We start from the raw sequence: 54,557 nt of genomic DNA on the forward strand, positions 1-54,557 counted from the left end.
CATCTTCAGCCCGCAATCGGCCGCCACCCGCGACGTCAACAACAACGTGCTGGACCCCGAGCGCGGCACCAGTTACGAGCTGGGCGTTAAATCCAGCTTCTTCGACGAGCGCCTGAACGCTGGCCTGGCGCTATTCAAAACCCGGCAAAGCAACCTGGCGAACTACGATGCCGCCACCTCGTCGTACGTGGCGCTGCAAGGCATCACGACCAAGGGCGCCGAACTGGAGCTGACGGGCGAACTCAGCCGCGGCTGGAATGTGGCGGCGGGCTACACGTACTCACTCAGCGAAGACGCCAACGGCCAACGCGCCATCGCCCAGATTCCCCGCCACAGCGTCAAACTCTTCACGACCTACCGCTTGCCGGACGCGCTGAATCGGCTGACGGTCGGCGGCGGCGTCAATTGGCAAAGCACGTCGGGCTATGTGGGCGAAGCGCAGCAATCCAGCTACGCCGTTGTCAACGCGATGGCCCGCTACGAATTCAGCAAGCAATTCAGCGCCACCCTGAACATCAACAACCTGTTCGACAAGGCCTACTACAGCGGCCTGAGCGCCTATGGCGGCGTCTACGGCGCACCCCGCAACGTCATGCTGAGCGCGAAGTACGCGTTTTAAGGGGGCGAGGTGCCCCCATTTCCCTGAGGGGTTCTGTGTTTAAGAAATTCCGTGCTAGAATGCTCGACTTTCTGGCATTGCCTATGGGCAGCGCCAGAAATCTGGTGAAAGCCGACGTGGTGAAATTGGTAGACACGCTATCTTGAGGGGGTAGTGGCGAAAGCTGTGCGAGTTCGAGTCTCGCCGTCGGCACCAAGAATTCCTCGTAAAAAGCCCGCTGAAACGCAAGTTTCAGCGGGCTTTTTGCTTGTCGGTTGAATAGGCAAAAGTGCATAGGCAAAGTGCGTAGCCAAAAAACGCATAGCAAACCAACGCTACAAACACCCTCAGCCCTCAGCCCTCAGTGCAGATTGCCCCCAAACGCAATCGCCGACACCACGAAGGTCACCGCGCTGATCGCCGCCAACGTATACGCGCGCTTTGCCGCATGGGCATTCCCACGGCTCATCCCCACGATTACCGCAATCACCGCCCACAACCCTGTGAACGCCAGCAGCGCCAGCGTGTAGACCCAATCAGACAGATCGTAGCCACCGCCTCCGATCGACGGCGTGCCGCTGTTTTTCGGCCATAGCAGCGCAATCAGCCATCCGGCAACGACGGCAAACACGGCAAGCCAGATCTGGAATCCGCGGTCTTTCAGCATGTTTGGTCCTGGAGTGTCTTTGCGTTAGCAGATGTCAGCCGCCCCTCGGAAGGGCGAAGGCCGGCTGGTATAAAGGGGACTGATGTTTCAACGTAGGGCGAGCATATGTCGATTCAAATGTTGATCCGTTGCGGTGCGGCGCTGTCTCTTATCGCGATGGGTTCGGGATGTTCCATGGTCGGACTTGGAGATTCACGCAGTAGCGAGTGCCAGTGGTATCGCAGCAGCTGCATGCACGAAGGTTCATACGAACCTGGTGAAGAGGACTACGCGGAAGAGGAAGCCAAGCGCCTGAACAAGCAGTCCTCGGACAGGTTGCGGCGTAGCAATTGATTCCGTGTTTGGCGGGCAGGCTGCGGGTTCAATCCTCCAGGTAATGTTCCCGCAAGACCTCCGCGTCTACCTTCAACACGTCGCGCAGATACCGGTCCATTCCGCCGAATTCCTGCTCAATTGCCCGCACCGATGCATCCAGGTAGGCGGGCGCCACTTCCAGCAGCGGCATCATCACATCGTCTTTGACGCCGCGCGCGGCGGACTTGACGAGGATCTCCTGGAAGAACCCGGCATTCCAATGGTTCGATTCCAGGTAGTTCGCGACGATGTCGTCGTGCGCCACACCCAGCGCCGACAGCAGCAACAGCGAGGCGAAGCCGGTGCGATCCTTGCCCGCCGTGCAATGGAATAGCAACGTCTTGCCGGTCATTGCGGTTTGCAGAAATCCGCCGAAGGGTTGTTGATAGCGCGACGGGAATTCGCGATAAATGTCCACCATCATCGACGTGCTGAAGTCTTGCGTGGCTTCGCGCAGGCGCGGCAGCAGCACGGCCATGGCCATGTTGCCGTCCAGCACGGGCGATGCAATCCAGTGAAAGCGTTGACCGAACAGCGGTTCATCATGCGCCTTCTCGGGTTCGGCGCGGAAATCAATGACGGCTTCCAACCCCAATGCGCTCAACTGTTCCAGATCTGCGGTGCTGGCCCGGCCGGGGTTCCCGCTGCGGAAAAGTTTGCCCGTGCGCACGCGGCGGCCGTCGGCGCCCGATAGCCCGCCAAGGTCACGCGCGTTGTGCACGTTTTCAAGGACCAGGCGGCGTTGAATGGCTTCGGGTGTAGTCTGGAAAGAGTCCGTGTGGCGGGTGGTGGCGGGCATGCGTTCCTGGGTTTCAAGTAAGCGGTCGAATGATCGTATCACCGCCGCCGCGCACGAACTCGCCCACGCGTTCGCACGCGCTTAACTGCCCAGTTTCCCCAGCAGGTTGATCAACCGCTCCTTATCCGCCGCGCTTAGCTGGTGGCTCATGCGGGCGTCGTGCGCCTGCACCGCCTGTGTAATTTTCGCCAACGCCACGCTGCCCGCTGCTGTCATTGCCAGCGAATAGGCGCGCTTGTCGTGTTCGGCATCAAGCCGTTCAACGTAGCCCAAGTCTTGCAACTGATTCACGATCTGTACCGCGCCCGACCGCGCGATCCCCAGGATGCGGGCCAGGTCGGTGAGCTTCAAGCAGGCGTTGGCCGAGATCAGCGTCAGGGCTGAGAAGCGCTGGGGGGTGATGTCCCACGGGGCAAGCGCGGCCAGGAAGTCTTCGTAGATCACGATCTGTGCGCGCCGGATGGCATAGCCGATCAGGCCGTCGAGTGCACCGTATTGGATACCGGGAACGTGCGGGTCGAAATGTTCGCCACGCGCGGCGGGGCGCCGGGGGCGTTGGGATGCAGCTCGGGACATGGAGGGGCAATCGCGATTCGGGGCCTCAACACTAATGCAGTCAATGCCGCCGCGCTACCGCATTACGGGAAATCCCCGGGGTGCGAAACCTACCCGGATTTTGTTATGTTGCATAACAAATAAAACCAGGAGTAGACATGCAAATCGTCATCGCCGGCGCAGGCATCGGCGGGCTGACGCTCGCCTTGATGCTGCATCGCCACGGCATCGATTGCCGCGTATATGAAAGCGCGCAGGAACTGCGGCCCTTGGGCGTTGGCATCAACCTGCTGCCCCACGCCGTGGCCGAGCTTGAACAGCTGGGCCTGATGCCCGCCTTGGCCGAACGCGCCATCGAGACTTCGCAGCTGCACTACTACAACAAGCTGGGTCAGCCGATCTGGCGTGAGCCGCGTGGCCTGGAAGCCGGGTATCCGTTGCCGCAGTTCTCGGTGCATCGGGGTGAATTCCAGATGCTGCTCGCGCAAGCGGTGCGTGAACGATTGGGCGAAGGTGCGATCGTCACCGGCATGGTGCTGGAATCCGCGGAACAGGACGCCTCGGGCGCCACGGCGCTGTTCCGCCGGCGCGCGGATGGCAGCACGCATCGCGTGCGGGGCAGCATTCTGGTGGGCGCGGACGGCATTCATTCCGCGTTGCGCCGCCAGCTGCATCCCGTGGGTGATGAACCGCGCTTCTCCGGCCGCATGTTGTGGCGCGCCGTGACCGAAGCCGCGCCCTATCTGGACGGCCGCAGCATGTTCATGGCCGGGCACCAGGACCAGAAGTTCGTCTGCTATCCCATTTCAGAGCCGTTGCGCCAGCAGGGCCGATCGCTCATCAACTGGATCGCGGAACTGTCGGTGCTCGGCGCGGAGTTGCCCGCCACCGATTGGAACCGCCAGGTCGACAAGTCGGTCTTTGCGCATCGGTTTGCCGACTGGCGCTGGGACTGGATCGATATTCCCGCCATCATCGACGGCGCGCAGGCCATCTATGAATTCCCATTGGTTGACCGCGACCCCTTGCCGCGCTGGACGCGGGGGCGCGTGACGCTGCTGGGCGACGCCGCGCATCCCATGTATCCCATTGGTTCGAACGGATCGGCCCAAGCGATTCTGGATGCGCGCTGTTTGTCCGACTGGCTGGCGCAAGCGGCCAAGGGTGGCGTACGCACGCTTGAAACCGCCTTGTTGGAATATGAAGCGGATCGTCTGCCGCGCACGGCGGGCATCGTGCTGCGCAACCGCTTGAACGGCCCCGAGCAAGTCATGCAGATGGCCGAAGAGCGCGCGCCGCAAGGCTTTGCGGACATCAACGACGTGATCGCGCAGCAAGAGCTGGCGGCGGTATCGTTGCGCTACAAACAACTCGCGGGCTTCGACCCCGCGGCTTTGCAGAAGAACAGGGGAACCACGCCATGAGCACACACGACGCATTGATGGACCCGTTGGCGCCGCAGCTGGAACATGTGGCGACCGTTGTCGTCGAGGTCGGCGTGCCGCAAGAAGTGGGCGACACGCCGCAAGGCTGCCGCCGCGTGATTCCCATTACCGGCGGCACGGTGGAAGGCCCGCGCCTGCGCGGCAAAGTGTTGCCGGGCGGGGCGGATTTCCAGGTGATTCGCTCGGCCACGTACACCGACATCCACGCGCGCTACGTCATCGAAACGCCGGATGGCGAACGCATCTATGTCGAGAACACCGGCATCCGTACCGGCCACGCGGACGACATCGCGCGGCTCGTACGCGGCGAACCGGTTGACCCGGCCCGCATTTATTTCCGCAGCTATCCGCGTTTTGAAACGGCGTCGCCCGCCTTGGGCTGGATGAATGAAAGCCTTTTCATCGGCACGGGCGCGCGTTACCCGGATCGCGTCGAATTGCGCTTCTACCGCATTTGCTGAACCCGCGGCACCCGCCGCGGCATGAATATAAAAACGACTCGGAGACAACCATGACATCAATGCTGCGCCGCCTGTTTGGCGGCTTCCTGCTGTGCCTGCCGATTGCGGCGATGGCGCAGTTTCCCAATGGCCCCGTGCGCCTGAACGTGGGCTTCCCGCCGGGTACCGGGCCGGACATTGTGGCTCGCACCTTGTCGCAACACATGGGGCCGCTGCTGGGCGAAAGCGTGGTGGTGGAAAACAAGGTGGGCGCGGGCGGGCAGATCGCCGCGCAGACGGTGGCGCGCAGTCCGGCCGACGGCCAGACGCTGCTGCTGGGCGAGGTCGGCTCCATCAGCATTTCGCCTGCCACCTATCGCAACTTGAACTACAACCCGTCGCGCGACTTTGCGCCGATCTCTGAAGTGGTGCGCGCCGATTTCGTGCTGGTCGTGCCGGCCGATTCACCGTATCAGGACTTGGCCGCGTTCGTTGATGGCGCCAAGAAAGCGTCAGACCGCATCAATTTCGCGACCTTCGGCGCCGGTACACCGGGCCATTTTGGCGCGGAGCTGTTCGCACGCGAAGCGGGTATGAAGATCGAGGCCATCCACTACCGGTCCACGGGGGATGCGGTGTCGGGCCTGGTATCCGGCGCGGTGCAGGCCGCGTTCGTGACGACGGCGCTGGCCGTGCCGCAGGTGCAAGGCGGCAAGCTGCGCGCGCTGGCCATCACCGGCGCGCAACGCTCGCCCGCGCTGGCGGCCGTGCCGACGTTTGCGGAGCGCGGGTTGCCGGCAATCAACTTCGGCGCTTGGTTTGCGCTGTTTGCGCCCGCCGGTACGCCGGAGGCAGTGCTGAACCGCTTGCAGAAAGACAGCGCCGCCGCATTGCGCCAGCCCGCCGCCGTGCGCAGCTTGGGTGAGGCAGGCTTCGTCGTGGTGGGGTCCGACCGCCAAGCGCTGCAAGCCTTGCTGACGACGGAATCCAAACGCTGGTCCGACGTGGTGAAAGCCACGGGCTTCCGGGCGGACTGATCGGCGTCACGTGCCGGGGGCGCATGTGCGGCACCCGGCACGATCAGGGCAATACAGGTTCCTCGGCCAGATACGCCGCATGCAGCAACGCCATGAAGGGCGGCGCCTCGGGCATGGCCGTGTCACCGATCCGGTTCACGGCAACGCCCGGCGTCCAGGAATTCATGACTGCCGCGCCCGCCAGAGTTGGCAGCGTGTCCCGCGTGATGGTCTGCACCCGTTGCGGCACGCCCATCTTTTCCAGTTGCCGTTGCACGATGCCCATCGTGGTGCCCGTCAGCATGGCGGCATCGGGCCATACGACGGCACGCCCATCCCAGAACGCCAGGTTCCAGATCGACGCCTCGCTCATACGCCCATGGCGGTCCATGAATGCCGCATCGTCAAACCCTTGCGCGGCGGCTTGGCGCAGTAGATAGGTCTTCGCGACTTCGCCAACGTGCTTCACCGACGGCAGCATGCGCTCATGCTCGACCACCGCCAGGGACAAGGGGCCGGCCGGTCCGGACGAGGGCGGACCGGTGCGCACCAACACATCCAGCGGCGTGTGCCTGTCCGCAACGGTGAACTCGCCCGCGGGGGAATACACGGTCGCCACCAGCGACACGTCCGCGGGGCCCGCCTGGATCGCGGTGCGCAGCGCGTTCAAGATGACCGCATCCGGTAGCGCCTGGCCGAACATCTCAAGCGAGGCGGCGCGCAATCGCGCGCGATGCAGATCCAGCCCGCGTACCTGGCCGCTGCGCACCTGCATCGCGGTGAAGTGCGCGTAGCCGGCGAGAGCCAGCGGGGCCAGGTCTGCGGCGGTGGCGGCCTGGCCATTGCGTTGCGTGACAAAGGAAAGGGCGGGGGCGGGCATCCGAAAAGCTCCAAGGTGATCATCAAGTTCCACCACTATCCCGAATTGCCATCACCGGGGGAAACGAGTAATTTTCATCCGATCATTAAATCTGGCTTGAAGATCATGAACCGAATGCTGCCCGGCACCCGCGCGTTACGCACCTTCGAAGCCGCCGCACGCCATCTGAATTTCACCCGGGCCGCCGACGAGGTCGGGCTGACACCCGCCGCCGTCAGCTACCAGATCAAAGAGATCGAAGCGCAACTGGACATCGTGCTGTTCACGCGCACCAGCCGCAGCATCCAGTTGACGCCGGCGGGGGTGGTGCTGTTTGACGCGACGACAGACGCGCTCGATACCCTGCATCGCGCGGCCGCCAAAGCGCGGCGCATGAGCCGCGGGGCCGGGCATCTGCGCGTGTCCGTCGGCGCTCGCTTCGCCACAAACTGGCTGCTGCCGCGCCTGCCGGCGTTTCGCGACGCGCACCCGGGGCTTGAGCTGACGTTCGATATCAGCGACGCCGTGCGCGACTTCGATGCGGAGGATGTGGACATCGCCATCCGCTTCGGCGCGGGCCACACCCCCGGCGCGATCTCGCATCGCTTGTTCCATACCATCGTCGTGCCGGTGTGCAGCCCGGCGTTGCTCGAACAGAGCCCCGCGCTGGTCTCGCCGCGCGACCTGTTCAACCACACCTTGTGCTTTGTGGACTGCAAACCCGGCGGCATCGTCTGGCCGAATTGGCCGATGTGGATGGCGGCGGCCGGTATCGACGATTTCGACGACAGCCGCAGCGTTGCGTTCACGGAATCCAGTCACGTCGTGCAAGCCGTGATCGATGGCGGGGCCGTTGGGCTGGTGGAATGGGAACTGGTCGAACGCGATGTGCAGGCCGGCCGCCTGGTACGTCTGTTCGAGGTGGGCGTGCGGGTGGCGCCGCAGTACGCCTATCACCTCGTGTACCCCGAAGGCAGCGATGCCGATCCCCGCGTGTCCGCGCTCCGGGACTGGATATTGAATCTTGTCGGGCAAACGTCTACGCATATTGCACCGTAGATGTAGAGGTTCACAGCACATTGGTGCCATGAATAGAACAGTTTGTTCCGTCCAAAATCGGCCATTTTTGGGCGGGGACTAGTGCGTCCGTCATGGGCCTGCCGGTAGAATCCCTCCGCATATCACCCCCTATCTACCAGTCGAAAGGTCCATATTCTTATGAGCAACGCATATCTCGACGCACTCAAGAAGCGCCGCACGCAGTATTCGCTGGGCCGCAACCTGTCGGCCTCCAAAGAAGAACTGGCAACCCTGATCCAAGACGCGATCAAGCACAGCCCCTCGTCGTTCAATTCGCAAAGCTCGCGCGCCGTCATCCTGTTTGGCGCTGAAAGCGTGAAGCTCTGGGATCTGGCCATCGAAGAAGTGCGCAAGGTGGCGCCGGCCGAAGGGTTCGACAAGACCGAAGCCAAGCTCAAGAGCTTTGCCGCTGGCGTGGGCACCGTGCTGTTCTTCGAAGACCAGGACGTTGTGCGCAGCCTGCAAGAAAAGTTTGCGTTGTACGCCGACAACTTCCCCGTGTGGTCGGAACAGTCGGGCGGCATGGCCCAGCTGTCGGTCTGGGCTGCGCTGGCCAACGCTGATGTCGGCGCCAGCCTGCAACACTACAACCCGCTGATCGACGGCGTAGTGGCGCGTGAATGGAAGGTGCCGGCTTCGTGGAAGCTGCGCGCGCAAATGCCGTTCGGCTCGAACGAAAACGGCTTTGGCGACAAGCCCTTCATGGACGACGCCGAGCGTTTCCGCGTGGTCGGCTGAATCAAATCGCCGGGACGCCGTCAGGCGTCTGCATGACGGCAGGTCTCAAACCCGCATTGCCCATCAAGGGGAATGCGGGTTTTTTCATCGGTGCATAATGTCCGCTGACCCGCCCGCATTCTGACCGTGGCAGGGCTTGCTTAACCGCGCCGCCACATGCGCGCACGCTTCGAGGAGATGCCGTTGGACCCGATACTTGCCGGACTGTCGAGATCACTGCCGCAGGCCAAGACCGTCGAGCAATTGACCCGCCCGTTGTTGGACATGCTGGGCAGCGTCACAGGATTGGAATCCACCTATCTCACCTCTATCGATTTGGCGGCCGACTTGCAGCATGTGCGCTTTGCACGCAATGCGGGCGATATGCAGATTCCGGAAGGCTTGTCGGTGCCGTGGTCCGACACGCTATGCAAACGTGCGCTGGAAGAAGGCCGCCTGTGTACCAGCGACGTCGCCAATTGCTGGCCCGACTCCGAAGCCGCCCGCCAACTGGGCATCCAGACCTACGTGAGCGCGCCCGTTCGTACCGATGAAGGCACGCTGCTTGGGACGCTTTGCGCAGCCAGCGCGCAACAACACCAGATCCCGCCGCAGGCCGAAGTGGTGCTGAAGCTGTTCTCCAACGTGATCGCCAATTTCCTGGAACGTGAAATCCTGATGGAGCAGTTGCAGGCCGCGAATGTCCAGCTGCTGTCCTACGCGCTGACTGATCCGCTGACGGGCCTGCCCAATCGCCGCGCCTTGTATGAAGAACTTGAGCGCCTTGAAAAGCGGGCGCTGCGAGAAGGCGGAAGCGTCCTGGTCGGCGTGATTGACCTGGACGGCTTCAAAGGCATCAACGATACCTACGGCCACCAGCAGGGCGACGTGTTCCTGCAAGAGATTTCACGCCGGCTGGCCAGCACCTTGCGCACGTCCGACATGCTGGGCCGCATCGGCGGCGACGAGTTCGTGCTGATCGGCCCCGGCCCGGCCATTGAACGCGGCAACATCGGCCCCGGCGGCGAAGCGCAACGCGGCGAAGCCGAAGACGCCGCCCGCGCGCTGGAAGAACGCGCTACGGCGGCCACCATCGGCCGCTATCAGTTGGGCGATGCGGTCGTGCCCTACGAGGGCGCCAGCGTCGGCGTGGTGGCCGTCGACCCGCGCGGCTTGGACGCCGAATCCGCCGTCCGCCTGGCAGATGCCCGCATGTACGAAATCAAGCGGGCGCGCAAAGGGGCGCGGACGATACATTGAGGGGTAATAGCCCCATCACCGATACGCACGCTCCGCTGCCGACCACTTCAGCGTCTTGCGCCACTTGCCGCCTTGCTGGCGCAATTGCAGATCAAAGTACCCGTCCGTCTTCTCCGGCAGCACCACCAGGATGTTGCTGGCGTCGGACATGTCGTGGTCGCGTGTGCCATCGGGGTGCCAATCCCCCGCGATGGATTTGAAGAACGACATGGGTTGTGCGAAGACCACGCGCAGCGTGGGGCCGTCGATGTGGAACAGGTACAGGGCTTCGAAGTTGGCGCCGCCGCCTGAATAGCCTTCGCTCCATCCGGCGCGCACGCCGAAGGCCACGGCGCCGGGGGCGATCTTGTAGGCGGCCAAGTCGAAGCGCTTCCATTCGGTGGGTACCGACAGCAGCGGGGCTTTCGCGTCTTCAGTGGCCAGGTCTTGGGGCAAGTCGATGTCGGTGTCGCTCCAATCGGTAGGCGTCTTGACGGGGCCATCGGTGCGCGCAAGCAAGGTGGGTGCTGCGCCGGGCGTCGTGCCGAACACGCCGAACCAGACGCCGTTCTTCTCATCGTCGCTAGACAAATCGGCGCATTCTCCGCCGCCAAATTTGAGCAATTGCGCCGCGCGTTCGGGCGTCGACGCCAGGCACACCATTGCGACGAACGTTCCGCCGCGTTGCGCCCAGGGCTTTGCGCCAGCGACCACAAGGCGCGTGGGATCTTGGCCGGGGGCCAATTGCTGCACCAGGTATTCGCGCGTGAAGCCGGGGGGCAAGGCAACGCCCAGCCCGTCGGGTTGGGGTGCGCCGCTCATCTGGCTGTCGTACATTCTGCGGGCGTCTTCCGTTTGGAGGGCGCTGCGGGCCTTGTCCAGGGATGGCACGGTGGTGTCGGCCGATGCGGGAAGGCAGGGCAGGCCGGTGCCGAACAGGGAAGACAACAATAGCGATGCGAGTCGGTTGCGCATGGGAAGGAAGCGGTCTCGGTAGAGGAGGCCGGCGCAGGATAGCCCGGGCGCACGTTTCAGAACGTTGAACTCTGTTTCTATTTTGTAAGTTGATTTCATGCAAAATGGCGCGCTGCTGGCGACGACAGGCAAGACGCTTCGGCGATGCCTGATAAATTTGCGCCTTCCCCGGCGATAGAACAGATCCGATGCTTAAAAGAACACTAACGGCTTTTGGAATGGGCGCGGCGATGTCCCTGGCGGGCACGGCGGCGTCCTACGCGCAGGCCCCGCAGCAGGCGTCCGCGCAAGCGCCACAGCCGTCGGAACCGTCCGAGCGTTACGGCCCCTTTGTCTACTTTCCCAGCGCGCCCAACCTGCTCGTCTACAACACGGGCGTGGGCGCCAACGACATGCTGCACCTGAAAAAGGTGCTGCGCGAGCACCCGTCCATTGCCACGCTGGTATTGCAGAACAACGGCGGCGGGCTGGTGCATATGGGGCTGATCATTGGTGAAGAAGTCTACGAGCGCGGGCTGAATACCTACATTCCCAAAGACAGCTATTGCGCATCCGCATGCGCGTTCGTGTTCTTTGCCGGGCGTCAGCGCGTGGCGGACGGGCGTTTGGGCGTGCATCAGATCACCTCGCCCGAGATGACGAGCGAACAGGCGCAGTTGGGCGTGTCGGACATTGTGGCGACCTTGCCGAAGTACGGCGTGTCGGCGGATGTGCTGGGCATCATGTTCAGTACGCCTTCGAAAGAGATGTACTTCTTCTCGCCGCAGGAGATCGCCAAGTACGGCATCAACCGGACGGGGAACACGCAGACGGCACAGCGCAGCGCACCGCAAGGCGGGCACGTTTACGCGCCAGCGGCAGCGACGGCACAGTCGCAATCGCAGCCACAGCCGCAGCCGCAGCCGCAGCCGCAATCGCAACCGCAACCGCAATCGCAATCGCAGCCGCAACCGCAATCGCAGCCGCAATCGCAATCGCAGCCACAGCCACAGCCCCAACCCCAAGCCCCCGTTCAATCCGCGCATTCAGGACCGGCGCCGGCCGCCACCCCCACGCTGCAAAAGGACGCCGCACCGGCTCCGCTGACCGATGAGCAGCGGGCGATCAACGCGGCGGCCCTGATGATTCAAACGGGCGCGGGCAACAACGAAGACGCGCTGAAATTCACGCGTGAGTTCTACGCGGATACGGTCGACTACTTCAAGAAGCGGCGTCCGAAGTCGGAAATCCTGGCGGATAAGGAAGCGTACTTTGCGCGTTGGCCTATTCGCCGGTTCACCGTGGACCAGACCTCGCTGGTGGCGCGTTGCACCGACGGCCGCTGCCTGGTGGCCGGCATCTACGACTACAAGGTTTCCAGCCCGAAGCGCGGTAAAACCGCTTCTGGCACCTCGAACTTCACCTACGTGCTGGACTTGCGCAACAACTATCGCATCGTGATGGAAGACAGTGAAGTCATCAGCCGCTAAGCCGAACCGGCAGGCCCTTGTAAAGAGAAGAACGCAATGAAATTGGCATGTTCCGCAGTAAAAGCCGTGTTCCTGACCGGCTTGTTCGCGCTGTCCGCGCCAGCGATGGCGATCAATTGCGCCAAGGCTGGCACCGCCGTCGAAAAGCTGATCTGCTCAGACAAGAAAACCGTGGCGGCCGATGCCAAGCTGAATCGCGCCTACCAGGCGATCTTGAAGCTGGCGCCGGACGACAGCATCCGCGCGATGCTGGTGGCCAGCCAGAAGCGGTGGCTCGAAGCGCGTGACCGGGCGCTGGACCGTCTGCTCAGGGACCCGGACGGCGTGCCTGACGACAAGAGCATGGGTGAGATTGCGCGTGAGCTGATCGAGAACCGTATCGGGCAGTTCCAGGAATCCGGCAGGGGGACCGTCGCACCCACCATGATTCGCCAGGCGCAACAGCAACAGACGTTCCAGTCGCGATTCACGGGCGGCGCTTTCGCGGGCTATTGGACGACTTGCGACGTGCTGCCCGGTGACGACGTTGACTACGCCTGCTTTGCCATTCGCCACTACCAAAACAATGACCGCGTGTGCTCGGTGGACGAGTCCTGGGCGTCGGGGGCGGTCTACACCAAGCGCTACGTCGCCAACGTGGTGGATGGCAAGCCGCATGTCATCGCGTCGTGCTCGTTCAGCAGCGCCGATGAAGCCTGCGCCACGGTCGGCGACACGAAAGCGAATTGGAACCGCAAGCCTGAAGCGCCGCAATACGTGTATGCCGACAAGCCTTTGCCGAAGCTGGATGGCGAGATCGACGCGTCGGACGATACCGAATGGGTGCAGGCCTGTCTGACGGACCCCGGGTATCCGCCCGCGCAATAGTTCAACGGGCAGCGGGCTGTATTAAGGCTCATGCCCGTCGATATTTACGCTGATCAGCAAAACTTTCTGTTTCCAGAGGGCAGAGGCTCCATCGCGTCTTAAAATCCGGCATTGCAGATTTTCGCGGCCCGCATTGATGGCCTCGAAACCGAACCGAGAGATATCGATGGATAAGCGACAAGACCTGGAACCGCTGGCGATCCAGGACGGCGCGGCGCAGGCGGGCGCAGGGCTCACAGGCCCCGCGCAGACCGGCGCAGTTCAGGCCGGCACTGCGCCTGCTACCGCGTTGCACACGGCAGGGTCGAACACGCCCGACGCCATCGCCGACGCCGACGCCATCGCCATCGATATCGAAGCCGATCCCACGCTGGGCTACGCCTCGATTCAAAACGCGGTTCCCGTCGTTCGCACGTTGCGCGTGACGAACCGGTCGGCGCATACCTTCGAGAATATTGAAGTCCGGCTGCGCTGCAATCCCGCCTTCGCCCTTCCTGTGACGCTGCGCTTTGACGTGCTGGTGCCAGGAGAAATCCGCAGAATTTCTCCGCTGGACTTGACGCCCGACCACGCCTACGTGGCCGACTTGCAAGAAGCCGTGCGCGCCAGCATCGACGTAGTGGTGCAGTCAGGCACGCAGGAATTGGGCCGGGCATCGCAAGCGATTTCCGTGCTGGCGTATGACCAATGGGCTGGCACGCGTGCCTTGCCGGAATTGTTGGCCGCGTTTTCCATGCCGAACAATCCGGCTGTGGATGTGCTGATCGGCAAGGCGTCCAAGCTGCTGCGCGCGCAGCACGCCGATCTGCAAATGAACGGCTACCAGTCCAAAAGCCGCGATGTGGTGTGGAAGCAGGTGTCCGCCATCTACAGCACGCTGGCCGCAGAATCGCTGCATTACGCCGAACCGCCCGCGTCGTTTGGGGTGGACGGCCAGAAGATTCGCACGCCGGATCGCATCATGGACGCCCGGGTGGCGACGTGCCTGGATCTGGCGATGCTGTTCTCGTCCTGCCTGGAGCAGGCGGGCTTGCGCCCGGTCATTCTGATGAAGGACGGGCACGCCTGGGTAGGCGTGTGGCTGCATCAGGCCTGTTTTGCTGACCCGTTGACGGACGACGTGCAAGCCGTCAGAAAGCGCGTGGACAGCGGCGAATTCCTGGTGTTTGAAACCACCGGCATCGCGCAGCATCCGAACTTTCGCCCGTCGTTGCGGCGCGCATTGGAGCAGGGCGCAGCCCATCTGCGCGAAGAGAACACCTTCCGTTACGCCATCGATGTGCATCGCGCGCGTGAATTGCAGATCAAGCCGCTGCCGTCGCGCGTGGTCTCGGTAGCGCCCACGGATGCGGATGACGCCGAACGCCCCGCCGCCATCGAACCCACGCCCGAGCTGCCGCCGCTGGACCCGGAATTTGTGATCAGCCTGGAGCCCGCCGACGACACGCCGGAAGGCCGGCTGGCCAAGTGGAAGTCGCGCCTGCTCGACCTGACGCTGCGCAACCGTCTGTTGAACTTCAAGCTGACCAAGTCCACCTTGCCGCTTGTGGTGCCGGATCTGGCGCAGCTGGAAGACGCCATTGTCGACGGCAGCGAATTCCGCATCCGTCCGTTGCCTGCCGCCCTGATGGATGGCAGCGACCCGCGTGTGGCCGATGTGCATGTCAGCCGAGGCGGCCGCGCGCCGCTGGATGACATGGCGCTGGACGCGTTGGGCAACAAGGAACTGATTGCGCGCGTCACCCAAGAGGCGCTGGACGCCAACCTATTGACCATCTTCGGCGCAGCGCGCACCGGGCTGGAAGAGGGCGGCGCGAACACGTTGTACCTGGCGATGGGCATGCTGCGCTGGACCGAAAGCCCCGGTGCGGAAAGCGCGCATCTGGCGCCGCTTATCCTGGTGCCGGTGTCGCTGCAACGGCAGTCGGTGCGCAGCGGCTTCCGGTTGGTGCGCCATGACGACGAGACCATCATCAACCCCACGTTGCTGCAGATGCTGCGCAACAACTACGAACTGCGCATTCCGGGCCTGGACATCCTGCCCGCTGATGACAAGGGCGTCGATGTGGCTCGTGTGTTGCAGGCGTTCCGGCTGGCCGTGCGGGAAATCGCGGGCTGGGAGGTGCTGGAACAGGTGCACTTGGGGATCTTCTCGTTCACCAAGTACCTGATGTGGAAAGACCTGCAAGACCGTACCGAGCAGCTGAAAGCCAATCGTGTCGTCAAGCATCTGATTGATCACCCGGGGCAGGCGTTTGCAAAAGAACCCTTCGATCAACGCTTTGACCGCCTGGACGAAAGCTACAAACCCGAAGACCTGCTGACGCCGCTGCTGTCTGATTCCTCGCAGCTGAAGGCGATCTGCGCGGTGGACGCGGGACGCGACCTGGTGCTGGAAGGGCCGCCGGGTACGGGCAAGAGCCAGACCATCACGAACCTGATCGCGCATCTGCTCGCGCGCGGCAAGACGGTGTTGTTCGTCTCGGAAAAAATGGCCGCGCTGGAAGTCGTGCACCGCCGTTTGGCCAATATCGGCCTGGGCCCGTTCTGCCTGGAACTGCATTCGTCCAAGGCGCGTAAATCCGAGGTGCTGCAACAGCTGGGCCGCGCGCTGGACCATAGCGGCCAGCGCACAAGCGACGATTGGGCGCGCGAAGCCGAACGCCTGACGGTGCTGCGCCAGGACTTGAACGGGCTGGTCGACGCGTTGCATCACACGCATTCCAATGGCCTGACGGTGTATGACGCCATTGGCACCTGCATTCAGAACGCGGGCAAGGAGCCGTCGCCCATGTTCTGGGCGGATGCGCACGCGCACCATTACAAAGACCTTGCGCAACTGCGCGAGACGGCGCGCCGCATGTCGACCTTGTCCAAAGAGCTGGGCGTGCTGCATGGCCATCCGCTGGCGCATATCGGCATGGCCGAATGGAGCCCCAGCTGGCAAGACGCGCTGCTGGCCGCGGCGCAGGCGCTGGAGCAGGCAGTGGCAGGCTTTCAGGCGCAGGCCGTGGTGGCGGGCGACGGCGTCGGCGTGCCGGCGCAAGGGTTGAGCCTGGATGCCTACGCCCATCTGGATCAGTTGATCGACGTGCTGCTCGCAGCGCCGCAAGTGCCTGCGGGCCTGGCCACGCAGGCGCACGACCCGGCGGCGCGCTTTCAAGTGCAGGCGCTGGCTCGCCACGGTCTGGCGCGCAACGCCCATTGGGCGCAGGTGGGGGCGCAATGGAACGCGCAATTGGCCGAGCTTGATGCCAATACGCTGAAAGCCGAGTGGCTGTCGGCATGTTCGGCATGGTGGCCGAAGTCTGTCTTCGCCAAGGGCGGCATCCGCAAGCGTCTGGCGATCTATCGCACGGATGGCCAGCGGCCGGATGAGGCGTCAATGACCGCCATGCTGGCGCCGCTGGCGCTGGTGAATATCGAAGACCGCGAACTGGCCGTCTTGAAGGTGGACGCACAGCGCTTGCTGCAAGACAGCTACACAGGCTTGTCCACCGATTGGGAACAGGTGCAGCGGCATGAACAATGGGCTGAGCGCTTCGCCGATGCCGTCACGCGGGTTGCCGGCGACCCCTTGACGGCGGCGGCCCTGCGCACCCGCCTGCAAGCGCTGGTGGGCGAAAGCCGCGCCTTCCTGCAACCGGGTTCACCGCTGGGCAAATCGTTGCTGGCCTATCGGGATGCATGGCGCGCCCTGCAAGACCGACTGGCAGAAGTGGATGCGCTGGCCAAACCCACCGAAGCACTGGCGGGCGCATCGGATGCCAACGGCGCGCTGGAACGCATTCAGGGCGTGCTGGCGGGCTGGCGTCATAACAAGCAGTTCTTGATGCCGTGGTGCGTGTGGCGTCAGGCGCGCGAGCAAGCCATTGCGTCGCAACTGCAAGGCCTGGTTGCTTTCCTGGAGCAGGGCCGCGTGCCCTTGGAACAGGTCGAAGCGCATTTTGAATTCAGTTATCGCAACTGGTGGGTGAAGAAAGTCATCGACCATTCGCCCGTGTTGCGCGCGTTTTCCAGTGCCGACCACGAGCGCAAGATCCGCGAATTCCGCGATGCCGACGACCGCTTCCAGAAGCTGACGTCTGCCTACATCGCCGCCGTGCTGGCTGGCAAAGTGCCCGATGGCAACGGTGTTCTGGTCAGCCCGGATAGCGAGCTGGGCTTGCTGCGCCGCGAACTGCAAAAGAAGACGCGCCACGTTCCCGTGCGCCAATTGATGCAGCGCTTGCCGTCGCTGCTGCCCAAGCTCAAGCCTTGCCTGCTGATGTCGCCATTGTCGGTGGCGCAGTATCTGGACGCCGGCCATTCACAGTTTGATGTGGTGGTCTTTGACGAAGCGTCGCAGATTCCGGTGTGGGATTCGGTGGGGGCCATTGCGCGCGGCCAGCAAGTGGTGGTGGTGGGCGACACCAAGCAGCTGCCCCCCACGAGCTTCTTCAGCAAGTCCACGCCGGAAGAGGATGGCACGGGCGATGATGGCCAGGTCGAAGACCTGGAGAGCATTCTGGACGAGTGCCTGGGCGCCGACATGAACCGGCTGCGCTTGCAGTGGCACTACCGCAGCAAGCACGAAAGCCTGATCACGTTCAGCAACGTCACGTATTACGACTCGCAGCTGATCACCTTCCCGTCGCCCGTCACCGATGACGTGGCCGTGCGGCTGGAGAAGGTTGCGGGCATCTACGACCGGGGCGGCAGCCGTACCAATCGCCGCGAAGCTGAAGCCATCGTGCAAGGCATCGAACAGCATTATCTGGACAAGGCCCGCCGACGCCAGACATTGGGTGTGGTGACGTTCAACCAGCCGCAGCAATCCCTGATCGAAACCCTGCTGGACGCCCGCCGCCGCGCCAACGCCGAACTCGACAAGGCGATCTCTGCGCAGTCGCGTGAACCGCTCTTTATCAAGAACCTGGAGAACGTGCAGGGCGACGAGCGCGACGTGATTTATTTCTCGATCACGTTTGGCCCGGATTCCGCCGGAAAGATGACGATGAATTTCGGGCCGCTGAACGGCGAAGGCGGACATCGCCGCCTTAACGTGGCGATTTCCCGCGCGCGCGAAGGCGTGGTCATCTACAGCACGTTGATGCCGGAACAGATCGATTTGTCTCGCGTTCGGGCCACCGGCGTGCGCGATTTGAAGCACTACCTGGAGTTTGCGCTGAAAGGGCCGCGCGCCTTGGTGGAACAATCGCTGCCGACCGGCCGCGAGCCGGACAGCCCCTTCGAAACGCAAGTCATCAAGGTGCTGCGCAATCATGGCTGGGTGGTGCATCCGCAAGTGGGATGCTCTGGCTACCGCATCGACATGGGCGTGGTGGACCCGCGCGCGCCGGGCCGCTATCTGATGGGCATCGAGTGCGACGGCCGCGCGTATCACTCGGGCGCCACCGCGCGCGATCGCGACCGCTTGCGCCAGGTCGTGCTTGAAGGGCTGGGCTGGCGGCTGCATCGGGTGTGGTCCACCGACTGGTGGATCAACCCCGAACGTGAAGTGGAGAAGATTCTGGCCCGATTGAATGCGGAGCTGGAACGCAAGGTCGAAGACGAGCCCGAGGGGGAAGCCGCGGAGGCCGAGGCCGAAGCCGCTGTTGGGTCCGCTGTTGGGTCCGTCGTTGGGTCCGCTGCTGAATCCGCTGTTGAATCCGCGGGCGCGCGGGAGTTTGTGATCACGACGGAAGAAGGCGATACCGCATGGGCATCGGCGGACAGCGCGACGGGCAGCGTATCCACGGGTGGCGTCGCGACCTATCAACTGGCCGACCTGAGCGCTGCCGGCGGTGATTCAGACGCCTTCTACAGCCGCACCAACAACGCGCAATTGGCGGAACAATTACGGCTGGTCATCGACACGGAAGGCCCCATCGCCGAGACCGTGCTGCACCGTAAAGTCGCCCGTGCCTGGGGCCTGGAACGCACCGGCGTCCGGATCGTTGAACGGTTGCGGACGTTGACGCCGATGGACGTGGGTCAGACGGACGAAGGCGACGCCACGTTCTATTGGCCCGCTGGCGTCGCGCCCGAAACCTGGAACGGGTTCCGCGGCGCAAGCGACGACGACGCCACCCGCCGCCGCGTGGATGATGTGTGTATTCAGGAACTGGCAAACGGCGTGCTGCACGTGCTGTCCATGACGGGCAACGCGCCGAAAGCGGATGTGATCAAGTCGGTGTGCCGGATGTTAGGCATGTCGCGCACGTTGGCGGATGCAGAAGCACGCATCGCACACGCGATAGCCGCGCTGGCGCAGCGCGGCGTGGTGCGGGAAGAGATGGGGATGTTGCGGGTGGGGTAGGTGGCGGGGCGGGGCGTTACGGCGCTGATGTGTTGGCTGGTAAGTTGTGTCATTGGGAGATCTGGTGCAACCTCCAGCGCCGATACGTTCATGCATATAGGCGTTTAAGTGCGCTACCTATAAGCAGCGCCAATACCGAAACAGCCATCCCGCCGTAAGCGAGGTAAAGCGGAATTTTTATATCGGAAGGTATGGTGCGAACATCATTTTCACCAAAAATATGATGAACATTATTGATTGGCCAAAACGTCGCTTTGTGAAGAACTAGCCATATCAGGAGCGTGGTGGAAATGGCCAATTTTTCGTAGAGCGTCAGTTGAGATCTGGTCCTGCCATTCGCCATGGGGTGGCTTGTCAACCGGATGGCGTCGTCTAGTTTGAAGTAGTAGAAATACGCTGCAGAGGAAATATAAACGACGAACGCCAAGACAAAGACCAGTCCTGCAATGGCGCCGATATGTTGTCCGCTTAGTTCTGTCATTCGAAAATCAACTCGTATCCCGTTGTGCTCAAGTCAGCGCCGAGCGACTTACCGAGAGCGGCGCTTTCGTTCCCTGCCCATATGGACGCGCCGATGACGCCCGCCTCGCATATCAAACCGGGGGCGCCTCCTGCCGGAACGAGCATAGCGCAGAAAGCAACGCCTCCCGACGCCGCCATTGATCCACCTGCAATGTTGGCAGCTAGCCCTAGCGTTTCTCGTGAGCTCGCGACCACGCATTCTTTTTGGCTTGTGTCCTCTGCCGCGCAGACCTCATATACATCTTGCCCTGCCTTGCCAACGCTGAAGGCTAGCGCCAGTTTTGCAGCTCTTGATTCATATTTTTGAAACCAGTCATATAGTTGCTGCTGATATCGCACATAGATGGGGGTGCCGCCTGAGCGCCAGATATGTGTAACGGACTTGCTCGATAGATTCAGCGCCGCGGACAACTTTATTTGATCGGGGATGCCGGCTCGAGCCAGCAACATCCGTTTGAACTTGGTATCAATGTCCGCAAGAATCGCTGCCCGTTCAGCGCGAAACTGAGCGTCTCTGAGATTTCCTGACCGTGCAAGCGCTTGCTGAGCCGCGTCTTCAAGACGATCCAGCGCAGACTTAATGCCCTGTCCATACGATTTCAAGAACGTGCCTGTGGCTCCCACGACGTTATCGCCATTTTGTCCGATCGCGTAGGCAAGAAGATCCCAGTTGTCGAACATGGTTTGCACATGATGAACCGCGAGTTTTGTTCGTAGCGATTCAACCTCTTTGACTGAGTGGATCAGCTTCATTGATTCGGCAGTGTAGTTCTCATTCTCGTAATCGCTCGAGACGAGAATAATGCTGCCGTATTGCGCATATTTTCCGAGATGGTCGTTCAATTTTATGAAGCGCTTCACATGTTCGGGGCTGCGGTCCGCAAGTAACTCTGCCGCCAAACGTCCAATGCCAATAGGTTGGCGACGATCTTGGATGTAAAAAGAAACCTGTGCCATACCGTACACAAGTTGCTTGGTCGGTTCTTCTGGCCGTTCCGTTGGAGGTTGCTCGCTTTTTTCTGGCGGTGAGGACATACCGGAGCCATACTCCTCTAGCCAAAATTGCTGACTAGCGAGCAAAACTGCGCCACAAGATGTGCGCATCCCGTCCAGCGCTAGTTCTCGATCGCTGCCGCAGGAGAGGGAACCCTCCACAATGGGGAACGTACCATTGCATTTCGGGCAGGAAACCATATCTCCCTTGCGTGCGGCTGGCTTGCCAAACACATTGATGGTTTGGTCGCCGGTAACGACAACACCGCCGTGGCTCGTACGATCTCCTAATCTGATAACTGCTCGTTTCATCTTTCTTGTCATTTCCGGCAGGACTCTGGAATCTACAACAATTTTTGGTAGATACTCAGTTTTCGTGGTCGTGGATTGGATTATCAGCAGGACGTTAACGTGTCAGACTGTAATGGTGCGATGACAGGGCGGGGCTGAATATTTCCATGCATTGGTCCATCCACCTCCTTACGAAACTCGCTCACCACACTCGTATATGGACAATCTGCGGCCCTACCATCCAGCAAGATTTTGAAACCCTCTGATCGGCTGCTGGCCTGATCCGTCCATTCCACGGACGTAGAATGCCGCTTTTGATCAGTGCCATACGGCTCATAGGAACGAACGATGAAAAAAATAATCCTACTGGCGTCCGCATGCGCCGCGCTGCTTCAGGCTTGCGCGCAGGTTTCCTCTCCCAGCGAAGGATCGTCCTCTATGCCCACCACGACTGCGACGTCGCCCGCCAGCTCCTTGACCTTGCCCGCCTATTACTGGCGTCTGGTATCTGCCACCGATGCGTCGGGCAAGTCGATTCCGGCGTTGCAGCCGGGTGTTGAGCATCAGCTGCGTTTGGCCTTTACGAAGGATGCGTTGAATATTCGTGGCGGTTGCAACACGCAGTTTGGCGGGTATCGCTATCAGAATGGCGTGCTGCAAGTGGCAAATCTGGCGTCCACGATGAAGGCTTGCGAGCAGAGCTTGATGCAGCTGGATGCCGAGATCAACGAGCGTCTGAAAGGCGATCTACGCGCCACGCTGTCAGGCGATACGCATGAACCCGCGCTGGAACTGGCGGCCAAGGACGGCACGGTGCTGAAGTTCGTGGGTGAACCCACGCCGGAAACGCTGTACGGCAGCGCCGGTGAAATCATGTTCCTGGAAGTGGCTGCGAAGAAAGCGGAATGCAGTCATCCGATGATTCCCAATTACCAATGCCTGATGGTGCGCGAGCGCCGTTATAACGAGGCGGGCGTGCAGCAGCCGGCGCAAGATAAATGGCATCCGCTGTATCAGTCCATCGAAGGGTTCGAGCACCAGGACGGCGTGCGCACCGTGTTGCGCGTGAAGCGTTACGACTGGAAGAATCCGCCTGCGGATGCGCCGTCCAAGGTGTATGTGCTGGATATGGTGGTGGAGCAGGACGCGTCGAAGAAGTAATTCAACACCGCTGATTGAAAATGCCGGGCTGCTTATCGCAGCCCGGCATTTTTTTGATGCGCCGTCTTCAGTTGCCGGACGGCCGCAGCGTCAGCGTGTCTGAGCGTTCGCTGTCCACCTTGGCGCGGCTGAACGCCATGGGGAAGTATTCACCGGTAGCCCAGCCCTTCAACAGGTCTTGATAATGCGGGCTGCGCGGGTCGGCGGATTGGCCCGGCACGTTCTGGATGCGCGAGTTGTCCCAGTCCGACACATCAATCACCTGGCGATACGACGAGCCACTGATCTGACGGAAATCGCTCTTGCGGAACGTGCCGCGATGCACGGTGTCGTTGTCGCCACCCACCGGATAGCGCGGCGTGCCGTAGGCTTTCGCGGTGTCCGGCGGCAGCAGGCTGGCCAGGCTGTGTTCGAACTGAATGTGATGCAGCTTGCCCCATTGCCATTGGGTGGCGTCCGTTCCCAGCTTGGCACGCAGTTTCTGCGTGCCGTCCGCCAGCGCTTGCAGCAGCAAAGCGTCCCGGCCTTGTTCCGGCCGGGGACCGAAGGCGGCATCGGGTGTGGCAAGTTTTTCAAGCGTCTTGCGGGTGGACAGCTCGCCGAATGCCGCGCGCCCGTTTGCCGGGATGTAGAGATCCGACACACGCTTGACGACCTCGGGCAGCCAGAATGCGTAGACCGACGCGGCGCGCGAATCGGTGTTCATCCGGTAGTCCCAGTCTTTCAGCAGGCCCAAGGCTTCGTTCAAACCCGGGTCGGCGGCATTCAGGGACTTGGCGTAGCCGCCCAACGTGCGGGCGGGAATCGACAGGTTGTCGTACTGCAAGTCTTGCGACTGCTGCACCGTCAGGCCCTTGCCTTCAGCCACCACTTCGCGGATGCGTTGCACGCGGTACGGTTCGGCCCAGGTGCGTGCAGACATGTCCTTGTATGGGAAGTCGGCGGGCAGGTTGTATTCGTTGGCGGTGGCGACATAGCCTTCGGGCGGGTTGTACACCCGTGGCAATGCACGGCCGTCCAGGAAGCCGCGCCATTCGTAATCACCGTTGCCTGGCACTGGCAGCATGCCCGACCAGTCGCCGCGCGGGCGAATCGGCGCGATGCTGCCGCCGAACCAGCCGATGTTGCCGTCCACGTCGGCGTACACCATGTTTTCGCTGGGCGTGTAGTGCTTTTCCATGCCGGCCACGAACTCGTTCCAGTTTTGCGCCTGGTTCAACCGCAGGCTGGCCAGGTAGGCGGCGGTGCCGGGAAATTCCAGGTAGGCCGCGCGCAGCGCATAAGCCTTGTGACGTACCGGGTCTTCATGAATCACCGGGCCATGGCGCGTGAATTTCAATTCGCGCACGGCGGCGGTGGCGCCGCGTACGGGAATCGATTCACTGGTCTGGCGCATTTTTTCCCAGCCGCCCTGGTAGCGGTATTCATTGGGGTTGGCCGGGTTGGTGTCATAGACGTAAAGGTCTTCTTCGTCGCCGAAGGCAAAGATCGTCAGGCCGAAGGCGATGCGGTCGTTGTGCCCCATGGACACGCCGGGCAACGCGGGTTCGCCTGCGCCGATGACGTTCCAGCCCGGTGCGTTCAGATGAACCATGTAGCGCAAGGACGGCATGGTGATGGAGCGGTGCGGATCACCGGCCAGTATGGGCTTGCCGGTGGCGGTGTGTTGGCCGCCTATCGTCCAGTTGTTGCTTTCATAGCGGGTCGCCATGGGATCGAAGTTCGGGTCCAGCGACGCCAGACGGCCTTCTGATAATGCGCTGGCCAGCGCCTCGCGCTGATCGGCCGCAAGCGGGCTGCGCGGGAAGTCGGCCGCAACGAATTTCTGGCCATCGCGCGCCAGCGTGTAATTGGCCAACACGGTCTTGTCGATCTGGCGCACGTCCAGGCCGGCCGGCACTTGCAAGGCCAAGGGCGGCTCGAATGTGCTCAAGCCTTGTACGGCGTTCAAGCCCAGGCTGGCCACCTGCTGCGCGATTTTGACTTCTTCGTTGACGTTACGCGTCAGCGCATAGATGCGGATGAGCGAGGTCTCCGGGCTCCAATAGCCCGGCTCCGTGCCAGTCAGTTTGAATTCGGGAGGCAGTTGCTCGGGGTTCGCTTTGACCCAATTCACATAAGCGTTGATGCCGGCTGCGAACGACGTCAGGATGGCGCGGCCTTCGGGGTGGTAGCTGGCGAACTCGGCCTGCATGTCACCCCGGAACAGGAACAGCCGCGCGGCGCGGTCTTGTTCGATGAAGCGCGGGCCGAACTGCTCGGCCATCTTGCCTTCGCCTTGCCGGCGCCACAGATCCAGTTGCCACAAGCGGTCGCGCGCCGCGCTGAAGCCCTGGGCAAAGAACAGATCATTCTGGTTCTGCGCATAGATGTGCGACACGCCGTGCTTGTCGCGCACGATCTCCACGGGCTGGGTCAGCCCGGCCATGTTGATGGTGTCTTTTTTGCCTCCGGGCGCGGCGCACCCCGCCGTCAAGGCAATCAGCCCGCTCGCCAGCAATGCGGCGATCCTGCGATTGATTAAACGCATGGCTCCTCCTCCGATTTGTTGCTTTTTTATCTGCCTGCAGACCCCGAGGCCTCATGCCGCCGGGTGTGTCCCCAAGCAACTCATACAACTAAATCAGTTGCGGCGTGAAAGGTGTTTTATTTGTTGAAATTTGGGATGGCTTGTAACGCTGGCAGGAGGTGAGCATTTTGGCGCGGGATCAAGTGGGCGCCGGTCTTCCCGAACCATTGATGGGTCAAAGAACTGGCCCTAGTCGGAATTCAATGGATACATGTAGGGGCGCGTGGCCTTGCCGCTTGATGCCTTGGAGTGGCACTTTGCCGTGGCCATTCATCAACAGCTGGCGCGGTATTTCAGGCTTCAAACTCAAATTTAATGACGGGCGCGTCACTTGGTCCGATATTGCGGGGCGGCAGGACAAATTCGCACCGATCGCTGCCCATAATGGCCTCACTACAAAGCCAAGCCGGCACGAGCCGGAGGCAAGGAGACCTGATGCAGCCGAACTTCCTGTTGTTCATCACGGATCAACAGCGCGCGGATCACGTGTGCAGCTATGGCAACGCCATGCTGCGCACGCCAGCGCTGGACGCCTTGGCCGCGCAAGGGTGGTCTGCCGACCGCTTCTACGTGGGCTCGCCGATCTGCATGCCCAATCGCGCCACGATGATGACCGGCCGCATGCCGTCTGTGCATGGAGTGCGGCATAACGGCATTCCGCTGTCGCAGCGCGCCACCACGTTCGTTGAACAGCTGCGCGGCGCGGGGTATGCCACTGCGTTGATTGGCAAGTCGCATTTGCAGAACATGACGGGCAAGGGGCCGCTATGGCCGCCGCCGCCGTCGTCGGGCAGCATTCCCTCCCACGGCGAAGCCTGGGCGGCCGAACCCGGCAATTACGATCAGGAGTGGGGGCCGCTCTGGCGCTCGGACCCTGGCCACGATCTGGACACGCCGTTCTACGGGTTCGACCGCGTGGTGTTGGCGGTGGACCATGGCGATCAGGTCTGGGGCCATTACGGGCGCTGGCTTGCGCGCGAGCATCCCGAAGCGCGGCGGCGTTGGGGTCCCGAGCACGCGCTGCCTGCGCCTGACTTCGTATTGACCCAGCATCAGCAAGCGTGGCGGACGCGGGTGCCCGAGGAGTGTTCCACCACCGCCTACATCGGCGATCAAACCATCGCGCAACTGCGCGAGCATGCGGCAAGCGGCGCGCCGTTCTTCATACAGTGCTCCTTTCCGGACCCGCACCATCCTTTCACCCCGCATGGAAAGTACTGGGGCATGTACCGGCCGGAAGACGTGGCGCTGCCCGTGTCGTTTCATGCGAGCGCGGCGGCCGGCCACGTGCCGCCTCCGCATGTGGCCTGGCTGTATCAGCAGCGCGATCAGGGCAAAGCGGTCAAACATACGCCGGCCGTGTTCGCCTGCACGGAACGCGAAGCGCGGGAAGCCATCGCGTTGAACTACGGTTCCATCAGCCATATCGACGCCACGATCGGCCGCGTCATGCAAACGCTGCGCGACACGGGGCTGGATGACAACACCGTCGTCATCTTCACCAGTGATCACGGCGATTACTTCGGCGATCACCAGTTGATGCTGAAAGGGCCTATCCACTATCAAGGCCTGATCCGCACGCCCTTCATCTGGCGCGACCCGCAATCCAAGCCCGCCGCCGCGCGCAGTCAGGCGTTGTGCTCCACCGCCGATATCGCCGCAACCATTCTGGCGCGAGCAGAACTGCCTGAATACAACGGCATGCAGGGCATGTCGTTGTTGCCGCTGATGTCAGGCGCCGTCGACACCGTACGCGATGCCGTGCTGATTGAAGAAGAAGGCCAACGCACGATGTTCGGTTTTCCCTGCCGCACGCGCATGCGAACGCTGCAAACGTCGCGCCATCGTTTAAGCGTCTACGCGGACGCAGGCTGGGGCGAACTCTATGACTTGCAGGAAGACCCCGACGAATTGCGCAACCTATGGGATGCGCCGGCCGCCGCCGCCACACGGGGCGAACTGTTGTTCGCGTTGTCGAAGGCCATGATCCGTCACGCGGAAACGAGCCCCCATCCCACCGCTATTGCCTGATGGCACCGCCCAGGCCGCGGCTTGCGTGCGGCCGACACCCCGGAGAGAAAAATGTTCAAGCCTTCGCTGTTCTGCATGGCGCTGTTTTGCATGCCGCTGATTGGGCCGGGCGTGGCTGCCGCCTCGCCGGCCGATTATCCGAATCGTCCCATCCGGCTCATCGTTAACTTTTCGCCTGCCGGTCCACTGGATATTGGCGCCCGCGCCATTGCGATGGCCGCCAGTGAATTGCTGGGCCAGACCATCGTCGTTGAAAATCGTCCGGGCGCCTCGGGCAACATCGGCGCAAAAGCCGTCGCCAAGGCCGAGCCTGACGGCTACACGTTGCTGATGACGCTGGACACGCTGATGACCGTCAACCCGCATGTCTTCAAAGACCTGGCTGAAGAGGTGACCCAGTCCCTGGAGCCGCTAAGCGTCGCCGGCAGCTTCGGTTTGGCGCTGACGGTGCGCGCCGACCTGGGCGTGACGACGGTGGAAGATTTCGTCCGATACGCCAAGGCGAACGCCGTGACCTATTCGTCGGCGGGCTACGGCAGCCCGGGCAATCTGGCTTTTGAAAAACTGAATCTGGCGCTTGGCTTGGACATCGCGCACGCGCCTTTCCGTGGCAGCGCGGGCGCCGTCAATGCCTTGCTTGGCAATCAAATCCAGGCAGGGTTTCTGGCCGCCTCAGCCGTGCAGCCGCACGTGCGAGCGGGAACGATGCGTGCGTTGGCGATCTCGTCACGCGAGCCGGACCCGGATCTTCCCGGTGTGCCCGCCATGGCGAATCTGGGCATGGCGCCTTTAAAGGATTTTGAAGCGGCCTTCGCCTTTCTGATCATGGCGCCCAAGGGCCTGCCGCCCCACATCGCGCAAAAATGGGAGGAGACCTTGGCAGCGGTGTACGCGCGGCCAGCGTTCCAGAAGAGCATCGCCAGCTTGGGGATGCGCGCGCCGTTTGCGGGGCGCGTGGAAGCAAAAAAGTGGGTGGAAACACGAGCCGGAAGCTGGGGAGAGGTGATCGCAAAGGCAGGGATTAAAGGGGAGTAGGGCCGCAGGGTTGTTTGCAGTTCAGGCTGTGCTGCAATTTTGCAGTAGCTAGCGTCACATTAACGTCCGCTAAGGGGCGGGCTGTGTAGGGTGAGACTGATTTTGGAGTTGGGGTTTCTCTGGGGGGCGAAGGTAAACTCTTCGAAAAGTGGAATCGCAAACGTTGCCTGCCAGCAATGATCCACGCCAACCTGATTGCGTCATCAAAATCATCATGCCCATCGCCGACCTTGCCGCCGCGCTTTCCTCGCCCGTTCATTCCCCCGACGACCTGGATTCCCTAGAGCTGTTCTTCAACCGCCCCGAGGTCCGCGCCTTCTACCTGGAATCCCAGGACAACGCCCACACCTCGGCCAACCTTCAGGCCTGCGCCGCGCTGCTTCCCAATCTGCACCCCAGCCGTGCCTCGGCGCTGGCGTTGATGTGCGGCTCGCTGGTGGAAGACGACGCAGATCCGACCATTCTCTTTCCGACCCTGCAAACGTTGCTTAAGCAATGGCTGCAAACGCTGCGGCCCTACTGCGCGCAAGAAGTCGAGGAAGACGATGAAGAGGTCGAGGCCGTGGATCGTCAAGCGTGGGCTGATGCTCAGGCCAGGCTCGCCGCCGTGCCGGAAGAGAAGCGCTGGGAAGTGGAGTCGTTGCAAGAAGCCGTGGACGTGCTGGTGCTGCCGATGATGACCATGCTGATGCGCAGCCAGCGTAATCACCAAGCCTTTGTCGCAGACCGGGATTTGATGGCGCTGCTGCACCCGATGGCGACGAACAACGACAGCTTGCCGTTCGAGCAGCTGCATTATCTGTGGATGGCGTCGCAGGTCAGTTACGAGGATGAATTGATCGTGGTGTTGCCCACTTCAAAGACGGGTTTCGTGGCGCAGGCGCATGCCATCAACAACACCTTCCATGCGTTCACCTTGTTGCAGATCTTGATTGGCGAGCATGCGCAAGCGTTGGGCGTGAAGCGCGAGATTCCCGCGCGTCAGCCGGACATGGACCGGGACACCGCCGACTTCCAATGGCTGCAAGCCGGCGCCTTCACCAACGGCGAACTGACCCAGCCGATGCTGTGGGCCTGGGGCGAAGCCGCGTTGCGCCACAACATGGCCAGGCACGGCAAGCGGGTCCTGATTGCATTGGAAACGGACGAAGGCACGACGCGAAACTGGTCGGGATTCAACGGCATCATTCACGATGCGCAGGAACCGTCGATGACCTTCAAGCGTTATCTGACGGCGGAAGAAGTGGCGTTATATCTGGCTTGATTAGGAACTCCTATGCAGACCAACGAAATTCATCGCGGGCGGCTGATCGACCACATTCAACTCGTGGTGCGCGATCTGCCCGTCAGCCAACGGTTTTACCAAGCGGTGTTTGACGCGCTGAAGGTGCCCATGGGCGGCACCGCGGAGGATTATTTCTGGGCCGATGAACTGTTTGTGTCGACGGCGTCGAGCAAGGCGGCATCCGGCGAATTGACGGGACGTCATCATCTGGCGTTTCAGGCGCAAGACCAGGCGATGGTGGATGCGTTCTACCAGGCGGCGCTGGCGAACGGCGGCAAGGATAACGGCGCGCCGGGTTTTCGGGACTATCACCCGGGGTATTACGGCGCGTTTGTGCTGGACCCGGATGGCAACAACATCGAAGCGGTGTTCCACGGCGAGGCGCAGCGCAGTGCACCGTCGGTCAAGGTGACCTTCTAGACAGCTTTGACGTATTGCTGCTGCTGCTGCTGCTGCTGCTGCTGCCGGCAGCATCGGACGCAACCTCGGGACGCGCGGAAATTCTGCGATTTCCACTTCGTCCCGATTCAAGGCTGCAACATGTCATGCCTGCATCACCACTTGCCTTGGTTCTGTGATTGCGTCTGCATCGGCGGCGCAGCGCTGCCGGGCCGCACCGTGTCCATGTACTTTCGATAATTGGCGATGTACTCCGGGCTGGTGATGTCGGGCGAGTTGTCGCTGCTCCAGCTGCGTTCGACGCCTGATTGCTTCCACGCAGCCAGGTCGCGCATGACCTCGTCGCGGCTCAGGGGAATGTTGGGTTCCGGCACGGCGGTGGTCGGGGCAACCGCGGTTTGTGCGAGGGCGCTGCCGGAGAGCAGGGCGGCGGCAAGCGCAATGGGCACGAGACCGCGCCACGTTAGGACTGTCTTCATGAGGAACTCCTTGATGACGAGAGTGACCCCTCCCTCTCATGGCTTCGGCCTCATGGTAGGGCCGCATGGGTGGATGCCGCATACCCCAAATTGGGTACGCCTCTGCCATCGCCGGATGGTGTCCGGTGCGCGCTTACAGCAAGGAGGCCAGCCGGACGAGCTCTGATTGGCGGTGGCATTCCATCTTGCTGAGCAGGGACGCGACCTGCTTGCGCACGGTCAGCACTGATGCCTGGCGCAACGTCGCCACTTCTTCCACGCTATGACCGGCGGCCAGGCCCGCCAGCACGGCAGCTTCGGCGCGAGTAATGGCGAAGACGGCTTCCAGCTTGCCCACGTCGGGCATGGCGAACGCGCTTTTACGGCGCATGCGCACGAGCATCATGCGTCCTCCGGCGGGGCTGAGCGTCTCGGGCGCCGGGCTGATGTCGATCCAGAACACCTCGCCCCAGCTGGCGGTGGTGGCAAGGGACCGCATCTGGCGGTCGCGGCCGATGGCGGCGCAATAGCCTTCGAACAAGCGCTGTAACTTGGCATTGGCGTGGCGTAGCTTGCCGCCCCGCACGGTCCAGCCGTGGCCGTCGTCCAGGTAGCGCAGCGCCAGCGCCGACATTTTATTGACCAGGAATTCCTTGCTGATCAGCATCACGGCTTCGCCGACGCTTGAGAACGCGTTGTCGATGGATTGCCAGCCGACAGCAACCGCCTGTTGGCGTTGCAGCCGCCGGCTGTGCCGGGTGGCGCCCCGTGCGTCTACCAGGGCGTGCGCGTTGCGCAGGATGTCTTGCCACGGCGAGGCGGGGTCGCTTAGCGGGGGGGCGCCTTCGAACGGGCGCTGTAAGGCAATCTGATGCTCGGCCATGATGTGCCTCCAACGCTGGTTCGGACGTAATCGCGGTTACGTGTCACACGTGGTAGGGAGGTCCGGCGAAAGGGGCCGGATCGGCGCTCGGCTGCTGCGGATCAGAGCGGATGGGCGCAGGCTTGCCGGCACTTGTTGGCAGCCCGTCCCCGAAGCGCAAATTATGCGCGTGAAATCGTCGTCGCGCCCTGATGCGCGCGTACCGGGTTATTCCGATCAGAATCATGCGGGCGGTTACGCGCCGTCTTGTCCCAGCAAGCGCAGCAATCGCGCCCGGCGCTCGGGATCGGCCTTGCGGGCCTCAGCGGCTAGCTTTTTGTCTGGGCCGCATAAGCGTTCGCGTACGAGCGGCGCTTCGTACTCGGGCAAACGGGCCAAGGCCTGGATCAGGCGGTCCAGCGTGGTGTCGTCGTCCAGGGCGGGTTTGCCCGGCAGTTTGAAATTGTCGGTGCAGCGGCGCACGCACGCGACGATGGTGTCGACCGACGCGGGCGTCAACCCGTGCTGCTGGATGAACAAGGGCGTGAACCGGTCTTGCGCGGACTGATGCTCGTCATCGACCAAGTCCATGTAGTGCGCGACCAGCGCAAAGTGGCGGGCATCGGCCAGGCCTAACGCGAAGGTGGCATACGTACCTGCCAGGCAGGCTTTTTCGTCATCGGCGTCGGTGTACCACTCGTACGGCTTGATCGCCGCGCGGGCGTAGGCGGCAAGTGCGTCATGCGCGTCCGGGTACTGCGCGGCGTTGGCAAAGAAGCGGTGCGTGTCGGACTTTGCCAGCCCCTTTACGGGCAGGTAGTTTCTGGCCTTGCTTTTGACGCTTAATTGATAGCCCGGCGGAAATCCGGTTTGCAGCAGGCGCGTGATAAAGGCAAGTGCTTGTTGGTAGGCGGCGGCGCATTCCTGGCGGATGTGCACGGTGATGGTGGACAGCACGTCATTGGCCGCGCCGTCGAACTCGGGCGTGGATACGCGCAGGTGTTCGGGCGGATGCGCGCCGCTGCCATCGGTGAGCATGCGGGCGGCGCGTTCGCTGCCCAGTTGTTGCGCCAGTTTCAGAAAGCCCAGGCCCGTGGGCCGGCTGTATCCCGGCTCGTGGCGCAGAATCAGCGTGGCGGCGTACAGCAACAGATCGACGTCGCGGTCAGCCGGGTCCAGCGTGGCGCCGGGTTTGGCGTGATAGACGTTTTGGCGGAACGCGTTCTGCTCAATGCTGAAGTAGCGCGGCAGGTACTGCGTTTCAGCCCAGCTGCGCAGCGCGTGGATGATGCTGTGGCGTTGCTCGTCCAGCGTGGGTTGGCCCGCGTTCAGTTCCAGCACGCGCTGAAAGATGCGAATGAGCCAGGCGGGGTCCGGCGCGGGAAACAGCTGCTTGTCCAGCAGATGCCGCGTCAGGAAAAAAACATCCAGCCGTTGGGTGGGATGCGTGCCTTGAAAAAGGTTCTGGTCCAGATACGCCTGCACGCGCTCGCGCAGCAGCTGGCGCTTGGCCTCGTCGATGTGTTCCACCAAGGTCAGCCGCAGCCGGCCGCCCGTGGTGGGAAACTGCGCCCGGAAGCGAAACGTGTGGTTCAGCAGCACGGAACTGCCCAGCTTCGCAATCCGTTCGCGCACCGCGTCGGCCAAGGGGGGCACCAGATGCTCCTGCACCTGCTCGGGGCTGAGCGGACCATTGCGGCCTTGCGGACGCAGGCCATCTCCGCCATTCGGCGACCAATCGGGCGACAGGTCGAACACAATGCGCGAGGGATCGTATTCCAGCAGGATTTCGTCGTGGATGCCAAGTTGCAACGACGTGCGATGCGCGATGTCGTTGAGGCCTTCGCGGGCTTCCTGCTTGTTGAACCAATCGTGGATGGCAGCCAGCGATTCGTCCAGCATCTGGTGGCCGGTCTTGTGATGCAGGCCGATTGCGCCTTGTGTGTCTAGCGTCATGTTGCGTGGGCGCCGCGGCAGGCGCGAGATGATCAATGAAGGGGAGCCATGCTACGGGGCAATGCGAGGGACGGCAATGCTACCGGGGCAAGGCAAGGGACGGCAATGCTACTGGGGTGACGCGAGAGACGGCAATGCTACCGGGGCAAATGCGATGGTCGGCAATGCTACCGGGGTAATGCTGCCGGATCAGCGGGGCGTGCCGAGCCGCCCGGCGGCAAAATCGCCGCCCGCCACAGATCCAGGAAGTGCCGCTTCTTCAGCGGGTCCAGATACACCAGCAGCCCCACGCCCAAGGCCATGGGGCGCACGCCCGCCGCCGGCACAACTGACGCATTGACGCGGCGCATGCCGGACTGCTTGGCCAACATCTCTTGCCCCCGCGGCGACAGCAGGTAATCCAGCAGCCGCGCGCCCAGGTCCGCGCGCGGGGCCTGCTTGGGGATGATCGCCGAGCGCGACAGCATCAGCGTGTAGTCCTGCGGGTAGATGATGGCCAGCGGCGCACCCTGGTCGATGCGATGCCGGGTGTAGGACTCCAGCAGGTTGTAGGCCAGCGTGACGTCGCCGCGTTCGAGCTTGTCCAGCGCGTCTTCGGTGGATTCGTGGATGGTGACGCCGTTGCGGCCGAACGCGGCCAGCAGCGCGCCCGCCATGCTGTCCAGCCGCGTGTCCTGCGTGGCGGCCAGATAGCCGATGCCGCTGCCCTGCACGTCATAGGTCGAAATACTGTTCGCCAGCGGTTGATCAGGCGCTTGCAGCAGCGACAGCAATTCGCGGCGCGTGTGCGGCACACGCGTGGCGGCGAGTTTGCCGGTGTTGTAGACCATGACGATGGGGTCAGTGCCGATGCTGAAAACCTCGTCGCGCCAATTCGCCCAGGCGGGCAGGGCGCGCGTTTCGGGTGACACATGAACGCGCGCGTAGCCGTCGTTGACGAGCTTCGTCTGCAAGTCCATGGCGCTGCTGATGATCAGGTCGGGGCCGTGCAGGGCGGTGGGGTTGGCCTGGGCGCGGTCGATGGTGTCGCCATACAGCTGCTGGGTGGACAGCTCGGTGTATTCGAGCCGGACGTCGGGGTTCAATTGGCTGAAGTCTTCCAGCACGCCTTTGAACACCTGCACGCTGTTGGAGGCATGCAGGATCAGCACGTTCTTGCTGTCGGCGGGGCCTAGCGTCAGGCCGCTGCCGCTGACCTCGGCGGCGTGGCTGCTGGTTGCGACTAGCAGCAGGGCGCAAGCGATAGCGCCACGAGTGATGGCGCCACGAGTGATGACGCCACGAATGCGGAGCAGGGCGTTACGCATGACGGTCATTCCGAAAATGCCCCGGCAAGAGGATGACGGCATTCAACCCGCCGCCCACACGGTTGCTCAGGCTGAGTGTGCCTTGATGGATATCGACGACGCGCTTGATGATGGACAGGCCCAGTCCGGCGCCAGGCGTGCGGGGGTTGGGGCCGCGCGCAAAGCGTTCAAAGGCCGTGTGGGCCATCGCGGGCGGGATGCCCGGCCCCTGGTCGGCGACGGTGATGCGCCAGCCCCCGTCATGGGCGTCAAGCGTGACGTCGATATGGCCGTCGTCGTTGGCGCCATGGCGCAAGGCGTTGTCGATCAGGTTCTTGAAGGCCTCGCGCAGCATCAGGCTGTCGCCCAGCACGTGGGGCGCTTGCGCGGGCGCATCTTCGGGCGAGACGGCTGGCAGATGCAGGCGCACGTCGGGTTGCGGGTCGGCTTGCGGCACGGTGTCGTACACGGCCTGGCTCAGCAGCTCGGCCAGATTCACCGGTTGGAATTGTTTGACGTTGCTGCGGTGAATGACGCTGGCGTCGCTAAGCAGCTGGTTGACGAGCCGGGATAATTTCTCGGCGTTGCGCAACACGGCGACCAGGCTGCGGCGCTGTTCGGCGGGGTCGTCTTCGTCCAGCGCGACTTCCATCTGCGCGTGCAACGCCGCCAGCGGCGTACGCAACTGATGCGCGGCTTCGGCAATGAACAGGCGCAGCGTGTCCAGGTTCTCGGACAGGCGGGCCATGAAGCCATCCAGCGAATGCACCAGCGTGTCCAGCTCTTCCGGTACGGGCGCGGCGATGGGGTGCAGGTCCGAGGCGCTACGCGTGGCCAGCTCGCGTTCGATGCGTTGGATGGGCGACAGCGACCGGCGCAGCCCCCAATACGCTAGCGCCAGCGCGGCGGCAGCGAAGGCGATCAGCGTCAGCGTGCCTTGCCAAAGAATGCTGTCGGCCAAGGCATTGCGGGCTTCGCGGGTTTGCGCCACCTGGATGATGGCCGCTTCGGCGTTGCGGGGGCCGGCGATCTTGCGTTCCATCCACGCGATGCGGACGGGCGCGCCTTGGTAGGTGGCGGTGTAAAGCTGGGGCGTATCGGCGGCATCTGCCTGCGCGCGCGCCGGGGGCGGCAGGTCGGCATATCCGGAAATTTCTGCGCCGTCGGCGGCGGCGACGCGGTAGAACACGCGGTCGCGCGGGGCTTGTTCCAGCAGCGCCAAGGCGGCGTAGGGCATGTCCATCTGCCATTCGCCCTGCACCAGTTGCAGGCTGTCGGCCATGGACAGGACCGAGGCGCGCAGCAACTGGTCGTAGGTGGTGTCGGCCGTTTGCTGGGCGTACCCGCGCACCAGCAGAAAAATCGCGCCCAGCCCCACGGCGAACAGCGCCAGCAGCATGGTGAGCAGACGGCGGCGGACGGAGATGCGGCCCAACTGCACGGGATTAGTCCGGCGTCTTGGCCGGCGCGCCGTCGTGCGCCCGGGCATCAGCGCCGTCGTTTGCCCGGGCATCAGCGCGGTCATCAGCGCGGTCATTGGCGCGGTCGGTGGACGTCAGCAGGTAACCCGTGCCGCGCTGCGTTTCAATGCGCAGCGGGGAGCCTTCCAGCTTGCGGCGCAGCCGGGCGATGTAGACCTCGATGGCGTTGGGCGCGGCGTCGTCATCGAAGGCGAACAGCTTGTTGGCGATCTCGGTCTTGCTGACGGCCCGGTTCATGCCGGCCAGCAGGATTTCCAGCAGGCTGTATTCGCGCTTGGGCAAGTCGATGCGTTGACCCGCCAGCGACACATGCCGCGCGGCGCTGTCGATGACCAGGTCTCCAAAGCGCTGCACACCGGTGGCTTGTGCGATTGGCCGGCGCAGCAGGGCGCGGCAGCGCGCCTCAAGCTCGCGAAAGTCAAAGGGTTTGGCCAGATAGTCATCGGCGCCGGTATCCAGGGCATGGACGCGGTCTTCGATGTCAATGCGCGCAGTCAGCGCCAGCACGGGCGTCTTGCTGCCGCGATCACGCAGGCGGTGCAGGATGTCAAAGCCAGACATGCGCGGCAGCCCGATGTCCAGGATGACGAGATCAAACGTCTCGTATTGCAGCACGCCGTCGGCGCTCAGGCCGTCGTTTTGAAGGTCCACCGCGTGGCCGAGACGGCGCAGCCGGCGGACGAGGGCGTCGGCCAGATCCTCGTCGTCTTCAATTACCAGGATGCGCATCTGGCGATTGTAGCTGCGTCCAAATCTGGAAAAAACGACAGGTTCCAGACAGCTTTTATTTCTAGTCTTCGGCACCGGCCTTCCTTGCTGAAGGCGGCGCCACACATAACAACGACTAGTCGGAGATACCCCCTCATGCTACTGACCCTGCTTGGCTTCGGCATGGTGATCACGTTCATGACGCTGATCATGACCAAGCGCCTGTCGCCGTTGGTCGCCCTTATCCTTGTCCCCATTATTTTTGCGCTGCTGGGCGGCTTTGGCGCCGGCATCGACAAGATGATGCTGGACGGCATCCGCAAGATTGCGCCCACGGGCGTGATGCTGATGTTCGCCATCCTGTACTTCGGGGTGATGATCGACGCCGGCCTGTTTGACCCCATCGTGGGCCGCATTCTGCGCGCGGTGAAGGGCGATCCCTTGAAAATCGTGGTTGGCACGACCGTGCTGGCGCTGGTGATTTCCCTGGACGGCGACGGCTCCACCACCTACATGATCGTGGTGGCCTCGATGCTGCCGCTGTATCGCCGCCTGAAGATGAACGCGCTGTCGATGACCTGCCTGGCGATGCTGGCCAGCGGCATCATGAACCTGACCCCGTGGGGCGGGCCGACGGCGCGCGCCGCCAGCGCGCTGCACGTGGATGCGGGCGATATTTTCATTCCGCTGGTGCCGGTGATGGGCGTGGCCATCGTGTCCCTGCTGATCCTGGCGTTCTTCCTGGGCCTGCGTGAGCGCCGCCGTTTGGGCGTGCTGTCGTTGCCGGATGGCGCATCGCTGCACGCGGGCTACGACGAAGACGGCCCCAAGAACCTGCCCGAGATCGAAGTCGACCACGACTTGCGCCGCCCCAAGCTGCTGTGGGTGAACGCCGGCCTGACGCTGGCGCTGATGGTCAGCCTGGTGATGGGCATTCTGCCGCTGCCGGTGCTGTTCATGATTGCGTTTGCCGTCGCCCTGATCATCAACTATCCGAACCTGGCCGAACAACGCCGCCGCGTCGCGCAGCATGCGGGCAACGTGTTGTCGGTGGTGTCGCTGATTTTCGCGGCGGGCATCTTCACGGGCATCTTGTCCGGCACGGGCATGGTGGAAGCCATGTCGCGCAGCCTGCTTGCGGTGATCCCGGACGCGATGGGCCCGTATCTGGCCGGCATCACCGCGCTGGTCAGCCTGCCGTTCACGTTCTTCATGTCGAACGACGCCTTTTACTTTGGCGTGCTGCCGATCTTGAGCGAAGCCGCACAGGGCTACGGCATTTCGCCGGTGGAAATGGCGCGCGCATCGCTGATCGGGCAGCCGGTGCACCTGCTCAGCCCGCTCGTGCCGTCCACGTATCTGCTGGTGGGTCTGGCGGGCGTGGAGTTCGGCGACCACCAGCGCTATGCGCTGAAGTGGGCCACCATGGTCTGCATGGTGATGCTGCTGGCCGCCCTGGCGTTTGGCCTGTTCCCCCTGGTTGGGGCGGTGGGTTGACGGCCCCTTTGAATTGAAGGGTTCGGTGGGTTGATCCGCGGCGCGTGCCGCACATCTGAATAAGGAATGGTCATGGCTTTACGTATCGCGTATGTCACCAGCGGAATGGGCCACACGGGCACCGCGATCTGCCAGGCGCTGCATCACACCGGCCACCGTGTGGTGGCGGGCTGCGGCCCGCGCTCATCGCGCCGCGATAGCTGGCTGAAGGAACAGAAATCGCTGGGCTACGACTTCGTGGCGTCCGAAGGTGACGCCACGGATTGGGCGTCGACCGAGGCCGCGTTCGCCAAGGTGCGCCGTGAAGTGGGCGACATCGACGTGCTGGTCAACAACGCCGGGTCGATGCTGGACATGCGCTTTCGCCAGATGGCGTATGCCGACTGGTCGGCCGTGCTGCGCAGCAACCTGGACACGCTGTTCAACAGCACCAAGCAAGTCGTCGACAGCATGGCCGACCGGGGCTGGGGCCGCATCATCAACATTGGTTCCGTCGCCGCCGAAAAGGGCCAGATCGGCCAGATCAACTACGCCACGGCCAAGGGCGCGGTGATCGGCTTCACGCGGTCGCTGGCGCAGGAAGTGGCGGCGCGCGGCGTGACGGTAAACCTGGTGTCGCCCGGCTTCATCGCGGACGACACCGTGAAGGCGTTCCCGCCCGCGCTGCTGGACCGCATCATCGAAAGCGTGCCGGTCGGACGCTTGGGCACGGCGAAAGACTTGGCTGGGCTGTGCGCCTGGCTTGCATCCGATGACGCGGCTTTTGTCACGGGCGCCAACTACGCCATCAATGGTGGCGTGTACATGAGCTGAGCTCGTGCGCTGACGCTTGAGCGGCCTGCGCGCCTAGTGCGCGCGGCTTTTCAGAAAATCTGGAATGGACGTGGCGGTGCGCTTGCTATCGGCCAGCCACTCCACGCGCCACTCGGTGATGCGCTCGGCGATGACGTGTTCAAAGACGCCCGGTGTGGGTTCGTTGATGGATTCAAACTGCCGCACCAGCACAAGCGGCTGCTCGGCCCCTGGCGTGTCTTCGGCGCACTCGGCGGCTTCTTCGAAGGTGGCGAAGGCGTAGTAATAGTCATCACCTTCGTGTAAGTCTTCGCCGCCCGCGTGAGGGTGAACCCACACGCGGTATTCCAACACATCGTCATAGAAATACCCGCCGCCGGATTTGGTCAGGGCGGGGTATTCGCCAACCTGGGCGGGGTCGATGGCGATGGGGTGGGAGGAGGATGCAGATGACGTCATGGTGCAGAGTGAGTAGGAAGTTAACCGTGTCGGGACGGCCGGGGCGCTACCTTATCCGACAAACGACGCGGCTAGTGCGTCAACGCCAGATGCGCGATGTAGCCGGACCGGCTTTCGCCGGCCGCGCGGGCTTTCGCGTCGATTCGGGCGAGTATGCGCCGGGGCAAACTGATATTGACGCGCTCGATGGTGTCGTCCATGACGGCAGGGTCTATTTCCACGATGGCCCAGATCCAGCCTGTGAATTCTGGATTCGCTTGATGAGCCGCGATGCCGCTGGGCGGCGGCACGGGCGCGCCGCTATCTAACGCGGCTTCAATCCAGAGCTCTATCGCTTCTTTCGTGTTTTCGATGGCTTCATCAATGCCCGAATCGGATGCTGAAAAGCAACCGGGCAGATCCGGAACGACAACGCCCCATGCTTGCGTGTCGCTGCCGGGCTCTATGGCGATGGGGTATTTCATGAGTTTCCTTGGTAAGCCGTGAGCGGACCAATAGATATGGCGGTGACCGATCTACTTCAGACCAGCTTGGGTCAACAACTTGGTGACCAAGCCGATTCCAAGGTCCTTCTTTGGATGGGGCACGCTGAGATGCCCAGGCTTTTCCGGGTGGACGTAGATGTGATGCGAGCCTCTCGCATTTCGGTAAACCCAGCCTGCTTGGCGGAGCTGTCTGATGAGTTCTCGGCTGTCCATGATGTGTACCATACACATCGCACAAATGAAAAGGGTCTGCCGCGGGAATAATCAGACCAAAAGATGGCACGCCCTTATGCAAAAATGCACCCGTTTTCGAATTTCAACAGGAGCGGTTCATGCAGACTACGTGGCGAGCGGTGGCGGGGGTGATCGCAGGGGTGGCCTTGGTGGGGCTTGCCGGCTGCGGGAAGAAAAATGAGTACCCCGAGAGCATTCGCCTTGTGACGTATAGCTCGTGCGTGGAAGGCTTCAAGAAAAGCGCGGGTGCGCGGCCGGACGTGGATACGCGCTCTGCCATGTATTGCCAATGCGTGCTGGACGGCTTGCAGAAGACGGTGGTGCTCAAGGACTACACCGCCTATGACCGGATGCTGGTCACCAACGAAAAAGGCCCGGAGCGCGACCGCATCGAAGCGCTGGTCAACGGCGTCGTCAATATGTGCGTGTCGGAGCAGTTAAAAAAATAGGGTGGCGTTGCCGGAGCCTGAGCCTGAGCCTGAGCCGGAACCGGAACCGGAACCGGAACCGGAACCTGAGCTGCAGCTGCGCCTGGAGCTGCGCCTGGAGCTGGAGCTGGAGCTGGAGCTGGAGCTGGAGCTGGAACTGGAACCCGGTGTGGCTCAGGTGCATTGCCATAGATGGCCGCTGACTCGGCAGCCGACGCACCAGAACGTGTAGTTGCAGCCGCCGCTGCCCCATAGCCATTCGCCGCCATCGGCTTGAGGCAATCCGGAATCCAGCTGCATGACGAAGTGCATGTCTTGCTGGCAGTCGGGGCAGGCGGGATAGTTGGCGGACTGAACCCAGCTTGGCGCGCCGCCCACGCGGTTCAGATTCTGCCTGCCGTTCGATTGGCCCCAATCCTGCCAGGCCCACCGTGACGGCGCGGTGAATAGCTGAACGTCGGCGTCCAGCAGCGCATCGGCGACATAGTCCGGGGCTAACGCATTTTCCAGGACTTGACTCGGGTGGGCGTGCGGGACGCCTTCCCCATCATGGCGATAGAACATCGCGCCATCGCTCTCCCACCCTTGGCATGACAGGCACGTGGCGACATCAAGCGGCGTGGCGCTGGCTATGCCGGCCACGGCGGGATCATCCAGGGATAGCAAGCGGTGCAGCGGCGCGTGACAATGCCCGCAGGTGCTGGGCAGTCGTCCGCCCATGCGCGCTTGGGTGACAGGCTCGGCGTTCGCGCCCCAAGTGGGATGCGCCTTTTGCACATCACGCCGCCATGTGGGCTGATCGGCCAGCATGGGTTTGCGCTGGCTGGCACTCAATTCGATATGCAAGGGGCGCTCTGAATGCAGGGCGCGTATGCCGCCATCCTGCGACGCGTAGCCGGCAAGGTGCAGCCATGATTGGGCCAGCGCGTCGGGGTTGGGGAACAGGCGCAACCATGCTTGCTGTACAGCTTTGGGCTGGCGCGACCGCAGCAACGCAATCGCGCGTGAGCGGCCCAGCGTGCCGTCGCTTACATCGTCTTCCAAGGTGGCGCACCAATCCGCCGACGTCGTGGCGTCGAGCGCGCGCCAAGCCTGATCTGCCAAATACTCGGGGCCGCCTTCGCCGGCATGCACGGCGCTCAGATACGCGTTCCAATTGCTGGCGAAGACGTCGGGGTATTGCAAGGCGGCGGAATCCAGCACTTCGCAAAGCATGTCTGACCGGGCGCCTTGCCGGGCGCGTTGCCACGCCGAGTTGACGGTTGCGAGGTAGCTGTCGTCGTCCATCAGGTCGAGCGCGGCGTCAATGAACGTGGCGTGCTTCAGGTTGCGGTCCAAGGCTTGCACCACCAGGTCGCCCAACGCCTTCGGATCGTGCGCGCGCAGCTGCAGCATTTGCGCCATGGGGTCGTTGCCTTTCCAACCCAGGCGTTCGAAGGTGTCCAGAATCTCGGTGGCGGTTTGCATGAGCGGGGTCTGCATGAACGGGGTTTGCACCAGCGGGCGTTCGATGCTTGGGCTTTGCATGAACGGGCCCTGAATATTTTCAGGCGAGAGAATATCCGATCGTGTCTAGCGCCGGCGAAAACGGGTATCGCGACGATACCTGTCACAGTGGATTTCGAAACCGGCATGGCCTTAACACGCGGTAACGCTTCGTCCTGATTGCGTTAAACCTGATCCCTAGAATGCGTGGCGTAGGCATGTGCCGTGCATTGAAAAGGTCTAACGTGAAAAAGCAAATCGTCTCTACTCTTTTGGTTGCCGTGATGGCAGCAAGCAGCGGTTTGGCCTATGCGCAACCCGATCGTGGCCCCGGCGGCCCTGGTGGCCCCGGCAGTCCCGGCGGTCCCGGCAATGGCCCTGGTAACAGCCATGGAAATGGCCACGACGACGCACCGGGCAAGGGGCCGAACCACGGCCAGAACAAGGGGCCGGGCAAGGGGCCGAATTATGGTCCTGGCCAGGGGCCGGGCCATGACGCCGGCCGTGGCCCAGGTCCGAAGCACGGCCATGGCTACGACCGCCCCGATCCCGCACCGTCGCGCTGGTCCAAAGGCGAACGCGTGCCGCAGCCGTATCGTGGTCCGCAGTACGTCATCAATGATTGGCGCGGTTACCACCTGAAGCAGCCGCCGCGCGGCTATCAGTGGATCAGCGTGGGCGCCGACTACTTCCTGATCGGCGTGGCCACAGGCATCGTGTTGGAATCAGTGTTTGATCGTTGATTGCAGGCGCGAGCGCCCGCGCGAAGTGCTGCGGGAGTCCGGCTTGCCGGACGCCAAACTTCGTCGACCCTAGCTGGGCTTGCTTGACGCCCCGACTCCGTCGATCCGGGCGAGGCGTGCTTGAATCCCCGGCTTCATCGATCCGGGCGGGGCGTGCTTGACGCCCCGACTCCCTCGACCCGGGCGGGGCTTGCCTAACGCCCCAGCTTCATCGACACATCTGTATGTGTCCCACGGTCCAGATCTGCGCCCAGCGGCTGATCCCAATCGGGCAGGCTGAGCAGTTCTTTGCTGACTTCGCCAGCCTCGATACGGCGGGCGATATCGTCCAGCAGCAGCGAGCGCGTGGCGAAACCCTTGCCTTGGAGGTCGCGGGCAAAGAGGCGGTAGGTAAGGTTGGGCTCCACGCCTTTCATGACGCCAAGGTCCAGGATGCGGCCTTGTTCATTGCGCATCAGCAAGTGGCCAGGCCGCGCGTAGATGCGGTAGATGCGCCACGGAGACGAGATGGCGGCATGGCTGCGTTGCGGGTCGCGACGCGGCTCGCCGCTGGCGGGCGGCGGAGAGGCTGACGGAAGCAGTTTGACGCAGGCGTTGGCGAATTTGGCGATCGACCTTCTGATCGCGCTCACGCTCGATCTGCGATGAAAAGGACGTGCGCGGGGCAGGGGGTTCGCGGGAAGCGAGTGTTGCGATGATGCATGGCCATACTCCTGTATGGCGATACGGCGAGGTGACGCACGTTCAAGCACCATTGGCCGAGCATACGCCTTTTATTGTTCGGGTATACGCTTACGCAGCGTTGGTTACGTAATAAGTAAACGCGAAGCAAACTTTAGAAAACCCCGCTGCACGCCCCGAATTACTTGGTTTTGCCATTAATTAAGCCCAATCAGCCGCGAAAATAATACATGCGTGGTAAATGGAAACGCTGATTGACTTTAAGAACCTCTGCACCCATAGTGGATTAGAAGCTTTTCGAGCATCGTGATTTTCGTCCGGTCTTGCTCCCCTAGGGGCGCTACATTGTTCGCAGTCCTTTCCTTGACAGGCTCACCTTCGCGGGCGGTGCCCGCTATTAAAAGGAATGAGATTATGGAAACCGGAATCGTAAAGTGGTTTAACGATGCGAAAGGATTTGGCTTCATCATGCCCGAGAACGGCGGCAAGGATTTATTTGCGCACTTCTCGGAAATTGTCAGCGATGGCCATAAGGTCCTGATGGAAAACCAACGCGTCAGTTACGTGACTGCGCAAGGTGCCAAAGGCCCTCACGCCACGCAAATCCGCGCTTTGTGAATGAAGGCCCGTTGGGCCTTTTTAACAAATAGGGGGTTTCATGTTTCACAACAATATGGTCTACAAGGGCTATCGGCTTACCGCCAGTGTTTCCCGGATTACAGTCGGGGGCAGCAGCCGGCCCGCCTTCACCGCAACCGTCGCGGTGGAGTTGGCAGCAGATCAGGACAAGCTCAATGAACATCACGCCGTGCCGTTGTTCGAATCGGGCGGCTTTGTTTCCAGTCCCGGCATGGCGGTAGACGCCGCGATCAATCATGGTCGCCTTGTCGTCGACGCGCATGCCAGGCCTTCTTGAAATGCCGCAGCTTGACGCTGCATGCCTGCCAGACAGGGCCGCCCGCTTGGGCGGCCTTCTTGTTGGCGAGTGTCGAGGAGAGTTTCATGATGAATTCAGACGACAGGGCCACATCTTCGCCCGGCAACGGCGACGCGAATGCAACGATCGACGCGTGGGCGCCGCCGTTTCCGTTTGAACAACTGGATGCCGCCCAGCAGCGCACGCTCGCTGAGCTGGGGGTGGCAGTGCTGAACCTATGGAGCGATTTGCCGTCCGACACGCGTCAGCGATTCGTGAGCCGGCTGGCGATGCCGGCTGATCCGGATGTGCCTGCGCTTCAGGCCCGCATTACGCGCTTCGTGGCGGATGCCACGGCGTTGCGCGTCAGACTGGCAACGCCGCTGCGGCCAGGCGTGTCCCGCGCCGGGCGTGATGACGAAGACTTCGTCGACCGCGCCAAGTTGGCCTACAAGCTGGACGGCGGTGCCTCCGAGCCCGCGCACTACAGTCACATCAACGAATTCGAAGGCAAGCGCGTTGTGGTCTTGCGCAACAAGCGCGGCGTGCTGGCGGTATATGAAGATGTTGGAGGTCTGGCGACGCGGCTGGCGCATTGGCCGGTGTCATGGGTGTGAAAAGAAGTGTGCATGTGGCGTCGTGTTTGAACGCCTGGACGCCGATGTAAAGTCTTTGGAAGCCAATCATTTTCCTTAAGGACAAGATGGTGCCTGAAATCCCTGAGACGTCGATCCTGTTGTTTTCCTACGGAACCTTGCAAGACAAGGCCGTGCAGCTGGCTAACTTCGGCCGTGAACTGACCGGCCGGCCCGATGCCATGACGGGCTATGTGCAGCATTGGGTCGACATCACTGACCCCGAGGTCTTGAAGACCAGCGGGAAGGCTCAGCACCCGATTGTCTACGCCAGCTACGACCCCAAGGACGAAGTGCGCGGCACGGTCTTCGAGGTCACCCAACAGGAGCTGCACGCCGCCGACACCTACGAGGTGTCCGACTACAAGCGTGTGTCGGTGTTGTTGAAGTCCGGCGTACACGCGTGGGTCTACATCCAGGCCTGACCCAGGGTTTGACCCCGGGGGACGAGGCGCTCAATCAGCGGTCCTGCGGCGCCACGCCTTCCAGGCTGCGCCGTAGCGCCGCATGCGCGGCCTGGTCCACCGGCCGATGTTTGCGTTCGGTGCTGGCGGGGTACTTCTCCAGGCAGTTTCCGCCCTTGCGGTCTTGCGACGGGCGGATCGGGCGCGGCGTGAAGCCGCCGCCGCAGTTCGGGCAGACGTTGCCCAGCACCTCGTCCACGCAGCTCGCGCAGAATGTGCATTCAAAACTACAGATGCGCGCATGGGTGGCGTCCGGGGGCAGGGCGGTGTCGCAGTGTTCGCAGGTGGGGCGCAGGGCGAGCATGGGGCATCCTTCACGTCGATTGGGCAACCCGCAGCGTAGAGCCTGCGGCGGATTTTCGCCACGCCCGATCCAGACACAAAAAGGAATGAAAACGGTCAGCCGAGTTGCATCTGGACGCGGCCGCCGCTTGTACACTCGGATCACCTTTACGGGCATAGGGGATGCTTGATGGCCGGCAGTAGTTTCTTCGCATTATTTGACGACATCGCCACCATTCTGGACGACGTCTCTGTCATGACCAAAGTGGCCGCCAAGAAGACGGCCGGCGTGTTGGGCGACGACCTGGCGCTGAATGCGCAGCAGGTGACCGGCGTGCCCGTTAACCGCGAGCTGCCCGTGGTGTGGGCGGTGGCCAAGGGATCGTTCATCAACAAGCTGATCCTGGTGCCGGCGGCGCTCTTGATCAGTGCGTTTGCGCCGTGGGCGATCACGCCCTTGCTGATGCTGGGCGGCGCGTTCCTGTGCTTTGAAGGCGTGGAAAAACTGGCGCACAAATTCCTGCCGCATGGCGAATCGGCCGAGGGCAATCACGCCGCGCGCGCCGAGGCCTTGCAGGATGCGTCGGTGGACATGGTGGCGTTTGAGCGCAGCAAAATCAAAGGCGCGGTGCGGACGGACTTCATCCTGTCCGCCGAGATCATCGTCATCAGCCTGGGCGCTGTGGCCGGCGCGGACTTCACGCGCCAAGTCGCCGTGCTGTCGATCATTGCGATTGCGATGACAGTGGGCGTGTATGGGCTGGTGGCCGGCATCGTCAAGCTGGACGACCTGGGGCTCTACCTGAGCCAGAAGCGGTCGCAGGGCGTGGCCTGGCTGGGCAAGCGCATCGTGGGGGCGGCGCCTTATTTGATGAAGACCCTGTCGGTCGTTGGCACTGCCGCCATGTTCATGGTGGGCGGCGCCATCCTGACCCACGGCATCGCGCCGGTGCATGCCGCCATCGAACACGCCGTCGCCGCGGTGGGCGGGGGCAGCGTGGTGCAAGCGTTGACGTCCACTGTGCTCAACGCCTTGTTCGGCATCGTGGCGGGCGCCGTGGTGCTGGGTGTGGTCAGCGTGGCCAAACGGCTGTTCAAGAAAGGCTGACGTTTCGGGCGGCCACCCTTTCCGGGTGGCCCTGCCATCAATACATTTGTCTGCATCCGGTTGGCGCATCCCGCCAGCCTAGGGAATCCCCTGCCTTGTTGCGTCGAAACCGCTGCGCCTAAAATTGGCGCCAATTTATGTGATTATTGTTTCGACCACCGGCATCCGCCATGCGTCCGCCCACGCGGCCATGGCAAAGAGGAAATCATGCAGTCCAACGCAGCTATCGCTCTTCAACCCGACGCCGCGCTCGCGCGCGCCATGTACGACCTGGGCCACAGCACGGTCTTCGCAGCCCGCACCGACCCGCGCTTTTCGTATTGCATGTATGTGCCGCCGCACATCGACACCGCCAGGCATCCGATGGAGCTGGTCGTCATCATGCACGGCACTGGCCGTGCCTTTGTGGAATACCGCGACGCGTTCGCTGAATTCGCGCGCTGGAACGATTGCATCGTGCTGTGCCCGCTGTTCCCCGTGGGCCCGCTGGGCGACGGCAACCGCGACGGCTTCAAGCAGCTGCTCGAAGGCAACATCCGCTATGACCACATCCTGCTCGACATGGTCGCGGAAGTGGGCGAGAAGTTCGGCCTGCAATTCAAGAAGTTCGGCCTGTTCGGCTATTCCGGCGGCGGCCAGTTCGTGAACCGCTTTGCCTACCTGCACCCCGAAAGCCTGTGGGCCGTGTCGATCGGCGCGCCGGGTTCGGTGACCTTGCTGGACCCAAGCCAGGATTGGTGGGTGGGCGTGCGCGATGCCGAAACCCGCTTCGGCAAGGGCGTGGACATTGAAGCGCTCAAGCAAGTGGCCGTGCACATGATTGTGGGCAAAGCCGACCTGGAAACCTGGGAAATCACCCACCGCGAAGGCGGCAAGTTCTTCATGCCGGGCGCCAATGACGCTGGCAAGACGCGCCCCGAACGCCTGGAGTCGCTGCGCCGTTCGTTCGAAGCGGCAGGCGTGAAGGCGGTGCTGGATGTTGTGGATAACGTGCCGCACGATGGTCTGAAATGCGTGGGCCAGGTGCAGGACTTCCTGGCGGACGCGCTGCGCAAGTTGCGACATGCGAAAAATTGATATCGCTGAAGGCGGACGCCACGCGTTGCCGTGCGTCCGCGTTCAGGAATAGGAGAGGGCCATGCTGCGTTTTGCGCTATCCCGAATTGTCATGGCCGTGCCGACGCTGCTGATTGTGGCGGTGGCGGTGTTCGTGATGATCCGGCTGATTCCGGGCGATCCCGCCCAACTGCTGCTGGGCGACCTGGCCACGCCGGCCGCACTGGCCGACCTGCGTGCGCGCCTGGGACTCGACCAGACCTGGCTGACCCAGTTCGGCATCTGGTTCGGCAACATGCTGCACGGCGATCTGGGGTCGTCCATCAACACCGGCCAGCCCGTGCTGCCGTTGGTGTGGGACCGCTTCCTGATCAGCGGGCGCGTGGTGCTGGTGGCGGTGCTGTTCGCCGCGCTGGTCGCCGTGCCGGCCGGCATGATCGCCGCCTGGAAGCAGAACAAATGGCCCGACCTGTTTCTGGTCGGCTCGGCCACGCTGCTGGTGTCCATCCCGACCTTTTGGCTGGGTTTGCTGCTGCTGATCTTCTTCGGCCTGAAGCTGCAATGGCTGCCGGTCGTGGGTTATGTGTCGATCGGTGAAGACTGGAAGGCGGGCCTGCTGTATCTGGCCATGCCGATCCTGACGCTGTTCCTGCACGAAATCGGCGTGCTGATGCGCATGGCGCGTGCAAGCACGCTGGAAGTGCTGCGGCTGGACTACATCACCCATGCGCGCGCCAAGGGCCTGTCCGAATCGGCCGTGCTGATGCGCCACGCATTTCGCAACGCGTTCGGCCCGACCTGGACGCTGATCGGTCTGGTGCTGGGCAACCTGCTGGGCGGCATCGCGGTGGTGGAAACCGTTTTCACGATTCCTGGGCTGGGACGCCTGCTGGTGGATTCGATCTTCGCCCGCGACTACCCCGTCATCCAGGGCTGCCTGCTGTTCGTGGGCGTGGTCTACGTGATCGTGAACCTGCTGATCGACCTGTGCTATCCCATCTTCGACCCGAGAGTGACCGCCGAATGAAAAAGCGAATCGCAGCTAACGCGCTCCTGGGCGGCCTGATCGTGGGGGCGATGCTCATCGCGGCGATCATGGGCGCCTTCTGGACGCCGCATGACCCGCTCAAGATCAACTTCATCGCGCGCCTGAAACCGCCCGGCGGAGACTTCCTGCTGGGCACCGACGAGTTTGGCCGCGACGAGTTGTCGCGGCTGTTGGCCGGGGCATCCAGCAGCGTCTGGATCAGCTTGCTGACGGTGACGTTCGCCATCGTCGCCGGCACCGCCATCGGCACGCTCACCGGTTTCGTGCGCGGCTGGACCGACCGCATCATCATGGCCTTCAACAATGCGCTGCTGGCGTTTCCCGGCCTGCTGCTGGCGTTGGGTCTGCTGGCGGTGGTGGGCGCCAACAAGTACGGCATCATCCTGGCGCTGGGCCTGGCCTACACGCCGTCGGTGACGCGCATCGTGCGGGGCACGGTGCTGTCCTTGCGTGAAAAGGAGTTCATCGAATCGTCTCGTGTGCTGGGCAATTCTGAGCTCTACACCATGTTCCGGCATGTGCTGCCCAACTGCGTGGCGCCGCTGACGGTGCTGGCCACGTCCATGTTCGGCTGGGTGATCCTGGCGGAAAGCGCGCTGTCGTTCCTGGGCCTGGGCGTGCCGCCACCCGCACCGACGTGGGGCAACATGCTGGCCGCCGCGCGTCCGTTCATGGCGCAGGCGTCGTACCTATCCATTCTTCCCGGCCTGGCCATTGCGCTCGCGCTGCTGGGGATCAACCTGCTGGGCGATGCGGTCCGAGACCGTCTCGATCCCCGCATGAGGGGCGTGCAATGAGCGCACTGGTATCCGTATCGAACCTGAGCCTGACGGTGGGCGCAGGCGGCCGAGAGATCGTCAGCGGCGTGTCGTTTGACGTGGCGCCGGGCGAAATGGTCGGCATCGTGGGCGAATCCGGCAGCGGCAAGACGCAGGCCGCCCGCGCCATCATGGGCCTGACCCCGGCGCCGCTGGTGGTGGCGGGCGGGGCCATCCGTTTCGAAGGCGTGGACGTGACGAAGGCCGAGCCGGCCGTGCTGCGCAAGCTGCGCGGCGCGCGCATCGGCATGGTGTTCCAGGAACCCATGACGTCGTTGAACCCGTCCATGCCGATCGGCCGCCAGCTGGACGAAGGCCTGAAGCTGCACCGCAGGGACTTGTCCACGGCCCAGCGCCGCGAACGCATTCTTGAGATGCTGCGCCGCGTGGGCATTCGCGATCCGAAGGGGGCGATGGACGCCTGGCCGCACGAGTTCTCGGGCGGCATGCGCCAGCGCATGATGCTGGCCTCGGTGATGCTGCTGGAGCCGGCGCTGTTGATTGCCGATGAACCCACCACCGCGCTCGACGCCGTGGTGCAGCGCGACGTGCTGGAACTGATGGTGGACCTGACGCGCGAACACCACACGGCCGTGCTGATGATTAGCCACGATTTGCCGATGGTGGCGCGATACACCGAGCGCATGGTGGTGATGCAGCATGGCAAGGTGCTGGAAACCGGCACCACCGCCGGCATTCTGGAACGGCCGCAGCATCCCTACACGCGCAAGCTGCTGGACGCGATGCCGCGCCGCCTGCCCGCCCGCAAGCTGACGCAAGACGCGCCTATTGTCGAGGTCAAGAACCTGGTGGTGGACTACGCCGGCCACCAGCGCCTGTTTTCGCGCACTGGCGCCAAGCGCGCTTTGAACGGTATCGACCTGCACGTCAAACCGCGCGAGGTGGTGGCGGTGGTGGGCGGCTCGGGCTCGGGCAAGACCACACTCGGCCGCGCCATTGCCGGCCTGCTGGCGCCCACGTCCGGCCAGATTCTGTTCCGTGGCCAGCCTGTCAGCCGCAAGTCGGCCGCGTGGCGCGACTACCGCCTGAACTGCCAGATGGTGTTCCAGGACCCGTATTCGTCGCTGGACCCGCGCATGACCATTGGCCAGCTTGTGGGCGAAGGCCTGCGGATGATGCAAGACATGCCATCGGCGGACAAGCGCCGCCGCGTGGACGAGGTGCTGGCGGAAGTGGGCCTGGGCTCTGAATACGCCAAGCGTTTTCCGCATGAGATGTCTGGCGGGCAGCGTCAGCGCGTGGCGATTGCGCGCGCCATCGTGCGCCGGCCGGCGTTCGTGATTGCCGATGAGCCGGTGTCCGCCCTGGACGTTACCGTGCGGGCGCAGGTGCTGGACCTGTTCGCTGACTTGCAGGAACGGCACGGCTTTTCGTGCCTGTTCATCAGCCACGACCTGGGCGTGGTGGAGCAGGTGGCTGACCGGGTGGTGGTGATGCGTGACGGCGGCATCGTCGAGCAAGGGTCGCGTGACGCGGTGTTCGACCGCCCGCAAGAGGACTACACGCGCAGCCTGTTGTCGGCGATTCCAGCCTTGGAATCCACAGAAACCGGAGGCGTGCGCTTGCGTTGGCGTTTGGACGGCATGGAACCCCTGCGGGCCACGGCATGAGAGCAGGGGGGGAACCCCCTGCATTCGGCGCAGGAAGTTATGCCTAAAATACGCGCTTTGGAATTGATTGATGGGAGTGGTCCATGCCGAAACCGGCAGCGACGCAACCTGGCCTGGTTGACCGCATTGCCCATGATATTCAGTCGGGCGTGTATGGTCCCGGCGCCTGGTTGAAACAGATCGACCTGCAAGAGCGCTACGACGCCAAGCGTCTGGACGTCAGGCGGGCGCTAGACCAGTTGGCCGCCAAGCGGCTGATTGCGCACATCCCGAACCGGGGCTATCACGTGTACGCGATGGACCCGGATCAGCATTTGCAGATCCGGGATATCCGCATCCTGCTTGAAACGGGCGCGGCGGCTGACCTGATGCCCAACGTTACGGCGGCCAAGGTCCGTGCGCTGCGCACGTTGGCGGAACGTTTCGTCAAGCTGCTGCAAGACGGCACCTTGCTGGAGCAATACGAGGTCAATCTGGCCTTTCACGCAAGCATGTACGACCTGTGCGGCAACCGCGAGCTGGCGGCGCTGATCCAGGAAATGCGTGCGCGCGGCCCGGCGGCCCCGGCCAAGGAATGGGTGACTCGATCCCGCATTGAGATTTCGGCGCGCGAACACTTCGACATGGTCGATGCGCTGGAAGCGCGCGATGTGAAGCAGCTGCAAAAAATCATCGCGCAACACGTTGGGCAAGACATTTCCTGACACTGACGCTGATGTTCTGATCTCGCGATTCACATCGCCTGCGCGGCGGCCTTCTGCAAAGAGGCCGCCGCGATGCATTTGTGCGTCGGGTTCAGGGATACCCCGTATGGCGGCGTGCGGTGGAGTTGCCATAATTAGCAGCTTATTTTGGCGCCAATATATGCGTGGAATCTGCGCCGCACGCCGGGGAGTCTTTACATGCACCACCACTTTGTTCCCAGAGCGCTTGCGCTCTCCCTGGCGCTTGCCGCCGTCGCCGCGCCGGTTCATGCCGCGGTGTTGACGGTGGCCCAACCGGCCGACATCCGCTCGACCAACCCCGGCGTCAACCGCGACAACACAACCGACGGCGTGGTGCTCAATATTGTCGAAGGCCTGGTCGGCTACCGCGAGAACGGTACCGTCGGCCCCTTGCTGGCCAAGTCGGTTGCCTTGTCGGACGACGGCCTGACCTACACCTTCACACTGCGCGACGGCGTGAAGTTCCACAACGGCGCCACGCTGACGTCCGCCGATGTGCTGTGGAACTGGCAGCGCTACATGGACCCGAAAACCGATTGGCGTTGCCGCAGCGACTTCGACGGGCGCAATGGCCTGAAGGTGACCGACGTGTCGGCGCCGGATGCCAAGACCGTGGTGATGAAGGTGGACCGCAAGTCGGCGGTGTTCCTGGATTCGCTGGCGCGCACCGACTGCGGAATGACCGCCATCATCGCCAAGGAGTCGGTGGCGGCAGACGGTTCGTGGATCAAGCCGATCGGCACCGGCCCGTTCCAGTTCAAGGACTGGAAGCGTGGCGAGTACACGCTGCTGTCGGCGTTCAAGGATTACGTGTCACCCGAAGGCGACAAGCCGGACGGTTACGTGGGCTCGAAGCGCCCGCTGGTGGACGAGGTGAAGTTCCTAGTGGTGCCGGACCCATCGACGTCCAAGGCCGGCCTGATGTCGGGCGCAATCGACGCCAGCCAGATCACCAACACGGATGTGGGCGAACTGAAAAGCGCCAAGAACCTGACCGTCTTCAGCCCGCATGACGCCGTCAAGCACGTGTTGCTGTTCCAGACGCAAGACCCGGTGCTGAAGAACGTGAAGGTGCGCCAGGCTATCGCGGCGGCACTGGACATCCCGCAAGTGGTGGCCGCTGCGTCCGAAGGCCTGGGCCAGCTGAACAACTCCGCCGTCCACGCGGGATCGGCCTATTACAAAGACGCCGAAAAGCGCGGCTACAAGTACGATCCGGCGCGCGCGCAGCAGTTGCTGAAGGAAGCGGGCTACAAGGGCGAACCCATCGTCATCTACGCAAACAAGCGCGCGCATGTGCCGAGCTACCAGGTCGCCGTGATTGCACAGGCGATGATGCAGTCGGTGGGCATCAACGCGAAGATCGAAGTGCTGGAATGGGCGACGCAGCTGGACCGCTACAACACTGGCAAGTACCAGATCAGCTCGTTCTCCTTCTCGTCCCGCCTGGACCCGTCGCTGAGCTTTGAACAGTTTTCTGGCGACAAGGAAAAGCAGCCGCGCAAGGTCTGGGATGATCCCGCCGCGCAGAAGCTGATCGATGAAAGCTTCCTGGAGTCAGACCCGGTGAAGCGTCAGGCGCTGTTTGATCAACTGCACGCGTTGATGCTGGAACAGGCGCCGATGCTGATGCTGTACAACGGCGCAGATGCGTGGGCGAGTAATAAGCGAGTGAAGGGCTTTTCGGTGTGGGAGGGGAAGCCGAGAGTTTGGGAGACTGAGGTTCGGTAGGTTTTTTTGCTTTTGTTGGAGTGGGTTCTGTTGACGCCTGTGGGGTCGGTGGCCTGGGGTGCGCGGGGCAACGATTGCGGTCCGGAGCCTTCGCTCCGGACTGCCCCTGCCTCATCCTCGTACGCCTTCGGCTCCCTACGGATTCCGTTGGGCTTATCGACGCCCCGCCCACCCCAGGCCACCGACCCCACAGGCTGCGTCAGTTGAATGCGACGTCAGCGGGGGCGAGTGCTGTTCTTAGGGTTCTACTCGCCGGCGGAGTGGTGGGAATGATCTTGCGGGGCCCGCTCCATGCCGGCCGCGCGGGCGGCCTTGTGGAGCTTACGCGCGGCGGAGCGCCGTCGCGGTGTGCGCTTCGCGTGTGGCTGCGTTGTTCAGTTTTTTTTGCGCGCGTCTTGGGATGATTGGCAGCACAAAATTCATCATTCCCCCACGCATGATGACCGCACTTGAACCCAAGTGCGGTGTCATTTCCCATCCTACGAATGACGGCCGGCACTTGAACCCCGGTGCGTGGCGCGCAATGGGTCGGCATGCGCAAGACAGTGCGCGCTGCGCGCCACCTTTCTCCCCCCAAAAACGGCGGGGGGGCCCCTTAGCAACCAGCTCTACAAATTCGCGAAAGCGACCACCGCCCAAACGCCCACAAATGCGTAAGCCGAGTAAGGCCGCCCGCGCGGCCGCCACTCGGTGGGCCCCGCAGCACTCGTGACTAAGGCACACCCTAGCAGCGCCCCGATCCAAGACGGCGGCAGCCCGTCGGCGCGGTGGCCCTGACTGCGCGCAACCTCGATGCGCCCGAGGGAATCCGAAGATACCGTCTTGGCCGTCAAGTAGAAAAAGCGTAATCAGGCCTATAAGGTTGCCGCGTCTTGAGCACACCGAAGCACAGATGTACCACCTTGCGCATGCAGGCGCCCA

The 54,557-nt window shown here is 62.8% G+C and carries 51 protein-coding genes and 1 tRNA gene (1 of these 52 only partly in view); 32 read left to right on the forward strand and 20 right to left on the reverse strand.

Annotation, left to right across the window (positions count from 1 at the left end; translation table 11 throughout):
- Nucleotides 1–619, forward strand: partial view of a TonB-dependent siderophore receptor gene (locus HV765_RS28535; RefSeq protein ID WP_175171691.1) — the 3' portion only. The gene continues 1,838 nt to the left of window position 1, outside the view; the window shows 619 of its 2,457 coding nt (coding positions 1,839–2,457); its start codon lies beyond the left edge, outside the window; its stop codon occupies nt 617–619.
- A 110-nt stretch (nt 620–729) separates the two neighbouring features.
- Nucleotides 730–814 (forward strand) — tRNA-Leu (locus HV765_RS28540).
- A 145-nt stretch (nt 815–959) separates the two neighbouring features.
- Here HV765_RS28540 and HV765_RS28545 read toward each other — a convergent pair.
- Entirely contained in the window at nt 960–1,265 is a 306-nt protein-coding gene (locus HV765_RS28545; protein WP_175171692.1) for a hypothetical protein, read from the reverse strand.
- A 105-nt stretch (nt 1,266–1,370) separates the two neighbouring features.
- Between HV765_RS28545 and HV765_RS28550 the strand changes: the two genes are divergently transcribed.
- Nucleotides 1,371–1,598, forward strand: coding sequence for a hypothetical protein (locus HV765_RS28550; RefSeq protein ID WP_082387107.1), 228 nt, complete (start codon nt 1,371–1,373; stop codon nt 1,596–1,598).
- A 28-nt stretch (nt 1,599–1,626) separates the two neighbouring features.
- Here HV765_RS28550 and HV765_RS28555 read toward each other — a convergent pair whose 3' ends face one another.
- Nucleotides 1,627–2,418, reverse strand: a complete 792-nt coding sequence (locus HV765_RS28555) for a tyrosine-protein phosphatase (RefSeq protein WP_175171693.1) — start codon at nt 2,416–2,418, stop codon at nt 1,627–1,629.
- 81 nt (nt 2,419–2,499) lie between these two features.
- A complete protein-coding gene (locus HV765_RS28560; RefSeq protein ID WP_175171694.1) occupies nt 2,500–2,994 on the reverse strand; it encodes a MarR family winged helix-turn-helix transcriptional regulator in 495 nt (164 codons plus the stop codon).
- 137 nt (nt 2,995–3,131) lie between these two features.
- Between HV765_RS28560 and HV765_RS28565 the strand changes: the two genes are divergently transcribed.
- From HV765_RS28565 to HV765_RS28575, 3 genes are read left to right on the forward strand one after another with little or no spacing between them, the layout of a single operon-like run.
- Complete coding sequence (locus HV765_RS28565; RefSeq protein ID WP_175171695.1) at nt 3,132–4,397, forward strand: flavin-dependent oxidoreductase; 1,266 nt, start codon at nt 3,132–3,134, stop codon at nt 4,395–4,397.
- Nucleotides 4,394–4,879 (forward strand): DUF3237 domain-containing protein, encoded by a 486-nt coding sequence (locus tag HV765_RS28570; RefSeq protein ID WP_054424271.1) that lies wholly within the window; start codon nt 4,394–4,396, stop codon nt 4,877–4,879. Before HV765_RS28565 ends, HV765_RS28570 begins: the two co-directional genes overlap by 4 nt.
- A gap of 50 nt (nt 4,880–4,929) precedes the next feature.
- Nucleotides 4,930–5,895 carry a Bug family tripartite tricarboxylate transporter substrate binding protein gene (locus HV765_RS28575; RefSeq protein WP_054424269.1) on the forward strand — a complete coding sequence of 322 codons (966 nt, stop codon included), beginning with the start codon at nt 4,930–4,932 and terminating at the stop codon, nt 5,893–5,895.
- A gap of 43 nt (nt 5,896–5,938) precedes the next feature.
- Here the strand turns inward: HV765_RS28575 and HV765_RS28580 are convergent, their stop codons facing one another.
- Nucleotides 5,939–6,754 (reverse strand): aminotransferase class IV family protein, encoded by an 816-nt coding sequence (locus tag HV765_RS28580; RefSeq protein ID WP_175171696.1) that lies wholly within the window; start codon nt 6,752–6,754, stop codon nt 5,939–5,941.
- A gap of 105 nt (nt 6,755–6,859) precedes the next feature.
- On the opposite strand from HV765_RS28580, the gene HV765_RS28585 reads away from it, so the two are divergent.
- The 3 genes from HV765_RS28585 (at nt 6,860) to HV765_RS28595 (ending at nt 9,790) form a co-directional block, all read left to right on the forward strand.
- Entirely contained in the window at nt 6,860–7,792 is a 933-nt protein-coding gene (locus HV765_RS28585; RefSeq protein WP_175171697.1) for a LysR substrate-binding domain-containing protein, read from the forward strand.
- A gap of 159 nt (nt 7,793–7,951) precedes the next feature.
- Complete coding sequence (locus HV765_RS28590) at nt 7,952–8,551, forward strand: nitroreductase family protein (protein ID WP_054424265.1); 600 nt, start codon at nt 7,952–7,954, stop codon at nt 8,549–8,551.
- Nucleotides 8,552–8,728: 177 nt separating this feature from the next.
- Nucleotides 8,729–9,790: a sensor domain-containing diguanylate cyclase gene (locus HV765_RS28595; RefSeq protein WP_175171713.1), complete on the forward strand. Its 1,062-nt coding sequence runs from the start codon at nt 8,729–8,731 to the stop codon at nt 9,788–9,790.
- Nucleotides 9,791–9,805: 15 nt separating this feature from the next.
- Here HV765_RS28595 and HV765_RS28600 read toward each other — a convergent pair whose 3' ends face one another.
- Nucleotides 9,806–10,744, reverse strand: coding sequence for a hypothetical protein (locus HV765_RS28600; protein WP_254600757.1), 939 nt, complete (start codon nt 10,742–10,744; stop codon nt 9,806–9,808).
- Between the two features lie 188 nt (nt 10,745–10,932).
- Between HV765_RS28600 and HV765_RS28605 the strand changes: the two genes are divergently transcribed.
- From HV765_RS28605 to HV765_RS28615, 3 genes are all read left to right on the forward strand, one after another.
- On the forward strand, nt 10,933–12,213 hold the full coding sequence (locus HV765_RS28605; protein WP_254600758.1) for a COG3904 family protein: 1,281 nt from the start codon (nt 10,933–10,935) through the stop codon (nt 12,211–12,213).
- A gap of 36 nt (nt 12,214–12,249) precedes the next feature.
- A complete protein-coding gene (locus HV765_RS28610; protein WP_175171698.1) occupies nt 12,250–13,080 on the forward strand; it encodes a lysozyme inhibitor LprI family protein in 831 nt (276 codons plus the stop codon).
- Nucleotides 13,081–13,246: 166 nt separating this feature from the next.
- A complete protein-coding gene (locus HV765_RS28615) occupies nt 13,247–19,381 on the forward strand; it encodes a DUF3320 domain-containing protein (protein ID WP_175171699.1) in 6,135 nt (2,044 codons plus the stop codon).
- 88 nt (nt 19,382–19,469) lie between these two features.
- Here HV765_RS28615 and HV765_RS28620 read toward each other — a convergent pair whose 3' ends face one another.
- Nucleotides 19,470–19,862, reverse strand: a complete 393-nt coding sequence (locus HV765_RS28620; RefSeq protein WP_054424251.1) for a hypothetical protein — start codon at nt 19,860–19,862, stop codon at nt 19,470–19,472.
- Nucleotides 19,859–21,208 carry a PAAR domain-containing protein gene (locus tag HV765_RS28625; RefSeq protein ID WP_175171700.1) on the reverse strand — a complete coding sequence of 450 codons (1,350 nt, stop codon included), beginning with the start codon at nt 21,206–21,208 and terminating at the stop codon, nt 19,859–19,861. The genes HV765_RS28620 and HV765_RS28625 overlap by 4 nt, the downstream gene beginning before the upstream one ends.
- Nucleotides 21,209–21,625: 417 nt before the next feature.
- On the opposite strand from HV765_RS28625, the gene HV765_RS28630 reads away from it, so the two are divergent.
- Nucleotides 21,626–22,348 (forward strand): META and DUF4377 domain-containing protein, encoded by a 723-nt coding sequence (locus tag HV765_RS28630; RefSeq protein ID WP_254600759.1) that lies wholly within the window; start codon nt 21,626–21,628, stop codon nt 22,346–22,348.
- A 67-nt stretch (nt 22,349–22,415) separates the two neighbouring features.
- Here the strand turns inward: HV765_RS28630 and HV765_RS28635 are convergent, their stop codons facing one another.
- On the reverse strand, nt 22,416–24,878 hold the full coding sequence (locus tag HV765_RS28635) for a penicillin acylase family protein (RefSeq protein WP_175171702.1): 2,463 nt from the start codon (nt 24,876–24,878) through the stop codon (nt 22,416–22,418).
- Nucleotides 24,879–25,352: 474 nt separating this feature from the next.
- Between HV765_RS28635 and HV765_RS28640 the strand changes: the two genes are divergently transcribed.
- The 4 genes from HV765_RS28640 to HV765_RS28655 all read left to right on the forward strand — a co-directional run bounded on the left by HV765_RS28640 (nt 25,353) and on the right by HV765_RS28655 (nt 29,688).
- Entirely contained in the window at nt 25,353–26,948 is a 1,596-nt protein-coding gene (locus tag HV765_RS28640; protein ID WP_254600760.1) for a sulfatase family protein, read from the forward strand.
- Nucleotides 26,949–26,999: 51 nt separating this feature from the next.
- Nucleotides 27,000–27,983, forward strand: a complete 984-nt coding sequence (locus HV765_RS28645) for a Bug family tripartite tricarboxylate transporter substrate binding protein (RefSeq protein ID WP_175171703.1) — start codon at nt 27,000–27,002, stop codon at nt 27,981–27,983.
- 214 nt (nt 27,984–28,197) lie between these two features.
- Nucleotides 28,198–29,247, forward strand: coding sequence for a hypothetical protein (locus HV765_RS28650; RefSeq protein ID WP_175171704.1), 1,050 nt, complete (start codon nt 28,198–28,200; stop codon nt 29,245–29,247).
- A gap of 12 nt (nt 29,248–29,259) precedes the next feature.
- Nucleotides 29,260–29,688, forward strand: coding sequence for a VOC family protein (locus HV765_RS28655; RefSeq protein WP_175171705.1), 429 nt, complete (start codon nt 29,260–29,262; stop codon nt 29,686–29,688).
- Nucleotides 29,689–29,822: 134 nt separating this feature from the next.
- Here HV765_RS28655 and HV765_RS28660 read toward each other — a convergent pair whose 3' ends face one another.
- The 6 genes from HV765_RS28660 to HV765_RS28685 form a co-directional block, all read right to left on the reverse strand.
- Complete coding sequence (locus HV765_RS28660) at nt 29,823–30,146, reverse strand: DUF4148 domain-containing protein (protein WP_175171706.1); 324 nt, start codon at nt 30,144–30,146, stop codon at nt 29,823–29,825.
- A gap of 133 nt (nt 30,147–30,279) precedes the next feature.
- The gene (locus HV765_RS28665) at nt 30,280–31,008 is read right to left on the reverse strand and encodes a LuxR C-terminal-related transcriptional regulator (RefSeq protein WP_082387104.1); all 729 of its coding nucleotides are present in this window, start codon (nt 31,006–31,008) and stop codon (nt 30,280–30,282) included.
- 234 nt (nt 31,009–31,242) lie between these two features.
- Nucleotides 31,243–32,943 (reverse strand): DUF6138 family protein, encoded by a 1,701-nt coding sequence (locus HV765_RS28670; protein WP_175171707.1) that lies wholly within the window; start codon nt 32,941–32,943, stop codon nt 31,243–31,245.
- 167 nt (nt 32,944–33,110) lie between these two features.
- Entirely contained in the window at nt 33,111–34,250 is a 1,140-nt protein-coding gene (locus HV765_RS28675; RefSeq protein ID WP_082387127.1) for an ABC transporter substrate-binding protein, read from the reverse strand.
- A complete protein-coding gene (locus HV765_RS28680) occupies nt 34,243–35,718 on the reverse strand; it encodes a sensor histidine kinase (protein ID WP_175171717.1) in 1,476 nt (491 codons plus the stop codon). Before HV765_RS28680 ends, HV765_RS28675 begins: the two co-directional genes overlap by 8 nt.
- Nucleotides 35,675–36,439, reverse strand: a complete 765-nt coding sequence (locus HV765_RS28685; protein WP_175171708.1) for a response regulator transcription factor — start codon at nt 36,437–36,439, stop codon at nt 35,675–35,677. The genes HV765_RS28680 and HV765_RS28685 overlap by 44 nt, the downstream gene beginning before the upstream one ends.
- Between HV765_RS28685 and HV765_RS28690 the strand changes: the two genes are divergently transcribed.
- Complete coding sequence (locus HV765_RS28690) at nt 36,365–37,915, forward strand: CitMHS family transporter (RefSeq protein WP_276529735.1); 1,551 nt, start codon at nt 36,365–36,367, stop codon at nt 37,913–37,915. The two genes, HV765_RS28685 and HV765_RS28690, sit on opposite strands and share 75 nt — an antisense overlap.
- Nucleotides 37,916–37,987: 72 nt before the next feature.
- A complete protein-coding gene (locus HV765_RS28695; RefSeq protein WP_054424713.1) occupies nt 37,988–38,728 on the forward strand; it encodes an SDR family oxidoreductase in 741 nt (246 codons plus the stop codon).
- A gap of 33 nt (nt 38,729–38,761) precedes the next feature.
- Here HV765_RS28695 and HV765_RS28700 read toward each other — a convergent pair whose 3' ends face one another.
- The 3 genes from HV765_RS28700 to HV765_RS28710 all read right to left on the reverse strand — a co-directional run bounded on the left by HV765_RS28700 (nt 38,762) and on the right by HV765_RS28710 (nt 39,864).
- The gene (locus HV765_RS28700) at nt 38,762–39,166 is read right to left on the reverse strand and encodes a hypothetical protein (RefSeq protein ID WP_054424231.1); all 405 of its coding nucleotides are present in this window, start codon (nt 39,164–39,166) and stop codon (nt 38,762–38,764) included.
- A gap of 71 nt (nt 39,167–39,237) precedes the next feature.
- A complete protein-coding gene (locus tag HV765_RS28705) occupies nt 39,238–39,630 on the reverse strand; it encodes a type II toxin-antitoxin system HicB family antitoxin (protein ID WP_175171709.1) in 393 nt (130 codons plus the stop codon).
- Nucleotides 39,631–39,681: 51 nt separating this feature from the next.
- Entirely contained in the window at nt 39,682–39,864 is a 183-nt protein-coding gene (locus tag HV765_RS28710) for a type II toxin-antitoxin system HicA family toxin (RefSeq protein WP_082387125.1), read from the reverse strand.
- A gap of 119 nt (nt 39,865–39,983) precedes the next feature.
- On the opposite strand from HV765_RS28710, the gene HV765_RS28715 reads away from it, so the two are divergent.
- Nucleotides 39,984–40,334: a hypothetical protein gene (locus tag HV765_RS28715; protein WP_054424224.1), complete on the forward strand. Its 351-nt coding sequence runs from the start codon at nt 39,984–39,986 to the stop codon at nt 40,332–40,334.
- Between the two features lie 153 nt (nt 40,335–40,487).
- Here the strand turns inward: HV765_RS28715 and HV765_RS28720 are convergent, their stop codons facing one another.
- On the reverse strand, nt 40,488–41,840 hold the full coding sequence (locus tag HV765_RS28720) for a hypothetical protein (RefSeq protein ID WP_254600762.1): 1,353 nt from the start codon (nt 41,838–41,840) through the stop codon (nt 40,488–40,490).
- A 203-nt stretch (nt 41,841–42,043) separates the two neighbouring features.
- Between HV765_RS28720 and HV765_RS31955 the strand changes: the two genes are divergently transcribed.
- Complete coding sequence (locus tag HV765_RS31955) at nt 42,044–42,541, forward strand: RcnB family protein (RefSeq protein ID WP_254600763.1); 498 nt, start codon at nt 42,044–42,046, stop codon at nt 42,539–42,541.
- A 194-nt stretch (nt 42,542–42,735) separates the two neighbouring features.
- Here HV765_RS31955 and HV765_RS28730 read toward each other — a convergent pair whose 3' ends face one another.
- Complete coding sequence (locus HV765_RS28730; RefSeq protein ID WP_054424220.1) at nt 42,736–43,173, reverse strand: hypothetical protein; 438 nt, start codon at nt 43,171–43,173, stop codon at nt 42,736–42,738.
- A 463-nt stretch (nt 43,174–43,636) separates the two neighbouring features.
- Between HV765_RS28730 and HV765_RS28735 the strand changes: the two genes are divergently transcribed.
- From HV765_RS28735 to HV765_RS28750, 4 genes are all read left to right on the forward strand, one after another.
- Nucleotides 43,637–43,840, forward strand: a complete 204-nt coding sequence (locus HV765_RS28735) for a cold-shock protein (protein ID WP_054424219.1) — start codon at nt 43,637–43,639, stop codon at nt 43,838–43,840.
- A 40-nt stretch (nt 43,841–43,880) separates the two neighbouring features.
- Nucleotides 43,881–44,138 (forward strand): hypothetical protein, encoded by a 258-nt coding sequence (locus HV765_RS28740; protein ID WP_054424217.1) that lies wholly within the window; start codon nt 43,881–43,883, stop codon nt 44,136–44,138.
- A gap of 86 nt (nt 44,139–44,224) precedes the next feature.
- Nucleotides 44,225–44,755 carry a hypothetical protein gene (locus HV765_RS28745; RefSeq protein ID WP_054424215.1) on the forward strand — a complete coding sequence of 177 codons (531 nt, stop codon included), beginning with the start codon at nt 44,225–44,227 and terminating at the stop codon, nt 44,753–44,755.
- 86 nt (nt 44,756–44,841) lie between these two features.
- On the forward strand, nt 44,842–45,198 hold the full coding sequence (locus tag HV765_RS28750) for a gamma-glutamylcyclotransferase family protein (protein ID WP_054424213.1): 357 nt from the start codon (nt 44,842–44,844) through the stop codon (nt 45,196–45,198).
- Between the two features lie 34 nt (nt 45,199–45,232).
- Here HV765_RS28750 and HV765_RS28755 read toward each other — a convergent pair whose 3' ends face one another.
- Nucleotides 45,233–45,541, reverse strand: coding sequence for a DUF1272 domain-containing protein (locus HV765_RS28755; RefSeq protein ID WP_175171710.1), 309 nt, complete (start codon nt 45,539–45,541; stop codon nt 45,233–45,235).
- Nucleotides 45,542–45,709: 168 nt separating this feature from the next.
- On the opposite strand from HV765_RS28755, the gene HV765_RS28760 reads away from it, so the two are divergent.
- From HV765_RS28760 to HV765_RS28790, 7 genes are all read left to right on the forward strand, one after another.
- The gene (locus HV765_RS28760; RefSeq protein ID WP_175171711.1) at nt 45,710–46,627 is read left to right on the forward strand and encodes a DUF808 domain-containing protein; all 918 of its coding nucleotides are present in this window, start codon (nt 45,710–45,712) and stop codon (nt 46,625–46,627) included.
- Nucleotides 46,628–46,834: 207 nt separating this feature from the next.
- Nucleotides 46,835–47,704, forward strand: a complete 870-nt coding sequence (locus HV765_RS28765) for an alpha/beta hydrolase family protein (RefSeq protein WP_175171712.1) — start codon at nt 46,835–46,837, stop codon at nt 47,702–47,704.
- A gap of 61 nt (nt 47,705–47,765) precedes the next feature.
- Entirely contained in the window at nt 47,766–48,710 is a 945-nt protein-coding gene (locus tag HV765_RS28770; protein WP_006223711.1) for an ABC transporter permease, read from the forward strand.
- The gene (locus HV765_RS28775; RefSeq protein WP_054424205.1) at nt 48,707–49,528 is read left to right on the forward strand and encodes an ABC transporter permease; all 822 of its coding nucleotides are present in this window, start codon (nt 48,707–48,709) and stop codon (nt 49,526–49,528) included. The genes HV765_RS28770 and HV765_RS28775 overlap by 4 nt, the downstream gene beginning before the upstream one ends.
- A complete protein-coding gene (locus HV765_RS28780; protein WP_054424203.1) occupies nt 49,525–51,180 on the forward strand; it encodes an ABC transporter ATP-binding protein in 1,656 nt (551 codons plus the stop codon). The genes HV765_RS28775 and HV765_RS28780 overlap by 4 nt, the downstream gene beginning before the upstream one ends.
- Nucleotides 51,181–51,263: 83 nt before the next feature.
- Nucleotides 51,264–51,884, forward strand: coding sequence for a GntR family transcriptional regulator (locus HV765_RS28785; RefSeq protein WP_054424201.1), 621 nt, complete (start codon nt 51,264–51,266; stop codon nt 51,882–51,884).
- A 198-nt stretch (nt 51,885–52,082) separates the two neighbouring features.
- The gene (locus tag HV765_RS28790) at nt 52,083–53,636 is read left to right on the forward strand and encodes an ABC transporter substrate-binding protein (protein WP_054424199.1); all 1,554 of its coding nucleotides are present in this window, start codon (nt 52,083–52,085) and stop codon (nt 53,634–53,636) included.
- The last annotated feature ends 921 nt before the right edge of the window (nt 53,637–54,557 follow it).

The organism is Achromobacter kerstersii (assembly GCF_902859595.1).
GTDB classification, from domain to species: domain Bacteria; phylum Pseudomonadota; class Gammaproteobacteria; order Burkholderiales; family Burkholderiaceae_B; genus Achromobacter; species Achromobacter kerstersii.

Coding starts and splice junctions, on each gene's coding strand:
- HV765_RS28545 (WP_175171692.1), bottom strand. CDS start 1,265: ATGCTGAAAGACCGCGGATTCCAGATCTGGCTTGCCGTGTTTGCCGTC.
- HV765_RS28550 (WP_082387107.1), top strand. CDS start 1,371: ATGTCGATTCAAATGTTGATCCGTTGCGGTGCGGCGCTGTCTCTTATC.
- HV765_RS28555 (WP_175171693.1), bottom strand. CDS start 2,418: ATGCCCGCCACCACCCGCCACACGGACTCTTTCCAGACTACACCCGAA.
- HV765_RS28560 (WP_175171694.1), bottom strand. CDS start 2,994: ATGTCCCGAGCTGCATCCCAACGCCCCCGGCGCCCCGCCGCGCGTGGC.
- HV765_RS28565 (WP_175171695.1), top strand. CDS start 3,132: ATGCAAATCGTCATCGCCGGCGCAGGCATCGGCGGGCTGACGCTCGCC.
- HV765_RS28570 (WP_054424271.1), top strand. CDS start 4,394: ATGAGCACACACGACGCATTGATGGACCCGTTGGCGCCGCAGCTGGAA.
- HV765_RS28575 (WP_054424269.1), top strand. CDS start 4,930: ATGACATCAATGCTGCGCCGCCTGTTTGGCGGCTTCCTGCTGTGCCTG.
- HV765_RS28580 (WP_175171696.1), bottom strand. CDS start 6,754: ATGCCCGCCCCCGCCCTTTCCTTTGTCACGCAACGCAATGGCCAGGCC.
- HV765_RS28585 (WP_175171697.1), top strand. CDS start 6,860: ATGAACCGAATGCTGCCCGGCACCCGCGCGTTACGCACCTTCGAAGCC.
- HV765_RS28590 (WP_054424265.1), top strand. CDS start 7,952: ATGAGCAACGCATATCTCGACGCACTCAAGAAGCGCCGCACGCAGTAT.
- HV765_RS28595 (WP_175171713.1), top strand. CDS start 8,729: ATGCCGTTGGACCCGATACTTGCCGGACTGTCGAGATCACTGCCGCAG.
- HV765_RS28600 (WP_254600757.1), bottom strand. CDS start 10,744: ATGCGCAACCGACTCGCATCGCTATTGTTGTCTTCCCTGTTCGGCACC.
- HV765_RS28605 (WP_254600758.1), top strand. CDS start 10,933: ATGCTTAAAAGAACACTAACGGCTTTTGGAATGGGCGCGGCGATGTCC.
- HV765_RS28610 (WP_175171698.1), top strand. CDS start 12,250: ATGAAATTGGCATGTTCCGCAGTAAAAGCCGTGTTCCTGACCGGCTTG.
- HV765_RS28615 (WP_175171699.1), top strand. CDS start 13,247: ATGGATAAGCGACAAGACCTGGAACCGCTGGCGATCCAGGACGGCGCG.
- HV765_RS28620 (WP_054424251.1), bottom strand. CDS start 19,862: ATGACAGAACTAAGCGGACAACATATCGGCGCCATTGCAGGACTGGTC.
- HV765_RS28625 (WP_175171700.1), bottom strand. CDS start 21,208: ATGAAACGAGCAGTTATCAGATTAGGAGATCGTACGAGCCACGGCGGT.
- HV765_RS28630 (WP_254600759.1), top strand. CDS start 21,626: ATGCCCACCACGACTGCGACGTCGCCCGCCAGCTCCTTGACCTTGCCC.
- HV765_RS28635 (WP_175171702.1), bottom strand. CDS start 24,878: ATGCGTTTAATCAATCGCAGGATCGCCGCATTGCTGGCGAGCGGGCTG.
- HV765_RS28640 (WP_254600760.1), top strand. CDS start 25,353: ATGCAGCCGAACTTCCTGTTGTTCATCACGGATCAACAGCGCGCGGAT.
- HV765_RS28645 (WP_175171703.1), top strand. CDS start 27,000: ATGTTCAAGCCTTCGCTGTTCTGCATGGCGCTGTTTTGCATGCCGCTG.
- HV765_RS28650 (WP_175171704.1), top strand. CDS start 28,198: ATGCCCATCGCCGACCTTGCCGCCGCGCTTTCCTCGCCCGTTCATTCC.
- HV765_RS28655 (WP_175171705.1), top strand. CDS start 29,260: ATGCAGACCAACGAAATTCATCGCGGGCGGCTGATCGACCACATTCAA.
- HV765_RS28660 (WP_175171706.1), bottom strand. CDS start 30,146: ATGAAGACAGTCCTAACGTGGCGCGGTCTCGTGCCCATTGCGCTTGCC.
- HV765_RS28665 (WP_082387104.1), bottom strand. CDS start 31,008: ATGGCCGAGCATCAGATTGCCTTACAGCGCCCGTTCGAAGGCGCCCCC.
- HV765_RS28670 (WP_175171707.1), bottom strand. CDS start 32,943: ATGACGCTAGACACACAAGGCGCAATCGGCCTGCATCACAAGACCGGC.
- HV765_RS28675 (WP_082387127.1), bottom strand. CDS start 34,250: ATGCGTAACGCCCTGCTCCGCATTCGTGGCGTCATCACTCGTGGCGCC.
- HV765_RS28680 (WP_175171717.1), bottom strand. CDS start 35,718: ATGCCCGGGCGCACGACGGCGCGCCGGCCAAGACGCCGGACTAATCCC.
- HV765_RS28685 (WP_175171708.1), bottom strand. CDS start 36,439: ATGCGCATCCTGGTAATTGAAGACGACGAGGATCTGGCCGACGCCCTC.
- HV765_RS28695 (WP_054424713.1), top strand. CDS start 37,988: ATGGCTTTACGTATCGCGTATGTCACCAGCGGAATGGGCCACACGGGC.
- HV765_RS28700 (WP_054424231.1), bottom strand. CDS start 39,166: ATGACGTCATCTGCATCCTCCTCCCACCCCATCGCCATCGACCCCGCC.
- HV765_RS28705 (WP_175171709.1), bottom strand. CDS start 39,630: ATGAAATACCCCATCGCCATAGAGCCCGGCAGCGACACGCAAGCATGG.
- HV765_RS28710 (WP_082387125.1), bottom strand. CDS start 39,864: ATGGACAGCCGAGAACTCATCAGACAGCTCCGCCAAGCAGGCTGGGTT.
- HV765_RS28715 (WP_054424224.1), top strand. CDS start 39,984: ATGCAGACTACGTGGCGAGCGGTGGCGGGGGTGATCGCAGGGGTGGCC.
- HV765_RS28720 (WP_254600762.1), bottom strand. CDS start 41,840: ATGCAAAGCCCAAGCATCGAACGCCCGCTGGTGCAAACCCCGTTCATG.
- HV765_RS28735 (WP_054424219.1), top strand. CDS start 43,637: ATGGAAACCGGAATCGTAAAGTGGTTTAACGATGCGAAAGGATTTGGC.
- HV765_RS28740 (WP_054424217.1), top strand. CDS start 43,881: ATGTTTCACAACAATATGGTCTACAAGGGCTATCGGCTTACCGCCAGT.
- HV765_RS28745 (WP_054424215.1), top strand. CDS start 44,225: ATGATGAATTCAGACGACAGGGCCACATCTTCGCCCGGCAACGGCGAC.
- HV765_RS28750 (WP_054424213.1), top strand. CDS start 44,842: ATGGTGCCTGAAATCCCTGAGACGTCGATCCTGTTGTTTTCCTACGGA.
- HV765_RS28755 (WP_175171710.1), bottom strand. CDS start 45,541: ATGCTCGCCCTGCGCCCCACCTGCGAACACTGCGACACCGCCCTGCCC.
- HV765_RS28760 (WP_175171711.1), top strand. CDS start 45,710: ATGGCCGGCAGTAGTTTCTTCGCATTATTTGACGACATCGCCACCATT.
- HV765_RS28765 (WP_175171712.1), top strand. CDS start 46,835: ATGCAGTCCAACGCAGCTATCGCTCTTCAACCCGACGCCGCGCTCGCG.
- HV765_RS28770 (WP_006223711.1), top strand. CDS start 47,766: ATGCTGCGTTTTGCGCTATCCCGAATTGTCATGGCCGTGCCGACGCTG.
- HV765_RS28775 (WP_054424205.1), top strand. CDS start 48,707: ATGAAAAAGCGAATCGCAGCTAACGCGCTCCTGGGCGGCCTGATCGTG.
- HV765_RS28780 (WP_054424203.1), top strand. CDS start 49,525: ATGAGCGCACTGGTATCCGTATCGAACCTGAGCCTGACGGTGGGCGCA.
- HV765_RS28785 (WP_054424201.1), top strand. CDS start 51,264: ATGCCGAAACCGGCAGCGACGCAACCTGGCCTGGTTGACCGCATTGCC.
- HV765_RS28790 (WP_054424199.1), top strand. CDS start 52,083: ATGCACCACCACTTTGTTCCCAGAGCGCTTGCGCTCTCCCTGGCGCTT.